Raw genomic sequence first — 53,736 nt, forward strand, 5'->3', positions numbered from 1 at the left:
CGGTGTCATTCCGGGGCTCGCGAAGCGAGAACCCGGAATCTCGATCCACGACTTCCGGATTCCGGATTCGCGACTTCGTCGCGCCCCGGAATGACGGACTGGCCCGCCCGCGGCAGGAGGAAACATGCGCGAGGAATTCTGGTTCCATTTCCCGGTCCGCGTCCGCTATTCGGAGGTCGACGCGCAGGCCGTGGTGTTCAACGCCCACTACCTCACCTATTTCGACACCGCCATCACCGAATATTTCCGCGCGCTCGGCTACGACTATCTCGGCGAGGTGGCGCGGACCGGCATCGACTTCCACACCGTGAAATCGGTCGTCGAGTACAAGGCTCCGATCCGGTTCGACGAGGACATCGAGGTCTGCGTCCGGGTCGCCAAGATCGGCCGCTCCTCGATCAATCTTGCGCTCGCGATCTTCGCCAAAGGCTCCGATGACCTGCGCGCCACCGGCGAGATCATCTGGGTCGCGACCGACCAGAAGACCCATCAGTCGGTCGCGGTGACCGAGGATTTGCGGGCGCTGATCGCGAGCCGGGAAAAGGCGCTGGCGTAGAGATCAGAACGTCGCGTGCTGGCGTCGCTCGAACAAGCCTTACGGAGCGACGAGAGTGCGGCTCTCGGCGTCCCAGCGCCACAGCCGCTCATTGGTCAGTTCGGTGCCGCCCCACCAGCGATGGATCGTGTTGTACTGGCTGAAGTCGAGCTCGCGATCCGACACTTCCTGGCCGAAATCGGTGAGCGACAGCCGACTGTCCCGGTGTCGGTTGTTTCGGGCCTTCAGATCGTCGGGCGCTTCGATCTCCGCGGGGAATCCGGTCAGAACCGGTGATGGACAATAGGCGAGCCGGTCCAGGATCAGCTCCGCTTCCTGAAAATCGAACACGCCGCGTTCCCGGTTCAGCTCGTTTGAAAGGACCTGTGGGCTTGTCTCGCCGTCGGCGACGAGATCCAGCATCCGCAGTTCGGACGCGCCGAGGCCGGTGTCTTGCCCGGGTAGCTCCTCCAGCAACGCAATCAGCGCCGCGCGGAGCTGCGGGATGGCCGACAGATCCTGCATGAGAAGGTCGAAACAGGGCTCGGGCGTCGGAGCGCGATAGGCATTCCAGGCGCGACCGGCCAATTCCAGCCGATCATCGGTCACCGCAAGTGCAGGCAATCGCCATTTCGCCAAGCTCTCGCCTCGGTACCCGCCGATCTCGACATCGGTCTGGACCAGCTTGAGCTTCGCTACGATGTGGCGGTGCGGGCGGAGCACGTCGAGCAACCAGGCCAGCACCAACTGGTCATTCGGCTGGGGATCAGCCCATAGCTCGACGCTATCGCAACGCTCGCACAACTCGACAAGCCCAATGTCCCGACCGATCGAGCCGGTCCATCTTGAACTGGCGAAGTCGAGCCAGTGCGTGTCGAAATCGACATGCTTTGCGGAACGCGGTTCCAGCAGGGTCGTGAGGTCATCCGACGAGGGCATTTTCCCCCAAACGAAGCGCGGCCTCAACCCGACGACGATGTCCGCCCTTCCCGCCTGCCTCAGGCGATAGCTCGCGAGTTCACTTGTCGCCAGGATCAGACTTGTCACGATGCTCTCCGGCTACGCGCGATGGCATCAGCACCGCAAGCTGAGGATCAACTGCTTTACAAAAGACACACAAAACCAAACGGGCGCCGAAGACGTCGGCAACTCAACGTCCTCAGCGCCCGCTTGCAGCGAAATGATTGAGACTTACTCCTCCGTCGGCTCCTCGCCCTCGGCGTCGCGTTCGGGCGTGCCGGCGAGGATCTGCTCGGAGATCAGGCCGGAGTTCTGCCGGATCGCGGCTTCGATCTTGGCGGTGATGTCGGGATTCGACTTCAGGAACGCCTTGGAATTCTCGCGACCCTGGCCGAGCCGCTGGCTGTCATAGGAGAACCAGGCGCCGGACTTCTCGACGATGCCGGCCTTGACGCCGAGGTCGAGGATCTCGCCCATCTTGGAAACGCCCTCGCCATACATGATGTCGAACTCGACCTGCTTGAAGGGCGGCGCCAGCTTGTTCTTCACCACCTTGACGCGGGTGGTGTTGCCGACGACTTCGTCGCGCTCCTTGATAGCGCCGATGCGGCGGATGTCGAGACGAACCGAGGCATAAAACTTCAGCGCGTTGCCGCCGGTGGTGGTCTCCGGCGAGCCGTACATCACGCCGATCTTCATACGGATCTGGTTGATGAAGATCACCATCGTGTTCGACTTGTTGATCGAGGCGGTGAGCTTGCGCAGCGCCTGGCTCATCAGGCGGGCCTGCAGACCCGGCAGCGCATCGCCCATCTCGCCCTCGAGCTCGGCCTTCGGCACCAGCGCCGCGACCGAATCGATCACCAGCACGTCGACCGCGCCGGAGCGCACCAGCGTGTCGGCGATCTCGAGTGCCTGCTCGCCGGTGTCCGGCTGCGAGATCAAGAGCTCGTCGATGTTGACGCCGAGCTTGCGCGCATAGACCGGATCGAGCGCGTGTTCAGCGTCGATGAAGGCGCAGATGCCGCCCTTCTTCTGGCCTTCCGCCACCGTGTGCAGCGCCAGCGTGGTCTTGCCCGACGATTCCGGCCCGTAGATTTCGACGATGCGCCCCTTCGGCAGGCCGCCGACGCCGAGCGCGATATCGAGCCCGAGCGACCCCGACGACACCGTCTCGACATCCATCGAACGGTCGTTCTTGCCGAGCTTCATCACCGAGCCCTTGCCGAACTGGCGCTCGATCTGGGAGAGCGCGGCTGAGAGGGCCTTGGACTTGTCCATGGAGGATCCTTCGACGATACGCAGTGCGGTGGCGGACATTTGGGATGTGCTCCTTATGGCGGGGATTCGCTAGCGGGAAAACGGGCGATGAGATCAGGCGGAAATGCGTTGTTGATTGGAACCTCGTACCACGTTTGTTCTAAGTTCGCAATATGTTCTTTCGAGCAGACCGGTGCTGGCCTGTTTCCATCCCTAGTGGCCTGCTTTGATTTTTGGAGTGGCCTAGTTTGGGTTTAACCCCGCCTCAACCAAGGGTTAGCCGATGTTCTCGGTAGGACTACTGAACCGCGCGGTGGATGTTCTCACCATAGCAATGGTTATGGTCCGCCAAGTGTTCGCTATCCCCAGCGGACGAGTGTTACCGGGTGTTCTCCGTGGGGGAACGAAGTTCCGCGCGGAGGCGGAAAAAGAGGGCCAAATGGCGGGATTAGAGGTGCCCTTGATCTAACTCAATCGGCCGCACCTGGCCCGGCTCAACCCTCCGGGCATGAAGGAACCCGTCAAGCCTGAGGAGGAGCCAAAGCGCCCCACGCGTTTAGAGGAGGCTCGGCGCATCATCGAGGAGTATGCCAAAGACCTTCGCGAAATCATAAAGAAGCTTCGCGAGCGCCTGCACTGAGCCTCGCCTCAGTTTGAAATCAGTGAGGCTTTGGAGCGTCTTTCGGCGCTGGCACGCTAGCGTTCGGGTCAATACCGCAGCGCTTGGTTTGATAGCCATGCCAATCGATACCGATCCCCTTTTTCTTTGCGGGGTGGTTGTATTCCGCTTTGTACTGCGCCCGGCACTCCTCCATGGTCATGGCGTTGGCGGACGAAGTGAACAAGCCGATCACAGCAACGATAACCAGACAGCGACCCATGGAATATCCCCATCTTTTGGTTAGCCGCCGTAGCTCGGGCACACAATCGGCAACGGCTTTGCACCGGGCTTTCGGCGCTCATAGCCACGGCAGTAATTAGCGATGCACGCCTCGTTTCTGTGGCCCATGCATGCATCGCACCTCGCGACGCAATCTTCATACGTCACACCGGGGCGATGCTCATCAATAAGCCGCTTCGGCTTCTCTTGCTGCTGAGCTATAGCCGGAAGCGCAGCCAGAACCAGAGCAAGCAATGCGATGCCGGATTTCATGGTCGATCCTCCTAGCTCGTGGAGGACTGTTAATCTGACATGCCGCTGCGGAACTTGACGCAGATCAAGAGGCGCTGAGGCCGCCTCAGTTGGCGGCCCCGGATCAGAACGTCTCGACGAGTTACGTTGAGCGGCAAAACCTTTCGCTGCGCATGTCGTCGCGCCGGTTCACTCGCCTCACCAATGGCTTTTCAAAGAACTTGGAGAACCATATCGCGGCCGTCGCGCTGTACGTCTGCCACTATAATCTCTGCCGCACCCATGAAGCCCTGCGCACGACGCCAGCGAAGGCGCTGGGCGTCACCGAGAAGGCGTGGAGCATTGCGCGGCTTGTGGACGCTGCGCTCTCTGTGGCTCCCGCGCTGCCCACGGAGACGCCTCCGGACCGGCGTCGGAAGTTCGTAGTAATCGAGGGAGGAAAGCGGTGAGTCAAAATGACTCACCAAAAACTCTTGCTGAATCAATGATTCTGTTACTCTGCGGTCAGCAAGGAGATTCGCATGGCGGACGCCACGTACAATTTGAATGGTGGGTTCAAGCCTACAATGAAGAGGTTCGCTGATCTCAGCGGACCTGATTTTTTTCCAACGCCACAGTGGGCGACATTTGCCCTTATCGACAACGAGAAATTCAGCGGCGACATTTGGGAAAGCGCGTGCGGCGATGGCAGCATGTCTAAGGTGCTGGAGCAGACAGGGCAATCCGTTCGCAGCTCCGATCTGTACGATCGCGGCTATGGAGAAGCCGGATTTGATTTCCTCGCGCCTCAGTGGTCCGCCGACAATATCGTGACCAATCCGCCGTACAATTGCGCTGAGGGATTTGTTGCGAGTGGCGTCAAACACTCGAATAGAAAGTTCGCGCTGCTTCTGCGCCTTGCCTTCCTTGAAGGGGCTAATCGCGCAAATACAATTTTCGCCAAAATCCCGCCCGCGCGCGTTTGGGTTTTCAGCGAGCGCATTACCTTCTACCCAAGCGGCGTAGAGCCGAAAGGTAGCGGCACGACAGCGTATGCTTGGTTCGTCTGGGACAAGGACGCGCCGGGCAGAACCGAATTGAAATGGTTCAAGCCCGGCTATAAGGCGAAGTTTGCTTAGTCTTTCCCGGGGAGCGCGAGTCCGCCCGGGATTTGTACAAGTCGTCCTTCGTAGATCGCGTTGCCGGGAGACGCTTTGTGAGAGGTGATATTACGCACCTGCTGCTCCCAAACGGCTTCGTTGGGGCGCGTTTCGCTTTGCTTTAAGTCTTCTTCTGAAAGAACGATCTGGTTTGGAATTTCGGCAATCAGTTCCTTGATCGTGGCCCGTCCGGTAGCGCTGGACTTCAAAATCGCTTCGGCGGCCTTGGCAACTTCATCCTCAGTAACCCGAGACATGCTTCCTCCATGTGGTAGAGTCCACAAGTAGGCTCGACTTCTGGTAGTTGGAGTCAGTAAAACTACGGAAGGGGTCAGTGGCCTGTTTTGTTCTGGCGAGTGGCCTGTTTCGGCCAGTACCAGCAGACCGGTGCTGTCCGTCTTTAAACCCCCGTATCCTCATTTGATTTTGAGAGTGTCCTAATTCCGATTAAGCGAACGGAAACCGTAGCTTGGCCGATGTTCTCAGTAGGACTACCGAGGCGCCCCATCGGATGTTCTATCCCCGTCCCGCCTTTGACCGAGCACCCCGACAGGGAGGCTGAGGCCGAGGAGCGCCCGTGGGGTAGGGAAAGATTCTGGACACCCCCACCTCAAGCTAGAACCTCCATGGCGCGGAAGGGCATTTGCATAAGTGAATGAGTGTCCTGATTTCCCCAAGCGAGTGTCCCAACTAGGACAGCACCAACAGACCGGTGCCGGCCTGTTTCCATCCACAGTGGCCTGCTTTGATTTTTCGAGTGGCCCGGCTTGGGTTTAACCCCGTCGTAACCAAGGGTTAGCCGATGTTCTCGGTAGGACTACTGAGAAGGCCCTCAGATGTTCTGGCCCCATAATTTCCTGCGGGTCGCGATCTGTTCTCGCGGAATCTTTACTGGAACAATTGACCCGGCAGTGCCCTTATTTGGGGGCCCCCAGCCAGACAGGTAGCCCCCCGACTGCTGGAGGAAAACCCGCCTCCGGGACGGGTTGGCGGCCCCCTGTTGGGGCCGTTTAAAATTCCGTAGTTCTCCGGCCAAGAACAAAGTTCCGGCCATGCGACGCGCCTTGCGCCCGAAGTTCCCCTGATAATCAACAAGTTAACCTGACAGGCGCGATGGCGTCCGATAACGGCTGGCACAATCTGCATACTACCTTCGTACCCCTCCTGAGCGCTGGAAAAACTCCGTAGCGTTCGACGGAAGACTCGGGTTCCGCCAGCGTTCGTAACATTGGCCTGCTCCAAGCAACGCGAATTGCGCGGCGCCGGGCAGGCAACATGGCTGGCGACCGTTCCGTGGCGACGCTGCCGGCGGACGAATCCTTTCCGGAATCCACAACGACGGCCCGAACGGGCGCGGCCTTTCACACGATCTTTTTACGGGTGCTGATCATTACTACAACTAATAGTTTAAATATCGACGACCGCCCTTCAATCGCAGAACCGTTACAAATGATCCACAGGGGCGTCGAGTTCAGCGTCACTCAGCTGATGGCCGGCGTCTGGAAATGGCGCTTCCAGATCGGCGATCGCGTCTTCACGGGCAAGACCGAAGCAAAGCTCGATCTTCTGGCGATCCGCCGCGTGCAGCTGCGGATTGATCGCGAGCTGAACAATCTGGGGCGGGAACGGACCCGCGGCAGCAATGGGGACTGAGGCACAGTCTATCGTGCACGCCCCGGTGCCCTGACGCGCTGGCCTGCAGAGCTTCGGTTCTAATTAAAATTAGAACACACGAACCGGCGCCCGCTTCGCTCGAAAACGCTTCAGTCCGCGCTGGCCAGCCGCCGCATCGTGAACTCGATGTCGCCGCCGGGGAGCTCGCGCCAGCTCTCGACGGCGCTCATATAGGCCGCCTTCGGGTAGCGCTTGAGAAAGTCACGCGCCCTCACGCGGGCCTGATCGCGTGGCAGGCTGAAGGTCTCGCGCAGATAGCCGTCGTCCGGCTTTCGCCGCTCGGCCATCCGGCTGGCGAGATCGCGCGGACGAGACACCATTGCCGCAACTCCGGACCAATTGACGACACCCCCAATATAGGGGTGGCGGCGGGAGAATCCGAGTCGGAGGGAGGCGGACGAGGTCGCCCCGAACGGGCGTTACTGGCTACGCGGCGCGGCGCTTCCCGGCTGCGCCGAGCTTCCGGTCTTGGTCTTCGGCTTGGCGGGATGGGCGGCCGCCTTCGGCGGATCGCTGCGCACGACGCCCCAGGGATCGGACGATCCCTTGGCATCGGGAATCTTGCTGAGCGAGTCCTTGTAGGCCTTGTCCCTGACCGCGTCCTGCTCCTTCTCCTCCTGGGTCCTGGTCTTGACCTCAGGCATCAGGTTGACGTTCGGCATCTGCGCATAGGCCGGCGCCGACAGCAGCACCGCAACCGCAACTGCGCTCAAAACTCTCATAAGAACACTCCCTGCATTTTCGTCGGCGGTATATCACCGCAACAAAGCCGTCGCCAAGCGCGCCTGCCCCGGCCCCGAACATGATGCGTTTCCGCGGAATCGCATCATGTTCTCATCTCTTTGTTTGAGCATGATCTTTTTCGGAAAACCGGTTTCCACTTTTCCGGATCATGCCCCTAGAGATGGTCTGACTTGCAGGATTTCGGCGACTGCATCCAGTCGTCCCAGATCGGACCGCAGCGCGTGCAACCGCTGAGCGCAAGTCCGATCGCAATCACGCCGCCGAGCACCACCAACCTGCGGAACATGTACGCCCCCACCACTCGCGAGCAGGCGACTGGGCGCCGAAACTGGGGCATTTTCAAGCCGGGCACGGCGCTTGCAGCGCAGCGCAGTGCGCGTCGGAGCGCAGCGCAGTGCGCGTCGGAGCGCAGCGCAGTGCGCGTCGGAGCGCGAGCACGCGTCGGACGGGCTGCCGGCGCGCACTGGTTTGACCGGGCGGCCGCGCAAATTACAGTGCGCAACAAAGCAGAAAAGGAATCGATCAAATGACTTTGGCGATGAGCTGGGACGAGTGGACGCAGCACGACGGGACGGCGCTCGCGGAGCGCGTCAGGTCCGGCGAGCTGACGCCCCGTGAGCTGGCGTCGCAGGCAGCCAGCGCCGTCACCAAGGTCGATCCCGCGCTCTCCGGCGTCGTCGAGCTGTTCGACGATGTGATCGCCGATCCGGCGCGCGACGGCGCCGACCTCGACGGCCCGTTCGCCGGCCTGCCCTTCCTGATGAAGGACCTCGGCCCGACCCTGAAGGGACGGCTGCAGGAGATGGGCTCGCTGATGATGCGCGGCAATCGCGCCGCGGCGGATACCTTCCTGACCGCGAAGATGCGCAAGGCCGGGCTCAATTTGATCGGCCGCACCACGACGCCGGAGTTCGGGGTCTGCAGCTCGGCGGAAAATCCCGCGGTCTATGTCACGCGCAATCCCTGGAACACCGACTACACCACCTGCGGCTCGTCGGCAGGCAGCGCGACGATGGTCGCCGCCGGTGCGGTGCCAATCGCGCATGCGACCGACGGCGGCGGCTCGATCCGCATTCCCGCCGGGGTCAACGGCAATATCGGCCTGAAAGTCTCGCGCGGCGTGTTCTCGCTCGCGCCGCATCTGTCCGATCTCACCGGGCTGGTCTCGATCCAGGGCTGCCAGTCGCGCACGGTGCGCGACACCGCTGGCTTCGTCGATGCCTGCCGGGGACCTGCGCCCGGCGAGTTCATGCCGTTCTGGACCTCGCCCGAGCCATATGCCGCGATGATCGCGCGCGACCCCGGCCGGCTCAGAATCGCGCTGTCGCACACCTGGGGCGACTATCGCGCGACGCCGCACATCACAGCCGAACTCGAACGGGTCGGCCGCTTCCTCGAAGGCCTCGGCCATCAGGTCGATTACGCATTGCCGTCGATCGACTACCGGGATGCCTTCGCGGCACAGACCACCTGCTACATCGGCAATTTCGCCGTCGTGATCGGCAACATGCTCGCCGCGCGCGGGCTGGAGCGGCCGCCGGCGGAGCTGATCGAGCCGATCAACATCCGCATCTGGGAGCATGGCCGCGACTTCAGCTTCGCCGATCGCGCACGCATGCAGGCCGTCTTCAACACCACCTCGCGCGGCTTCGGCGCCTTCTTCGAGGACTGGGACATCATCCTGACGCCGATCACGGCACTGCCGACGCCGAAGGTCGGCACCACGGAATATCTCACCATCAGCGACAATCCGTCGGTGCTGGACTGGTTCGGCAATCTCTGGCGCAACTTCGCCTTCACGCCGCTCGCCAATCTCTGCGGCATCCCCGCGATCTCGCTGCCGCTCGCGACCAACGAGCACGGCCTGCCGCTCGGCATTCAGGCGATCGGAAAGCAAGCGAGTGACGGGCTGTTGCTGCAGCTCGCCGCCCAGATCGAACGGGCGATCGACGGCAAGTGGAATGCGGGCAACACGCCGGCCGTGCATGTCACGCGCAACTAGAACAAGATAGATAACATCAACAGAGGGAACGGGACGTCATGCAGCAGCAAGCCGGGGAATTCGGGATCGACGACGCGAAACGCGTGCTCGGCGACGTCTTTGCGCCATGGGTGCAGGACCTCAATCTGGCGGTCGAGCAGTTCGACATCACGCCGCCTGCCGGCGATGCCGACTGGCAGCCCGGCGCCATCCTGCGCATGCCGTTTTCCGAGCGACTGTGCCGCAATGGCGGCATCGTCTGCGGCCAGGCGCTGATGGCGTTCGCCGACACCGCGATGGTGCTCGCCAACCTCGCGGCCAACAAGGGCTACCGGCCGATGACGACGGTCGACCAGACCACGCATTTCATGCGCGCGGTGACGGCGTCCGACGTGCTGGCCGACGCCCGCGTGGTCCGGCTCGGCCGCACCATGAGCTTCGGCCGCGTCACGCTATCTTCTGCCACCGACAACAAGCCGGTGGCGATGGTGTCGAGCGCGTTCGCGATGCTGCCGGGATAGGCCCCTCGCATCATGGCCGGTCTATCTCATCCTGAAGGATGTGAATGTATGGCGGAGGAGCGGCACTAAACATTCAGTGTCGTCCCGGCGAAAGCCCATAGGCGCTAAGATAGTTTGATCATAGTCTGATAGTGGCGCTTATGTCTGGGTGGCTCGCGTAGATGTCGCCGGAGAGCGTGACTGGCTCTGCAGAGTAGAGCGATTGCGGGCTGTGGAATGATCGCTTGCCGTAGCGAAGCGACGAGCTGGCGCAGCAGACGCCACGTCACTGGGTGGGTCAGGCGGCGTCGGCCAAGCGGGGAGAGTCTTCGAGTTCGTCGACGAGCGGCTCGAGCAATAGAATGATCAGCAGATGAGCGAGGATATGGGGTCTGGCGGACCGCTCGTCGGTTCCGGGAGGTCCCTTCAGGCCAATCAGGCTTTTCAGCCGCTTGAAGCCGAGCTCAATGCGCCATCGCAGCCGATAGAGGGCGAGGATATCTGCAGTCGTGAAGTCCTCTGGCCTGAGTGAGGTCACCAGGATCACCCAATCTGCGGCGTCAAGTGTTTGCCTGGAGAGCTGATGACCTCCCTTTTGTGCAGTCCGGCGCGCCTTGCGTCGCGCAGCCGCAGCAGCTTGCGCCGGCTTCTTCGCGGCAACCAGACGCACTGCGAGCGGCGGCGCACCTGACTTGCGCTTTATCCAAATCGGCCGATCGATCAGGCCACGCGCCGAGGCGTTGCGCAGTTCGGCAGTGAGGTCAACAAGATTACCTTCGGCATCGAGCCAGCGCGCGCTCTTCCAGCCGGCCCGGATCACGAAGTCTGCATCGGCATCGACGAGATGCGCCATGCGCTCCGGTTGCAGATAGGCGCGATCGGCAAGACGGATCTCACCGGCAACCGCCGGTATCCGATCCAGCGTCTCGCCCGCTCGCTGATCGGTCAGTTCGAAGTGACCAAAGCGCTCCTGCGGAAGATCGAACGCGCTATGGATACGCCACACTGCGTTCTTGTTCCTGCCGCTCGTCCCAGCCTTGGGGACCGTCGTGGCGTCAACAATACGGATCAGACGACCGCGGATCGCCTTCGGCGCCGCGTCGGCAAGCGCCTGCTCGACCAAGATTGCCAGCCAATCTCCGCACTGACGTAAGCGATACAACAGAGCCACGTTGGAGATATCGACAAGCCCAACCGACGTGGCCCATGCCGCCGTCAACCGCAGCCCTTTCTCACCAAGGCAATAAGCCAAGATCAGGCGCAGCAAGTCGACCGCATTGCTGATCTCCCGCGGACGGACAAACGCCTTCGTCTTGCGCGCGCTAATGTTCAGAGCCTCGGCTCCGCCAAGTCGGGCGACAACGCGCGCCCAATCTTTGTTCACAAGCGATTCGTGTGCCATTCCATCTTGGAATCACAAACGAATCCAAGGCGCAAATCCTATTTTAGCGCCTATGGGCGAAAGCCGGGACCCATAACCACCGAAGACCATGTTGCGCAGGGCTGCGGCCACAGCCTTCCTCAACAATTGAATCCTGTGGTTATGGGTCCCTGCTTTCGCCTTGCTTTCGCAGGGACGACGTCGGACATGTTGTCCCGCCTTCAATCCCGTCATCCTGAGGAGCTTGCGCAGCAGGCGTCTCGAAGGACGAGGCTACCAGCCCGGCCTCACGGTTCGCCTGGCGATGCGAAGCATCGTACAGAGACACGCGTTCCGCGCTCCTCACCATGAGGGTTCAGGCCAATCACGCTGCAAGATTTACTTGCCGAGCACGGCCTCCGCCGCGTTGACGATGCTGATGGTCGGATTCTTTCCGCAAAAGGTGCCGAACTTCTTGGCGTTCTCGGTGAACACGTCGGTGTCGATGATCGCCTCGTCGGAGTCGCCCTTGTACCAGCCGTCCATCCAGACCAGCACCATCTTGATGGTGTCGTCGCCACCTTCGACGAACTGTTTGCAGGTCATGGTCGAGAGATCGAGGACGGTGGCGCTGGCCGGTGCCGACGACAGAGCGAGCGCGGCGGCGAGCATGATCGAGGCAGTGATCTTCATCGCAATCTCCATGGGCAATGATTTGGAATGAACAGGTCGCCGGAAGCCCGGCGGCTCCGCTCGCGACCTCGTAAGCGAAGCGTCGCGACGAACGCAAGCACGGCATCGCGCAAATCAGTCCGCACATCGCTTCGCTGCACGGATTGAGAATTCGTGTTTCTGATTTGCGACGGCGCCCGCGCTAAAGCGTGATGAGAACAGGGCGTGTAGTCGAGAATCCAGTGTATGCGAGCGGGGATAGCGAGGTCGGTGTCGCTCTCAAAAGCCGATACCGGCGATGCTGTGGTGAATGTCCGCTCAGGGCCCAATACCAGTCCTGCGGTTCAAAAATGGCGCGATCACACTCCGCGCCGAATGACCTTCCAGGTAAGAGAGCCGGCAAGGAAAAGTGACATAGAACAGAATGCTATCGTCCCCCAGACACGGACATTAGGGCTTGTCTCATTCAGCCAAACAAGTGCCGCCAAGCACAGAAACGCAGGGATTGCGCACGCCTGTGTCACAACAAACCGGCGGCGCAGTGCGCGCGGAGCGCGGGAGCTCCAGACGAAGCCATCAACCTCGAACCTGCGGGAAATCGTATCCACCGGCTCTTGGGGATACCACTTTCCCAGCTCGCTCATGACGGACATGAAACCCCATCCGGCAATGCCGATTAGCACAATGGCGAGTAGGCATAAAATGAGCGACATCTCGCTTCTCCAGTCGCTAGCTATCGAGCGCGTCAAACATTGATAGTCCGCTTCGGGTCAAAGGCGCCGTTTTAGCAATCAGTCGGGTACTTCCGGTCTACCCCAATGAACGGACATCTTCAGAGCCGGTCGCCATATCTCAAACTTGCCACTTCCAGGATTCGCAGCACGCCTCAGAAGTAGACGTTCGCGTTACACGGACCGGCCGCGACACCATCTGGTATCATGCCCTGCCGCAGGACATCGCCGCTGGTGGCAGATATGCGCCACCCACGATGAACATGCTGCCGCTCGGCGCCCGCGCTTGAACTCCTAAGCCGTCCCTGCCGGCCAAGCTGGAGACCCAGCTTGCGTACCTTCAAGATTCCGCTCTACACTCTTTGAGTGTATCGACACGCTAAAGTATTCACAAGTTGTGTCTCGCAATTAACGGGACATTAACCTGCGGCTCAAGCGCGTACCATGGCCTTGTCGGACAGGAATGGATCAGCCCCATGTGGAAAGACCCCATCAAGAGCACGCCTTCGATCATCCAGACCGATTTCGGGCCCTTCGGGCAGAGCCTGCCCGGGGACGGTGAAGCCTATTGCGGCCCGACGTCGATGGTCATGGGCCTTTACTGGCTGTCGGCAAACGGCTTCACGCAGGTTGCTCCTGTGGTCTACAACGGCGAGGACGACCCCGTGGCGATCAACCTGGAAAGAGTGGTCGCGGGCTTGATGCGGACGTCGAGCGAGAGCGGCAGCTTCGTGGACGGCATGACGAGCGGGATGGCCGACTATCTGTCGGCCTGCGGAATCGGGCCTGATCTCTATAATTTGGCGAGCACTTCTAATCCGGACCTCGCGTGGCTCGCCGATCAGTTGGCCCCGAACGTGTCCGAGAGTCCGCAGACGATCGTCTTGGCCAATTTCGCGGTTGGCTGGTATTCCGTTTCCCAGACGACGAAGGAATACATGGAAAATGACGGCGGCCATGTCCTCGCGCCGCTCACGGTGAACCTGACGGGCGACACGATCACCATCAACAACGCTTTCCCCGCCTCGTTCGAGAACGTACCCAACCTCCCGTCTAGCAATCCGCAGACCGTCCAGATCGCGCAGATGCCCAGCGGATGGACGCTGGAAAATCTGCCGCTACCCTCCGAAGACTACAGCCAGGTCGTCACCGACGCGCTCACCGGGTGGGGCGTCTACGCCGTGCTCTGGCAGGGGCAAGCTTGGGCGATCTCGCAGTCGGCGCTGCCCTCGACATCCGGATATGAACCCAGCACCTGGACGATCAACCAGCCTAAGGTCATCAACACGAACGGTGGCACGCTGACCGTCGTCGCGCCGATCTCCGGGCTGGGCGGCCTGCACAAATACGGCGAAGGCACGCTCCTGCTCACCAACACGAACCAGCTGATAGGACACAACACCGTAGGCGCGGGGACGCTGGCAAGTACCCGGACATCGGGCACACCATTTGGCAGCTTCAGAGTGACGGTGACGAACGGCGGAATACTCGAGCTTCGTTCGGACGGCGCGACGGTCGATGTGCAGATCGCCTCGGGATCTCTGGCGACGTTCGTCATCGGCTCTACGGGAGGCGCCTTGCAACTTTCCGGAAGCGGCAACTATCGCGTCGTAATCGGGGGCAATGACGACGGTACCCTGACGAACATTGTCCGCAACTCCGGCGGAACGCTTGTTATCGTGCCGGGCGGCGGCATGGCCCAGCTTGGGCTGACGCAACAGGTGTTCGTGGCAGGAACGGGAGCAAACCTGCCCATCATTATGAACGGGATCGTCGCTCCCTACATTCTCGGAGAGGACGACGACGCGGCCAGCTCGGGCAAGTTCCTGACCTATTCGCCCTCCGGGGGCTTCGCGAGCGCGGCGACGGTGTCGTCGACGGATGTCAGCATCAACGACGTTCCGGCCGATGCCGTCTACGAGGTCGTCGACAGTCAGGCGGTCGAGAGCGGCGGTGTGCCGCAGGTGGCGGCGCTCGAAGTGAACGGCGGGGCGATTACGGGCGGCGATGCGAGCATTCTGGTCGGAAGCCAGGCGAGCGGCGACGCCGCGGGCCTCATCATGAACGGCGGCAGCATCGCTACTGCGAGCCTTTCGTTCGGCGCGGCAGAAGGCCTGATCTACACCAATGCTACCGGCGGTAGTTCGCAGATCGCAGCCGCCATCGAGGGATCGGCGGGCCTGACGATCTTCGGTCCCGGCACGCTGACCCTGAGTGCAGACAGCAGCGGCACGCTTTCCGGTCTGATCAGGGTCAATGGGGGTACGCTGATTGCCGGCGGTACCGGTGGATCAGCAACGGGTGCCGGCGAGGTGCTGGTATCCTACGCGGCGACGCTGGAGGTCGCCGGCACGGTGACCGGCACGGTTGTTGTCGGCGAGTCGGGCACACTGTTCATGAACGGTGGGACGGTCTCGGGCCCGGTCACCATTGCAGCGACCGGCACCGATTCGCCTGCTCCCGGCGGCATGCTACAAGGGAGCGGAACAATCAGCGGGACCACCTCGATCAGCGGCATCATCCAGTCAGGCCCGCAGGCTGGCCTAATCACGTTCACCGGCGAGACCACTATGACCGGCGACGCGAGCTTCTATTGGCGGCTGCAGAAGCTCGTGGACGATGCTGATCCCGGAGCCGGACCTGGGATCTACTGGAACGCGCTGCAGTTCAACTCGCCGGATACGAACCTCGGCACCAAGAATGCACCTCTCTGGCTCTTCCTCGACTTCAGCGCCCTCGACGGGGACCCGGACGGCGGCAACGCGTTCTGGAAGAAGCCCCATACCTGGACGCTCTTTACCTACGCAGCCGATGCCGGCTACTTTTGGCCGGCGGGCGAGAACTTCTCGTACCAGTCCGGGAGCTTCAACACGGTCTTCGACAACTGGGTCGTGTCCCTGCAGTGGAAACCGGCCGCCTCGCCGCAGAGCCTCCCCGAGCGATGGCGCGCGAACGCTCGTGCGAGAAGCCTGTAACCGACCCGCGGCAACCCTACCGAATGTCCGAGATGGGTCAAATGTGGCGATCGAGGATCGTTGATGAGAAGTCCGGACTGCACCCAACACCGGACCAATCGGAGGCGGCGAAGTTGGTCCGCAAGGTGACATCCCCGCGGTCTGCGCGGCGTGTCCGCATTTCGTCTCGGAAGCGATGTCCCGGATTTACGGGTCCACGCCCCAGGTTCAATTGCATCCGCGAACAACCTGCGCTCCCTCTCCGGTTGCGGGAGGAGATGCAGCGAATGCCGCCAGGCCGATTCAACCTGAATTCATCGCGCTTTAGCGGAGCGAGGCGACGCTTGCATTATTTCGGAATAGTAGAAAAGTAACCCTGAGTTGCCCGACGTGTCAAGTTGCTTTTCGAACGCCGGCAGCTGCCGGCACCTTTGCATGGGGTTGTTTTCGATATTTTGGCGGCGCGCACTGCGGCAGGGAGCACCTAAGCGGATCGCGAGCGGCGGCTCCGCCGCCGGCGCCAGAACAGCGCAACGAGGGCGACGAGCACGAGACCGGCGGCCACAGCCTTGGCGGTGAACCGCCCGCCGGGCCGATCGATCAGGCGGGTCCACAACGATGCCCCCTCGCCCTGACGCGGCAGGCGAAACGCCACCACGCTATCGCCGATCGAGGTGCCGGCTTCGGAATGGCCGCCGGCGCCGATCACGACATACTGCTCGCCCTTCCAGAGATAGGTCATCGGATTGGCGACGCCCGGCACCGGAAGCCGGCCGAGCCACAACTGCTTTCCCGACCTGGCATCGAACGCGCGCAGATAGGCATCCATCGCGCCGGTGAACACCAGGCCGCCCGCGGTGATCGCGACGCCGTTGACCAGCGGCGTGCCGGTATTGAGCGCGATGCCGAGCGGCGCGAGATCCTCGCTGGTGCCGACCGACGAATGCCAGAGGATCTTGCCGGCCTTGAGATCGACCGCCACCGTCTCGCCCCATGGCGGCTTGTTGCAGGGCGACCCGACCGCCGACTTCGCCAGCGCCCGCGACATCGCGAACGGCGCCCCTTCCTGCTGGCCGAATTCATGACCCGGCGGCGGATTGAAGCCCTTGGCCTGGTCGCGCGGAATCAGTGTGACGATGTGCGCCGCATGACTGACATTGGCGTAGAGGAGCTGATTGACCGGATCGAACGCCGCGCCGCCCCAGTTCACCCCGCCGCCTGTCATCGGATAGATCACGGTGCCTTGCGTCGACGGCGGCGTGTAAAGGCCCTCATTACGGGATTGCGCGAGCAGCGTCTCGCAAGCCGAGCTCCTGGTGCCCGGCAGCAGGCCGGCGACATCGTCGGCCGCCATCCGTTGCGTCAGCAGCGGCGGCACATGGGTCGGGAACGGCTGCGTCGGCGACAGCCTCTCGCCCTCGGCACCGTTCTGCGGCACCGCGCGCTCCTCGACCGGCCACACCGGCTTGCCGGTGTCGCGATCGAGGACGAACACAAAGCCCTGCTTGGTCGGCTGGATCACGACGTCGCGCTGACCATCGCCGGTATCGATCCGCGCCAGCGTCGGCTGCGCCGGCAGGTCGTAGTCCCAGACGTCGTGATGCACGGTCTGGAATGCCCATGCGAGTTCGCCGGTCTCGATCCGCAGCGCGACCACGGAATTGGCGTGCTCGTCATTGCCGGGGCGCTTGCCGCCCCAGAAGTCCGGACTGGGCGATGTCGTCGGCAGGAACACCAGGCCGCGCTCCTCGTCCACCGACATCGGCGCCCAGACATTGCTGTGGCCGGCCTCGACGCCATTGTGCACGAGCGGATCGAAGCTCCAGCGCGGCTGTCCGGTTCGCGCATCGAAGGCGCGCACCGCGCCGAGCGGCGCGTCGACCCGCCGGTTGTCGCCGATCGCGGACCCCACCACGACCACGCCGCGTCCCGTCACCGGCGCCGACGTGATCTGAAACTCGCCCGGCCATTCCAGCTTCATGCCAACGTCGATCTTGATCTCGCCACCGTTGCCGAAATCGGCGCAAGGCTTGCCGGTTCTGGCGTCGAGCGCGATCAGGCGCCTGTCGTTGGTGCCGGTGAAGATGCGTGACTTGCAGGCGGCGCCTTCCGCCGCGCGATCATCCGTCCAGTACGCGACGCCGCGGCAGACAAAGCGATTGGCCGGCCGTTGCGCCATGCTGATCTTCGGATCGAAACGCCATTTCTGCGCACCGGTGCCGGGATCGAGCGCGATCACTTCGTTGAACGGCGTGCAGAGGATCAGGCTGTCCTCGACGAACAGCGGCGTCACCTCGAACTTGGTGCGCTTCATGACCTCGGGCGGGCGAGTATCGAGATCGCCGGTGCGGAATTCCCAGCCGCGCAGCAGCTTGCCGACATTGTCCGATGTGATCTGCGTCAGCGGCGAGAAGCGTTGTCCGCCGCGGTCGCCGCCCCAATACTCCCAGGCGCGCGCCGGCTGACCACACAGCAGCAGCGCGGCAAGCAGGCAAAACAGCGACCGCATCGCGTCCTCCCCCAGGATGCGATCACCGGGCGCCGCATCTCATGCGGGAAAGCATTTACGCGATCGTCGCGTCAGTATCCACCCCGGCGATAGCCGCCGCCGTAGTTGCCGCGATAACCACCACCGCCGCCGCCGATGCCGATCCCGATTCCGATTCCGATCGGCGGTCCGGCAGGCTCGTAGACCACGGTTGGAGGCGGACGGCGCACCACCACGACGTCGTCCTCAACGACGACGCGCGGCGGGCGCTTGCCCGCGCGCCGCGGCGGATCGGGATCGGCACGCTTTTTCACCGGCACGTTGGCCCTCTGCTGCAGCGGCTGTTGCGGCGGCGCCGCGTTGCAGGGACAGGTCGGTGCCGCCAGCGCGACGCTGGTCGCGGGCACGCTGAGCGCGACGGCGGGCGCCGGATCGGGACGGTAGCGCAGCCGTTCGATCATCTTGCGCGCGGTCGCTGTCAGGTCGGTGTCAGGATATTGCGCGAGGAAGCCGCGATAGGCCGCCGCCGTGTTGATGAGGATCGCGTTATTCCACGCTAGCATGCGGCGATGCCGGTCGAGCCAGTCGCGCGCCTGCAGGCCGCGCGGCGTGCCAGCGAAGATCGCGGCGAAGGCCTCATAGGATTCGTCGGAGCCATCGACCACCATCAGTTCGTTCGCGGCCTCGATCGGCTTGCCCTGCAACTCGCGCTTCCATTCGTCGACGGTGCGTTTGGCCGCGGCCGGCGGCGACGTCGCTGCGGGCGATGCCGCCGCACCCGCCATGAAACGGAAGTCGTCGGTGAGCGAGGACGAGTCCCACGGCGTCTGGCGGCCGTCAGTTGCCCTGTTCACCGCCAGGCGAACGCGCTTGAAGGTGTCCTCGATCGGGATGCCCGGCTCCTTGGCCGAGGCCAGCAACGCGGTGGTGTAGGGGCTGTTGGCACCGCTGCCGTCCTCGGCTTCCGCTCCCGGCGAGGTCGAGAACGACACGAACGTGCCGGGCGCGCCGACCCTGGCATCGACGATGGCGAGCCCGCGCCCCGCGGTCTTGCTGAGTTCCGGGAATGGATTGTTGCGGCAGGCATCGAGCAGCACGATGCGCATCCGACTCGGAACTGAGGTGAGCGTATTCAGGACGTCGTTGAGCCGAACCGCCTGGATCGGGATATCAGCCTCGCGCTTCGGATCGACATCGACCGGCACCAGATAGTTCTCGCCGTCGATCTGCAGGCCATGCCCGGCATAAAACACCAGCGCCACGGTATCGGCGCCTTTCGCCGCCACCTGGCCCGCGAAATCGCTGAGCCGTGCGCGCATCTCGTCCTGCGACAGGTCCGATGCGGCCGTCACCGCAAACCCGGCATCGGTCAGCATCTGCGACACTGCCCTGGCGTCGTTGGCCGGATTCGGCAGCGCGGGCACCGACTTGTAGGCCGACTGCCCAATCACCAGCGCCAGCCGGTTTTCCGCCGACGCCGGCACGGCGCCGAGCAGGATCGCTGCCGGAACGATGAGGCTGAGGAACGAACGGCGAAGCATGGCGGCCTCCGGCAATGATATCGAAGATGGGTCGGAGGCCGTCAGGCCAAGGTTCATGCCGTGCGGCAATGTACTGCCGACCGACGACGGTCGAATGGCTGCCGAGTCGTGAGCCCGGCTATTTCGGCTTCTTGGCCGGATCCGCTGCCGGCTTGGTGACACCCCAGGGATCGTATTTCTCCTTGGGCTCGGGGATCCGATCGAGCGCGGCCTTGTAGGCCTTCTCGTCGACCTTGGGCTTCTGCTCCGTCTTCGTATCGCCTCCACCGCCCCCTCGCCGGCCCTGGGCCAGGGTGGGTGTCGCGAGCAGCGCCAGGATGACGGCAGCAACCGTGAAGCGTTTCATGTCAGTCTGTCTCCCCCGCCGCCGCAGCAACATCCGGTAATACCTCTACCCCAACGATAACTTGTCGCTCGACATTTGTTGATCGACAAAGCGCCGCCTCACGCGAATTCAGCGCCACCAGGGGGCGCAATCCTGACGGCGGCACATTAAATGCGCTGAATGGGACAGGGACAAGTACATCTGGCGGCGCTGCTGGCCGGCGTCGCCTTAATATTGAGTGGCTGCGGGCTGGCGGACAGCCACGCGGTGTGGCCGGAGGCCTTGAAGGTCAAGGCCGCCGAGCCGGCGCCGCTCGAGATGCCTCCGGACGTCAAACGGCTGGTCGCGGGCAAGCTGGATTCGGTGTTCACGGCCGGTTCACAGCCGACCCATGTGCGGGTCTCCGCCCCGCTGCACGACCCGCGCGGCACCGGCTGGACGGCATGCGTACGCGCCGAGCTGACATCGGTAATCGGCAAGCCGCTGGGGACGCAGACCTATCGCGTCTTCATCAATGAAGGCTCGATCTTCGATCGCCGGCAGGTCGGGGCCGACGACAATTGCGTGACGGAGACTTACGAGCCCGTCGAGAGCACCGTTGCGGTGGAAGCGCAACGGACCACCAAACCCTAGCGCTTGAACCGGCGAGCCGGCCAAGCCGCTGCGCACCGGGTATGCTGAACGGTCCGTTAACACGACCGTTCAAATTGCGCGGTGGCCTCAACGGCATTTTCCATTTCTTTCCGCTAGCGTTGCCCTGACGAACGCAAGGCCAATCAGCTTCGCGGAGTGGGGAAACAGGGACGTGGCCGATATTGCTGACCGGGCAATGATCCACCGTGCATCGCGCAAGGATGCCACGGACGATCGCACCTTGCCGCCGCTGTCGGCCGCGCCGCTCAATGCATGGCGCGCGCTTGCCGCGCGCGCGGTCGAGGCCAATGGCTACTATCAGGCGGACTGGGAATTGGCGGTCGATGCCTCCGCGCGCGGCCGCACCGGCGCGGCGCTGCTCAGTGCCGCCGGCGATGCCGGGCAACTGATCGGGCTGTTGCCGGTCGTTCCGATGCGGCGGATCTACCGGATTCCCCTGCCCGCTTTGGTCGGCGCCGAACCTTATGGCACGCTGTGCACGCCGCTGCTCGACCGCGACGCCGCCGAGGAAGCGGTGGGCAAGATGCTGCGGCAGGCGCGCAATGCGGGCGCGCATGCGCTGATCCTGCGCACCATGTCGCTCGAGGGCCCGGCCATGGCGGCGATCCGCGCGGTGCTGGCCCGAGACGGGTTGCAGCCGCGCATAGTGAGCGCCTATCAGCGCGCCCAGCTGGATGCGACGCGCGATGCCGACGAATTGTTGCGCGACGCGCTCGGGCCCAAGAAGCTGAAGGAGCTGCGCCGCCAGCATCATCGCCTGTCCGACCACGGCGCGGTGCGCTTGGATGTCGCTCGCACGCCGCGCGAGGTTGCGACGGCGCTCGAGACTTTCCTTGTCCTCGAAGCCGGTGGCTGGAAGGGAAAGCGCGGCACGGCGCTGAGCCAGCATGCCGGCGATGCGGCCTTCATCCGCCGCGCGACGTCGACGATGGCCGAAGCCGGCCGCTGCGAGATCATCACGCTGCATGCGGGCGACACGCCGGTCGCGGGCGGCATCGTGGTGCGTCACCAGGACCGCGCCTTCTTCTTCAAGATCGGCGTCGACGAGCGCTTTGCGAAACATTCGCCCGGCACGCAGTTGACGCTGGAGCTGACGCGCCATCTCTGCGCCGATCCCGCGATCAATTCGGCCGATTCCACCGCGGCACCGGGCCACCCCATGATCGACCCGATCTGGCGCGGCCGCTTCGCGATCGGCGACGTCTTGCTGCCGCTGCGGCGCCGCGATCCGCTGGTGCCGGCCATTCACGCCGCGCTAACCCTGAACAAACTCGCCTACGAAGCGGCGCGCGGCGCCGTCCGCTTCATCCGCAGCCGGCGCGGCAAGCCCGGATAATGCGGTTTACCCTTTCGTAGGCATGCAGACACATCGGGAAACAAGTGACTGCTGCCGTCAGGTTGGTGTCAGCTGGCCCGACTAGCGTTGCGGCGCGCTGGTTCTCAGACGGCGCGCGCCCTTGCTTCGAAAGCCTCATCTGATGGAAACATCGGATGGGGCTTTTTGCCGGCGCTCGCGACATCCTGACGGCAAACGAAAAGGCCGCCTCAACCGGCGGCCTCTCTGTCTCGCGCTCCGCGCATCATTGGGAAACGCGGCGCGACCAGCGCCTCCCCTTACTGCAACGGCGAGTGCGGTGCCGGCAGCATGATGGTCGAGTGCATCTCCTCGAGCACCTGCGTGCCCTTGCTCAAAAATTCCAGCCAGGCCGGATCCTTCATCGCGTTGCCGCGTGCGGCGGCGCGGGCGTTGAGATCGGGATAGGCCCAGATGTGGCAGACTTCGTTGGGCTGCCCGGCCTCGGTGGTCCAGAGGCCGACGATCTTGGAGTATTTCTCGCGCTCCGGCATCACGCCGGTGATCAGATCGAGCCATTGCTTGGCGCCGCCGACCGGCTTGGCACGATAGTTGCGGAATTCGTAGATGTTGCCTGATGTCGCCGGCGCCACCGGCGGGATGATTGCATTGAGCAGCCGCACCTCCTGCCGCACCAGCAGCGGACGGATCACCGGAATATACTCGCCGGTCCAGCGCGGGTTCTTGGCGAGCTCGGCGCGCAGCCGCGTCCGCTCGTTGAGATCGGCGTAGCTCCACATGTGCATGACCTGATTGAGCGGACCGATCTCCGTGATCCAGTAGCCTTCCAGCTTGCCGAAATTGTCGGCGCGGATATCGCGCGAGATCGTGCTCGCCGCCTTCACCATCTCGCCGACGGCGCCTGGACGGACCGTATAGGTGCGCAGCTCATAGATCATGGTGGTCTCCCCTGATTGTTTCCGATGGATGATGTGGGCAAACGAAAAAGCCCGGCATGAGCCGGGCTTTCGATAGGGATTGCGGACTACTCCGCAGCCTCTGTGTTGATCTCGGCCGAGACCTGGCGGATGGCGCGGGCGAGCTGCTCGGCCGGCTGGGCGCCGGACACCGCGTATTTCTGCGCGAACACGAAGGTCGGCACGCCGGAAATACCCTTCTCGGCGGCCTCCTGGGCCTGCGCCGAGACCAGGGCGACATCCTCGTCGGTGGCAAGACGCTTGCGCACGTCGTCGACATCGAGCCCGACATCGCTTGCCGCCTGCACCAGCACGTTGCTGTCGGTGAGATCGCCGCCGTCGCGGAAATACAGCTCCATCAGCCGCTGCTTCATCTCGGCCGCCTTGCCCCTGGCCTCGGCCCAGTGGATCAGGCGATGGCAGTCGATCGTGTTGGGCTGCCGCTTGACGAGCTCGGGATGGTAGGTGAGCCCCTCCTCATTGGCGGCGGCGACCACGCGGCCGGCAATGCCCTTGTAGGCCTCGACCGAGCCGAACTTGGCGGTGAGATATTCCTCGCGGCTGATGCCTTCGCGCGGCACCCAGTTGTTGAGGAAGAACGGCCGCCAATGCACCTCGACCGGTACATCGGGCACCAGCTTGAGCGCATCCTCGATGCGATGCTTGCCGATATAGCACCAGGGGCAAACGACGTCGGAGACGATGTCGAGGCGAAGTGGCTTCAGATCGCTCATGGCGGGGTTCCCGGCAGAAATGGAACCCCAAAGGTAGGCCGAAAGCGCTCCGAGACAAGCCGCTATTTCATACTGGCTGCCATCTGCCGCATCCGCTCGGCGGTCAGCTCATCGGCCGGGAAGAAGGTCTCCAGCGCCAGTTCCTGCAGCGTGATGTCGACCGGCGTGCCGAACACCATGGTGGTCGAGATGAAGCTCAGGATCTCGCCATTGAGGCGGAGCTTGAAGGGGAGCGCGACGTTGTTGTCGGTGGTGATCGGGGCCGACCGCGCCGGGATCGGATAGGACTTGAGGTCCTGATAGAGCTTGAGCAGCTCCGGATCGGCCGTTGCCTCGCATTGCCGATGCAGCCGCTCCAGAAGATGCGCGGCCCATTCCGCGAGGTTCACGGTGCGCGGGGCGAGGCCCTCGGGATGGAAGGCAAGCCGCAGGATGTTGAAGGGCTGGCCGAGCAGCCGCTGCGGCACGCCCTCGAGCAGCGGCGCCACCATGCGATTGGCGGAGACCAGATTCCAGTGCCGGTCATAGGCCAGCGCCGGATTGGGCTCGTGCGCCTTCAGCACCAGGTTGATGGCCTCGCGCGCCGATTTCAGCGCCGGATCATCCAGCGAGCGTTGCGGGAATGCGGGCGCGAAACCCGCGGCGACCAGCAGCACGTTGCGTTCGCGTAGGGGCACGTCGAGGCGCTCCGCCAGTTTGAGGACCATGTCGCGCGAGGGCGCCGAGCGGCCGGTCTCGACGAAGCTCAAATGCCGCGCCGAGATCTCAGCATCGACGGCAAGGTCGAGCTGGCTGAGATGACGGCGCTGCCGCCACTCGCGCAGGTGCTCGCCGATCGGGACGGGTTTTGCGGGCTCGGCCCGCGCCATGGATGCATGTGCGTTCATGGTGCAAAACCTACCATGCGGAATTCGCCCGTTCCATTACGCCTGAGGTAATCGAATTGGCGCGCCGGCCGGCTCATCTTCCACGGCACAGGAGATGACCATGCTGATGCTGTCCCTTGTCCGCGCCCTCGCCGTCCTGCTGCCGTGGCTGGTCCATCTGGCCACCTGGCTGCTGGCGCGCTCGCTCAACATGCCGCAGCCGCTCGTGCACGCGACCGGCGTGTTCGTGTTCGCGCAGGTCTATGCGGCCGAGATGAGGGTCGGCAAGGCGCTGTGTCCGCTCCGGCTGTGGCGTCAGCTGCAGTCGCTGTTCCGCTGACCACCCCCATCCCAACCAGAGGAGACACTGCCATGATCCATTCGTCCCAGCTGCTGCGCCGCGCCTTGCTCGCCGACGCCGTCTTCAGCGGCGTATCCGCCATAGCCATGGTGCTCGACGCCGGCGCGCTGGCATCACTGCTCGGTCTGCCGGAAGCGCTGCTGCGCGAGACCGGGCTGTTCCTGATCGCTTATACCGCGCTGGTCGGCTGGCTCGGCACGCGCACTTCGGTGCCGAAGCCGCTGGTGATGCTGGTGGTCGTCGGCAACGCGGCCTGGACGCTCGCCAGCATCGCGCTGCTGCTGTCGGGCGCGGTGTCGCCGAACCTCTTCGGGACCCTCGTGATCCTCGCCCAGGCGATCGCCACCGGCGTGTTCGCCGAGCTGCAATATGTCGGGCTGCGCCGCAGCGGCGAGGCGGTCGCGGCGTAATTCGAATGCCGGATGTGACGAGCGGCCGTCGCGGCAAACGCGGCGGCCGTTTCCGTCAGCTCAGCACGACCGCGACGATCATACCGGCAAAGGTCAGCGCCAGGCCGATGATCAGCATCGGCACCAGGCTGCTGCCGGAAAACGGATCGGCCTGATCCTGATGAAACCACGCGCCGTCGATGGCGCGCGCAATCGCCTTCGCCCTGTTCCTCATTGCACTGCTCCTGCTTCGCTTCGCCTGTAACGCTCGCCGACCGCCAGCATCACGCCCTGTCCGCCGGCGACGCCCATCTCGAGGCTCGAGGCGATGCGCCGCGCGCGATCGATGAAATGCGCCGCTGCGTCAGGCGGGCACAGCTCGGCCGCGGTCGCCTCGAACAGTTCGAGCCAGCGGTCGAAATGCGCGGCGTCGATCGGCAGCGGCATATGCTTGACCATCGGCGTGCCGTGATAGCGCCCGGTCATCAGCGCAACCGAAGACCAGAACGCGCACATCTGCGCCAGATGCGGCTCCCAATTGCTGATCCTGGTCTCGAACACCGGTCCGATCATCGGGTCCTTGCGGACCTTGGCGTAGAAGGCGTGCACCAGCTGCTCGATCATGGCCTCGGTGATCCCGGTCCGCGCGACAATCCCGGCGGTGATCTGCTCGCGGCGCTCTGCTCCTGTCATGGCTTACATCCTAAATAGGTATTTCAAATGCCTATTTAGCCTGCTATAGCTGATCCGCCAAGTGCTGATTTCGAAGGGCTTCCATGCGCCTGACATCGTTCACGGATTTTGCGCTCCGCGCCCTGATGCGGCTGGCCGGCGAGCCGGACCGGTCGTTTGCGACCAGCGAGATCGCGGCCGAGTTCGACATTTCCCGCAATCACCTTGCCAAGGTGGTGCGCGACCTTGCCGACGCCGGCTTCATTGCCACCCAGCGCGGCGCCGGTGGCGGGTTTTCGCTGGCACGGCCGGCGGAGACCATCACCCTCGGCCAGGTTGTCCGTGCGCTGGAAGGCGACAGCGCGCTGGTCGAATGTTTCAGGGATGATGGCGGAGATTGTCTGCTGCTGCCGCGCTGCCGGCTGAAGGCGAAGCTTGCGGCGGCACGCGAGGCCTTCATGCGCGAGCTCGACGGAACGACGCTCGCCGAATGCGCGTACCTGCCGCGTCCCGGCCGCCATCCCGCGAGGGCATCATGACGACGATCACATTCTCGGACGGCGCGTTCGAGGTCGACGCCAATATCGTCGCCGAAGGCCTCGGCATCGCGGTTCCGCTGCTGCAGGCCGGGATGCGCTCGGGCGCAATCACGACGCGCTCGGAGCGCGGGCTTGACGCCGATCAGGGGCGGCATCGCCTCACATTCTTCTCGGGGAGCAAGCGTTTCCGTCTCGTCATCGACGAGCACGGCACGATCATCCAACGCTCGACGCTGGATTTCGGCAATTCCCCGTTGCCACGCGCGGCGCACCGGCCGAGCGGCTAGAGAGACCTCGTCCCGGATATCAGGCGTTCAGCGCCCGAGCGGTGCCGCGCTTCGACGAGGCGGCCTTCTTGCCCGCCGTGTTGATCAGGCTATGGCCATTGAGGAACTGCCGTTCAGCGCCGTGCCGTTGGCGAGCTTGCCGTTTGCTTTGGCTGCCTTCTTCGCCCGCCTCTGCCTGGCCCGCTCCTCGGCCAGCTTCTCGGCCTTGCGCTGTGCCTTCCGCTCGGCCCTTTCCTTCAGCCGCACCCGCTCCGCCCTCGCCTCCGCGCGCTTCTTCTTGCGCTTCTTCTCGCAGGCATCGCACTTGCAGCCGATCGGCTTCAGATAGGCTTTGAAATAGTCGGTTCCGTAGTCGTAATTGATTTCGTCGCCCGGCTCGATGTCCTTGATGGCGCGGATGAACACCTTGCGCTTGCGCGGCTTGACGTCGGATTCCGCGTTCGGCCTGCAAGCGTGGTTGATATAGCGCGCGACGTTTTCGCGGATCGAGCCGTCGATGGTCCAGCGGTTGGTGAGCTCGAACAGATATTTGTTCTCGATCGCGTCCTCATCCTTCTTCTTCGAGTCGAGCAACGGCCCGAAATAACGGATGATCTTGGTGCCTTTCTTGATCGGCTTGGTGGCGAAAAGACCAAGACCGGTACGGGAACGGCCGACGCGATAGGGCTTGTTGGATGATATCGTGGGCATGACGATCGAGGTTACGGCACGCAGGTGCACGCGACAGAAGTTGCGAAGCCGCCCTTCTAGGACGATTCCGCGCGCCTGTCAGGTGTTTCCCGCATGTCTATTGAACCTTCCCCAGATTGCATATGTCAGAGACAAAGTAACGTCCGGATCGCAGGTTTCCCCCGATGAAATACCTTGCTTTTGCAACAGTCTTTATGACGGCTGCCGGCGCAAGTCCCGGCCATGCCGGCTCTGTGGCGATCAGCAGCAGCTACTCATCGACCGCGCCGAAGGCCTGCCGCATGATCGGCAAGCCCAGCGAAGAGGACGGCAGCACCACCAGGGTCTGTCCAGGAAAATCCGGGCTTGTGGTGCTGATCAACGAGGGCGACCTGCGCGAAGTGGTCTCGGTCGGCCGAAACCGCGAGGCAGCCGCCAGGGAACCGGCCGCGCGGGCCTGGTTCGGCCCGTTCAGTTCGACCGGCGACAGGGTCGAATGGCGTGCAGCCGGCGGCAAACCGTTTGCGATCATCCAGCGCTGGCAGATCGCCGACAACAGCGAACAGGACAAGCGCGGCGGTCCTGTCTCGCGGGCAATGCTCGCCGTGACCCGGCTGCCGCCGGGCGATGTCTGTCATGTCGCCTATGTCGACGTCGCGGCCAATCCCAACGCCAACGAGCTGGCGCGGCAGGCTGCCGATGATTTCGCCCGCGATTTCAAATGCGGCACGGATACGGTGAAGACGATCGGACAGAGCGGCCGGACCACGTCGCTTGTGAGGCGCTAGCCCAGGGCAGCACTGGTTATTGCCGCGCCGAGCGGCCCGCGGACAATCGCAGCATCGCGGTCAATAGCGTTTCCGCGGATGTGCCCTCGGGCGACCGATCCAGAATCGTCTTGAGGCGTCCGTCGAGCAGCAGCATGGTGAAACCATGCACCAGCGACCAGGCCGACGCGATCGCGGCGGCCTGATCCAGCGTAAGCTGCTCCTTGGAAATCTGCTCGTGCCGGCTAGCGCCGACGCCGCGGGTCAGCCCTGCGAACGAAGCCTCGGACGCCTCGTGCAGCGACGGGCGCGAGTGATCAAGCCGCTCGCTGCGGAACATCAGCCCGTACATGCCGGGATGTGCCTGGGCATAGGCAACATAAGCCTTGGCGCTCGCCACGCCCTTCTCGGGCGTCGTGGCCGCCGAAGCGTCCGCAGCCGCCATTGCCAGGCCGAATTGCCGGAAACCGATCGCCGCGAGTTCGCTGAGCAAACCGGTTAGATCGCCGAAATGATGCGTCGGCGCGGCGTGCGACACGCCGGCCTCGCGCGCCACCGCACGCAATGTCAGCCCCGCCAATCCGTCACGCTCGAGCACGCGCTCGGCGGCCTTCAATAGCGCCTCATGCAGATCGCCATGGTGATACGGCGTGTCATTGGCGCGGCGCCGTCGGGCCGGACGAGCTGCCGCAGTCCGTGCAACCCGGCGGGTCGGAGCCCGTGCCGGGCGAGTCGCCTTGTTTTCTTTGGAGATTCTTGCCATGCGGCCTTATAGGTCGCAATTTTTACACTGTAAAGATTTTGCTTGACGATCGGCGGCGTCATCCCTACTGATATCTTTACGATGTAAAGATCATAATACAGGGAGATGCGGAATGCTCGACCAGGTCACATCCAACGCGGCGCGCACCAATCTGGCGCCGATCCCATTCGAAGCCGACGCACCGTTCCTGAAGATCTCGGGCGAATTGCCGCGCGAGCTGAACGGCACGCTCTATCGCAACGGCCCCAATCCGCAGTTCGAGGCGCCGGGTGCGCACTGGTTCGTCGGCGACGGCATGCTGCACGCCTTCCATCTCGAGAACGGCCGCGCCAGCTACCGCAACCGCTGGGTCCGCACGCCGAAATGGCAGGCCGAGCACGACGCCGGTCGCGCGCTGTTCGGCGGCTTCGGCCGCAAGATGCCGGATGCGCCGGCCACCACAACGACCGACGGCGGCGTCGCCAACACCAACATCATCTTCCATGGCGGCCGCCTGCTCGCGCTGGAGGAAGGCCATCTGCCGACCGAGATCGAGCCCGGCACGCTCAATCGCCTCGGCTATTGCGACTACAAGGGCGCGATCACAGGCCCGTTCACCGCGCATCCCAAGATCGATCCGGCGACCGGCGAGATGGTGTTCTTCGGCTACAACGCCGCGGGCCCGCTGACGCCGGCGCTGTCGTTCGGTGCGGTGAGCTCGTCCGGCGTGGTGACGCGGTTCGAACGCTTCGAGGCGCCTTATGCCAGCATGGTGCACGACTTCATCGTCACCGAGAATCATGTGCTGTTTCCGATCCTGCCGATCACCGGCAGCATGCAGCGCGCGATGCGCGGACAGGCGCCGTACGCCTGGGAGCCGGAGAAAGGCGCCTATGTCGGCGTGATGAAGCGCAGCGGCGCGTCAAAGGACATCGTCTGGTTCCGCGCCGAGACCTGCTACGTTTTCCACGTGATGAACGCGTGGGAAGACGGCAACCGCATCATCGCCGACGTGATGCAGTTCGAGGAAGCGCCGCTGTTTAATCATCCCGACGGCTCGCCGACGGACCCGCAGAAGAACCGCGCGCGCTATTGCCGCTGGACCTTCGACCTCTCCGGCAACACCGACCGCTTCACGCAAACCTATCTCGACGACCTCACCGGCGAATTTCCGCGCGTCGACGATCGCCGCGCCGGATTTGCCAGCAATCACGGCTGGTACGCCTGCGCCAACCCCGATCTGCCGATGTTCGGTGCGCTGTCGGGCATCGTGCATGTCGACGGCCGCGGCAAGCGGCTCGGCCACTATCTGCTGCCCGCCGGCGATACGATCTCCGAGCCTGTGTTCGTCGAGCGCGGCGCTGACGCCGCGGAAGGCGACGGCTGGCTGCTCGCGGTGGTCTGGCGCGCCCGCGAAAACCGCAGCGACCTCGCCGTGTTCAACGCGCAAGATGTCGAAGCGGGCCCGACCGCGCTGGTCCATCTCGGCCACCGCGTGCCCGATGGATTCCACGGCAATTGGGTTGGGGCGGAGTAGCCAACGATCACCCCGGACGTCAGTGCGCCAACCTCTCCACGCGTCATGCCCGGGCTTGTCCCGGGCATCCACGTCTTTGTCGCCACCGACCGAAAACGAGCGGTCGCCACTTTATGCCATTGGCAAACCTTGGATTTTCCCGTCACCTCACGATTTTGACACTGTAAAGATTTCGCTTGACGCCTCCGTTGCCCACCATTAGGGTATCTTTACACTGTAAAGATAAGCCTATGAGGCTGACCATGACGATCTTCCTGATCCTCGCTCCCTACGGCGCCTTCGCCATGCTGATGCTGGTGACCTCGGCCACGGTGAGCCTGCTCAGTGCCGCCCTGATCTGCCTCGCTGCCATCGCGTTCGATGTCGCGCGCGGCCGCAGCATCAAGATCCTCGGCGTCGGTTCGGTCGTCATCTTCGCCGCGATCGGCTCCTACCTCACCTTCGTCGATGCGACGCTGAGCAACACCGCGGTGAAGATCGCGGTCGATGCCGGCATCCTGCTGGTGTCGCTCGGCTCGATCATGATCGGCCGTCCCTTCACGCGGCAATATGCGCTGGAGCAGGTCGATGCCGAGACCGCGAAGCTGCCCGGCTTCCTCCATGCCAACTACCTGATCACCGGCGCCTGGACCGCCGCGATGCTGCTCATGCTGATCGGCAACATTGCGGTGCTTTACGTGCCGGCGCTGCCGCTGTGGACCGGCCTCTTGATCGCCTTCGCCGCGCGCAATGCCGCGGTCGGCTTTACCCACTGGTATCCGCACTATCGCGCGGCCAAGGACGTGACGCCGCCGGCCGGCGCGCTGCCCTCACGCTAGACGCTGCCATAACAACATCACCACGATCATCCCGAGGAAACGGAAACCACGACGATGAAGAGCGTATTTGCCAGGCTTGCGAGCGACTTCCTCTCCACCATCGTCTTCCTGGTGGTCTATTTCGCCACCGACAATGTCCTGATCGCCACCGGCGTTGCGATCGCGGGCGCGATCGCGCAAGTGGTCTATGCGCGCGTCAAGGGACAGGCGCTCGGCTACATGACCTGGGCGAGCCTTGGGCTGGTGATCGTGCTCGGCGGTGCGACGCTTTTCACCAACGATCCGCGCTTCGTGCTGGCGAAGCCCGCGATCGGCCACATCGCGATCGGCGCGATCATGCTCAAGCGCGGCTGGATGCTGCGCTATCTGCCGCCGATCGTGACCGAGACAATTCCGGAATACGCCACCCTCGCCGGCTACGCCTGGGCCGGGCTGATGTTCATTCTCGCCGCCGGCACCGTTGCGATCGCGGCGACCGGCGACATGAAGCTGTGGGCGTTCTACGTGTCGGTGGTGCTGGTCGGCGCCAAGATCGCCGCCTTCGCGATCCAGTATGTCGCCTTCCGCGTCCTGGTCGGAAGCCGGCTGCGCGCCGCCGCCCGCGCCTGATCGCCGCAGCCGCGAACTAGGCGCGCGCGGCAAGATGGGCTATACCCGCGCACGCGTTTTCTTCGCGCGAACGGTAGCCATTTCGCTTGAGGGCGCCTTACCTGGAGGGGAGACATCAATGGCGGTGGACGGAAACTGGAATCTCACGATGACGACGCCGATGGGCGAGCGCAAGGCGACGCTGTCGCTGGCAAGCTCGGGCGGCACGCTCACCGGCACGCAGGGCGCCGAGGGCAACTCCACCGAAATCTTCGACGGCACCGTGAACGGCGACGACGTCGCCTGGAAGGTTTCCATCACCAATCCGATGCCGCTGACGCTCGAATTCACCGGCAAGGTCTCGGGCGACGGCATCTCCGGCGAGATGGGCATCGGCCCAATGGGCAGCTTCCCCTTCACCGGCACGCGGGCGTAACCGCGGCACACGCACACGCATGCGCATCCTGGCATCCGTTGCCGTCATGGCGTTATCAGCCACGACGGCTTCCGCGCAGCAGGCAAGCGAAGCCGAACCGGCGTGGCGCGCGAGCGCGGTCGCGCTGGTGCCGGCCGGATATGTTGCGGGCAGCTCTTCCAGCACGGATGCCGCCCGCACCACCGGCCACCTCGCGGTCTATGCCGCGAGCGCGGACGACCCGAAGACGCCGGCAAGCGTCTTCGCGCCGCGTCAGATGATGGTCGTGACGCTCAGCAAGGACGGCACGCGCGCGCTGTCGGCCGAACTGAAGCCGCGCGGTCCGAGCGACATCGCTGCCGGAAACGCCGACGGGGCGGACAATGACTTTGCCGCGCGCCAGGCCGAGCTTGACGCGAACCGAAACGCACTGCCCGCTGGCACCGAGCCATGCGACCTCGGCGCCCGGTCGGAGGACAAGGACCTCGCGGGCCTCAACGTGCGCGCCGAGCCGTCGGTGAAGGCACGCGTGCTCGGCAAGCTGCCGCCACCCTACCATCTCAAGATGGGCGGGGCCGAGAACACGCCGGAGGGCGGCTGGCTCACCGAGTTTCGTATCATCGGCTTCAAGGACGGCTGGTTCCTGATCGAGGGCGCGATGCCGCCGGGCAAGGCCTATGAAGATGACAAGCGCTATCCGCGCAACGCGCCAAAGCCTTATGCCGGACGCGGATGGGTTGCCGCCAACAAGGTCGGCGCGAGCTACGCCAACGGCTACACCCGGATGGGCGGGCTGTTCCAGGCGCCCTTCGTCGATGCCAAATGGACGCCGGCGCTGCGCAAGCTCGGCGGTGAGTTCGATACCGACGATGGTCCGAAACGCATCCTCGCCTGCAGCGGGCACTGGGCGCTGGTGGAGAGCCATGACGGCGTGCGCGGCTGGTGGCGCAGCCTGTGCTCCAACCAGGTGACGAACTGCAGCTAGTGTCCTGAATCAAAAGTTCGGCGGACTCCAAATCGACTCGATGATAGCGGACTCTCCTGATTTGGGGAGGATTGGCGATGGGTCGACGCTTTGCTCCGCTGGAGCTTGATGAGGTGGAACGTGCTGAGTTGACATCGTTGGCGTCGCGTCGAAGCACTGCTCAGGCGTTGGCACTGCGGGCTCGGATCGTCCTGGCCTGTGCTGAGGGCGAGCAGAGCAAGGTCGTGGCGGCCCGTTTGGCTGTCGATCCCGACACGGTCGGCAAATGGCGGCGGCGGTTCTCCGAGCATCGGCTTGCAGGTCTTTGGGACGAGCCGCGATCGGGGACGCCACGCACGATTGAGGATGCCCGGATCGAGGCGGTGATCGTTCGCACCCTTGAGACCCAGCCTCCCGGGGCCACCCACTGGAGTTCGCGCAGCATGGCGCGGGCCAGCGGGCTGTCAGTCTCAACAGTACAGCGTATATGGCGCGCTTTCGGCTTGCAGCCGCATCGGTTGGAGACCTTCAAGCTCTCAACCGACCCCGACTTCGTCGCCAAGGTTCGCGACATCGTCGGCCTTTACGTAGCTCCGCCCGAGCGCGCCATCGTACTGTGTGTCGATGAGAAGTCGCAAATCCAGGCGCTGGATCGCAGCCAGCCCATGCTGCCCATGCGACCTGGCCAGCCGGCGCGCCGTAGTCACGACTACAAACGCCATGGCGTCACCTAGCTGTTTGCCGCCCTCGACGTCGCAACCGGCCGGGTCATTGGCAAATGCTATGGACGCCATCGTGCCAAAGAGTTCGCCGTTGATCCGCAACTGGCTGGCAAAGAGGCCGCGCTGGCACGTCCACCTGACGCCAACCAGCTCATCCTGGCTCAATCAGGTCGAACGCTTCTTTGCACTCATCACCGAGCGTAAGATTAGGCGCGGCATCTATCGCAGTGTGGCGGCGCTACGGGCCGAGATTGCCTCCTTCATCGACCATCACAACGCTGACCCAATGCCGTTCCGATGGACCAAATCAGCTGACGACATTCTCGGCTCAATCGAACGCTTCTGCGCTTACAATCTGCCCGCCAAGGCATAAAATGCCATGAACTTTTGGTTCAGGACACTAGAACCAGATCTGCATCGGCAGATCGTGCGCGTCTCGCGGCGGCGCTTCGGGAACGCTTCCGCATGGTTCGCGCGCAGCCAGCGCCACTGCACACGCATCCAGCACATCGTCGCGCTTTGCGCCGGTGCCGATGCGCACCTCGGTGAGCCAGCGATCGATCTCGCGAAAGCCTGATCGCTTCAGCAGCCTGCAGCGTAGCGCATCGCCCTCCTCCGACTTCTTGCGCGGCAGAGGCTCGCCGCCGTTCAGCTGCAGGAACACCAGCTCGGGATGCACCTCGCGGATATCGCGCGTGGCGTTCGCGCGCACGAACCCGTCGACCTCCATGATCTTCTTGCCGAGATGCCAGAGCTGGCGCGACACACGGGTCTGGCCGCGGCGCAGTGCTTCCGCATTCGCGAGATCGGGATCGTCAAACTGCTGCCACAGCCAGCGCCGCGCGCCGGTGAAGACGCGCGAGGTGTGCGGGCGCAATCTTACGCGCGCGAGAAGGTCGCAATCGCGCTCGCCGTTATCGGTCAGACCGATCGGGATATCGATCCCGCCGCGATCGAACGGACGCGAAAGCGCGCGCGCAATATCGCTGTGAAAGGAAATCGTACGCCGGTCGCCGTCGATGGTGACGGCGACCCAGCCCTTGGAGAACCCGTCGAGGCCGACCGCAATCAACCCCGATCCTCAACCGAGATTCAATTCCTTGAAGAAGTCGTTGCCCTTGTCGTCGATGATGATGAAGGCCGGGAAATCGACCACCTCGATGCGCCAGATCGCTTCCATGCCGAGCTCGGGATACTCGACCACCTCGACCTTCTTGATGCAGTGCTCGGCGAGGTTCGCCGCGGCGCCGCCGATCGAGCCGAGGTAGAAGCCGCCGTGCTTCTTGCAAGCCTCGCGCACCGCGACTGCGCGGTTGCCCTTGGCAACCATCACCATCGAGCCGCCGGCCGCCTGGAACTGGTCGACGAAGGAATCCATGCGTCCCGCCGTGGTCGGGCCGAATGCACCGGAGGCGTAGCCATCGGGCGTCTTGGCGGGACCGGCGTAATAGACCGGATGGTTCTTGAAATAATCCGGCAACGGCTCGCCCTTCTCCAGCCGCTCGCGCAGCTTGGCGTGCGCCGAGTCGCGCGCGACGATCATGGTGCCGGTCATCGAGACGCGGGTCTTGATCGGATATTGCGACAGTGTCGCAAGGATCTCCTTCATCGGCTTGTTGAGGTCGATCTTGACAACCTCGCCGCCGAGCGACCGCTCCACCGCAGGCAGATACTGCGCCGGGTTGTGCTCGAGCTCCTCGAGATAGACGCCATCCCTGGTGATCTTGCCGAGCACCTGGCGGTCCGCCGAACAGGAGACGCCGAGCCCGATCGGCAGCGAGGCGCCGTGGCGCGGCATCCGGATCACGCGCACGTCATGGCAGAAATACTTGCCGCCGAACTGCGCGCCCACCCCCAGGCTTTGCGTCATCTTGAGGATTTCCTGTTCCATCTCGAGATCGCGGAACGCATTGCCGTCGGCCGATCCGTGGGTCGGCAGCGCGTCGAGATAGCGCGCCGAGGCGAGCTTCACGGTCTTCATGCAGAGCTCTGCCGAGGTGCCGCCGATCACGATCGCAAGGTGGTACGGGGGACACGCCGCGGTGCCGAGCGTCAGCACCTTCTCCTTCAGGAAGGCCAGCAGCCGGTCCTTGGTCAGCACCGAGGGCGTCGCCTGAAACAGGAAGCTCTTGTTGGCGCTTCCGCCGCCCTTGGCCATGAACATGAACTTGTAGGCATCATCGCCCTCGGCGTAGATCTCGCACTGCGCCGGCATGTTGTTGGCGGTGTTCTTCTCCTCATACATCGACAAGGGAGCTACCTGCGAGTAGCGCAGATTGCGGCGCAGATAGGCATCGCGCGCGCCTTCGGACAGCGCGGCCTCGTCGTCACCGTCGGTGATGACGTTGCATCCCTTCTTGCCCATGATGATCGCGGTGCCGGTGTCCTGGCACATCGGCAGCACGCCGCCGGCCGCGATGTTGGCATTCTTCAGGAAGTCGAAGGCGACGAACTTGTCGTTGTCGCTGGCTTCCTTGTCCTCGAGGATCGAGCGGAGCTGCTTCAGGTGGCCCGGCCGCAGATAGTGGTTGATGTCGCCGAAGGCGGCCTCGGAAAGTGCCCGCAGCGCCTCCCGCGACACCACGAGCATGTCCTTGCCCAACACCTTCTCGACCCGGACGCCCTCGCTCGTCACCTTCTTGTAGGGCGTGGTGTCGGCACCAAGCGGGAACAGAGGCGTGTGCCTGTAGGGCGGAACGGGCTTCTGCTGGTCGGGAAAAGCTGAGGGGGCGTTCATGAGCTGCTCGTTGGTTTCGAAAGGCCGGTGCCGGCCGCGGGGCCGCCGGCAATGTAGAGCCGTTCTAAGCCTTTTTCCGACAAAGGAAAGGGAAGCGGGCCGCCTTCCAGCCATGCGCGGGACCGGCAATCCACGTGCTATGTTTCATGCCATCGTAATCCCAAGTTGCCACAACGCCGGCAAGCCGCGGAACGGCCAAGGAAACCATCAGGAAGCCATCAGGAGACCTTCATGAAGACAGCGCTTTTCGTCTGGTTCGCGGCGCTGGCCTTGTTGATCGCGATCCCGACCGGCGCCGATGCCGCCCGCCTCGGCAGGCCCTGCGGCGGCCTTGCCGGACTGCAATGCGGCGGTCGCGGCCAGTTCTGCCAGTTCAAGCCCGTGACCTGCGGCCGCTTCGACCAGACCGGCACCTGCGCGTTCCGCCCGACGATCTGCAACAAGATCTTCAAGCCCGTATGCGGCTGCGACGGCAAGACCTACGGCAATGATTGCGAGCGCCGGGCCGCCGGGGCTTCCAAAGCGCAGGACGGCAGGTGCGCGTCCTGACGTGGCCATATTGACGCGCTCCGCGGGAGCCTGCATGTAGCTTCGCGTACTTTCATACCGCGGGGGGTATTTCGTGACAGCATCGTTGCGCCGACGCTTGCCTTTGAGCATCCGCTCCACTCTGCCGGCCGCGCTGATCGCGCTGGCGACGGTTTTCGTCGCAGCGACCGCGCATGCCGATCCCTGCGTTGATATCGCCAAGCAGCTCGCCGGCCAGATCGACGGACTGAAGGTCAATTTCAGCGCCGCCAACATCACCTACCTCACGCATCCGGCGGCAAAGGAATTGTCGCTCGGCTGCCGCGGCAAGGATTATTCGATCGAGCTCTACGCCAAGACCGATCGCAAGATGAAGCCGGAGTTCTTCAACCTGGTCGGCTCCGCCACCGCGCTGATCTTCACCGTGCCGAAGGACGACGCCGTCACCGGCACCTCGCGCTGCCTGAAGCGCATGGGCATCTTGCGCGGCAACACCATCACGATGCGCTATCGCCGCCTCAACCTCGAATGCACCCGCAACAAGACCGACGCCTCGATCACGGTTCGCCGCGGCAACAACGAGTGATCAGCCTTCGCTGGTGATGCGCGCGATGGCGTCGAGCACCCGGCCCCATCCCGGGCTCATCATGTCGAAGGCGAAGCGGTTGCCCGGCAGCACGAAGCCGTCATGCACCATCCGCAGATGGGTGCCGCCCTCGACCGGCGTCAGCGTCCAGGTGACGATCGTGTCGAGCTTCGAGCCGTATTCCGGATTGGTATCAACACCGCCCTTCCAGGAGTAGCGCAACAGGCGCGGCGGATCGCAATCCAGCACCTCGCAATGCACGACACCGTCCCAGTCGCCCATCGGCTTGGTGTGGAAATTGAAGCGATGGCCAACGGCCGGCACGAAATCGTTCGGCATCAGCCATTTCGCGATCCGATCGCTCGTCGTCAGCGTTCGCCAGATCTTCTCGGCCGCGTAGGGCAGCACCTTCTCGACCGTGATCGCGTGCGTCTCACCCATCACTCACTCTCCTTCAACAGCCGTTCCAGATTTGCGAAGCGCTCGGCCCAGAACGTCTCGTAGTGGCCGAGCCAGTCGATCAGCGGACCGAGCCCCTTCGGCGCGATGCGATAATGGATATGCCGGCCCTCGCGCCGCTCGGCGACCAGCCCGGCATCGCGCAGCGCGCGCAGATGTTGCGACACCGCCGGCTGCGACACCTTTGAACCCTGCACCAGGCCGGTCGCGGCGATCTCGCCTTCCCGCGCAATCCGCTCGAACACTGCCCGCCGCGTCGGGTCCGCGAGGGTCTTCAACACATCGGTCAGCTGCGTGGCGGCGGGCATGAAAATATATAAGCAATTGCTTATATGACTGTCAATACGGTCGCGACGCAGGAACGTCTCGCCTGCTCCGAAAGTTGATCGCTGCGGTCGCATGTTTGCCGGGAAAAGGGTGCGATAATAACGACTGGAATCGCGCGGAGCCGCCCATGATCGCAAAGCTCCTTCTGCAGAATACCTTCTTCGTCATCACCATGGCCGTGCTGCTGTTTGCCTTCGCAGGTACGCTGCAGTGGCCCGGCGCGTGGGTCTATCTGATCGCCTCGGCCGTGATCGGCCCGGCCTGCGGGCTCTGGCTCGCCAAGGTCGATCCCGGGCTGCTGGCCGAGCGCATGCGCCTCACCGCGCGTGAAGGCCAGCCCACCGAGGACAAGCGGTTCATGCTGGTGTTCCTGGTCGTTGCCGTGCTGTGGTTCGTCGCGATGGGGCTTGAGCGGCGCTTTGGCGGCGTCAATGACGGCGTGCCGCTGATCGTGCTCGGCCTTGTGCTGTATCTGGTCTCGACCGTGGCGATCCTGTGGGTGTTCCACACCAACTCGTTCGCCGCGCCAGTCGTGAAGGTGCAGACCGAGCGCGACCATCACGTCATCTCGACCGGTCCCTACGCGCTGGTCCGCCATCCGATGTATACGAGCGTGATGCTGTTCTTCATCGGCGTGCCGCTGACGCTCGGCTCCTGGTGGGGCCTCGCCTTCGTGCCGGTGTTCTTCGTGATGTTTGCGATCCGCACCCGGATTGAGGAGCGCACGCTGGTGACGGGATTGTCAGGCTACGCCGATTATACGGCACGGGTGCGCTACCGCCTCGTGCCCGGGCTGTGGTGAGGGATCATCATGGCGGAGAAGACCTACACCGGCGGTTGCCATTGCGGACAGGTCCGCTTCGAATGCACCACCGATATGGCCATGGTGACGGCCTGCAACTGCTCGATCTGCACCAAGAAGGGCCTGCACTTCGTGTTCATGCCGCCGTCGAGCTTCCAGCTTCGCGCCGGCGCCGAGAACCTCAAGGAATATCTCTTCAACCGCCATGCGATCCGCCATCAACTTTGCGTCGATTGCGGCGTCGACGTGTTCGCGCGCGGCAAGAAGCCCGACGGCACCGACATCGTGGCGCTGAATGTCAGCTGCATCGATGGCATCGATCTGTCGAGGATCGCGATGACGCCGGTGGATGGGCGGAGCCGGTAGCCTTCCACGCCGTCATTCCGGGGCACGCGGAGCGTGAACCCGGAATCCAGAGATTGTGGCGCGAGATTCCGGGTTCGCTTCGCGCCCCGGAATGACGGCGATCACAAATCCAGCGCCTTGTAGCGCCGGAAAATGCCCTCTTCGTTGAAAGGAATCCGCCGCTCGCTGGCCAGATACGTCTGGATGTTCGGCCGCTCGGCGACGCGATCGCGCAGCGCGATCAGGCGCGGGATATTCTTCTCGAATGCCGCCATCCGCTTCGGAAACGCGTAGCGCAGGCCGTCGACGATCTGGAACAGCGACAGGTCGGCGTAGGTCAGCCGGCGGCCGGTGACGAACGCACCTCGGTTGGCCTGCACGAGATCCTCGAAATAGCCGAGATATTTCGGCACCCGCGAATCCCAGAACTCCTCGGAGCGTTTCTTCGCCGGCGCCTTCTGGTCCTCGTAATACAGCGATGGCCCGAGCGGATGATGGGTATCGTGGATCTCCAGCACGAAGTCCGCGATCGTCAGCTGCAGCTGGTGCACCCAGAGCTTTCCGCCCTCCGCCTTCGGCGCCAGGCCGTGGCGCGCGCCGAGATAGAGCAGGATATTGGCGGTCTGCCCGATCACGAGACTGCCGGCCTTGAGGAACGGCGGCGCGAAGGGCGGCGTGCCCTTGTGTGCCTCCATCATCTTCGTCATGGCACCCATGCCGCCCTTGGCGCGCGCGACATCGGTGTAGCCGGCGCCCGCATCCTCGAGCGCGAGGCGGACATATTCGCCGCGGCCCTGGATCATCGGCCAGTAGTAAAGCTGATAGTGCATGCACATACCTCCGAAAACTTCGCCGCATCGCTTCGCTTCACCTCGATCGTAGCCACGCCCCGGTCAGATCGTCCATCGCGCACCGCTGCCTGTGCGAACCGCATAGAGGCTGCTAAGGTTCCAACGTCGAATCTTTCGATGAGGGATCATCTTATGGCGGACAGCAAGAAGAAGCGGGGCGCGGCAGACCGCGCTCTGATCGCGTTGAGCGAGTCCTACGAAGTTGCGTACTGGTCCAAGAAGTTCAAGGTCACGCCGGCGAAGCTGAAGGCCGCGGTCAAGAAGGTCGGGCATTCCGCCAAGAAGGTGGAAGGCCATTTCAAGGAGCAGCGCCACAAGGCCGCCGACCGCGCGCGGATCGCGATCAGCGAGCCCTACGAGGTCCGCTACTGGTCGAAGAAGTTCAAGGTGACCCCTGCCCGGCTCAAGACCGCGGTCGCAGCCGCCGGACATTCCTCGAAGAAGGTCGAAGCCTATTTCGCGGCCAAGAAAAAAACCGCGAAGAAAAAGAAGGCCGCGAAGAAGACCGCAAAGAAGACCGTCAAGCGCAAAAAGAGCTGAGCGCGATCGTGCTATCCCGTCATTGCGAGGCGCGAGGCGACGAAGCAATCCATCGCTCCGGGCCTATGGTAGGATGGATTGCGTCGCTGCACTCGCAATGACGAAGCAGATGCGCTCTCTCAGTTCGCCGCGAAGCAGTACAGCAGGCCGTCGCCGCCGGTGCTCTTCAGGTCAGCCTGCGAGCAGCCGCCGTCGGGACCGCGCGAGGGATGCGACGTGTTCCAGGATTTTGACGGCTCGTCGTCGCGCAGGCCCTTGCGGTCGAAGTGCCCGAGCATGGCGGCGCCTTGTGTGCTGCTTGTCCAGTTCTTGCAGGTGCGGTCCTCGCCGGCCGCAAATGCCGTACCGTCTGCTTGCGACCCCGTCAGCACGTCGTGGCGGTTCGGCGTGTCGCCGGCACCGTTGACGACCTCGCCCTTCTCGGACAGGGCGGTCTGCTTGGTGAGATTGTTGCCGGCGCTGTGCAGGTCGGCGACGTCCTTGGCGACCACGACGCCCTTTACATTCTTCCACGGTCCCTTGCCGATACGATCGCGCGCATTCTCCGCTGCCTTGCCGTCGGCCGCCTGGGTCGAGAGATAGGCGCGCCAGGTCTTCGGCGCGCCGAAGCCGGCGGCCTGCGCCAGCGTCTGGCAATGATTGTCGGCGCCGGCGAGCCCGCCGAGATTGCCGCCGTTGCCGATGCCGTTGCTGGTCAGGAAGAAGCTGGTGTCGGCGGTCTGCGCCGCCGCCGGCGGCGCCGCCACGACGACGAACGCAAGACAGGCCGGAACCGCGATATGCGCAACGATCTTCATCTCAATCCTCCCGATGGTTGTTATGGTCCGCTGAGATCAACCCGCAGGCCCTCCGGATATTCCGGCGCCGCGACATGTGAATGAAGGCACAAAACAAAGGCGCCGCGGACGAGGCCGCGGCGCCTTGTATCTGTCATTCTCCGGCAACCGATCAGTTGGTCTGCTGGATCGCCGAAAGCTCCCAATTGCCGCCGCGCTGGCGTACGAAGGTCCAGACCTCAGTGACCTCCTCCGGCTGCGTGCTGCCGCCGACCTGACGGCCGGTGCCGCGCTCGAGCGTGGTGTCGACCAGCGAGTAGCGCATCGCGACCGTCGCATACTCGCTGTCGCCTTCGCGCCAGGCTTCCGCCAGATCGCCCTGCAGCAGCTTCACATTGGTCACCTTGTTGGTGACGTTGCGCGCCTTGTTCTCCTCGAGATCCTTCGAGAAGTACGACACCATCTCCGGCGTCGCGAGCGTGTGCAGCTTCGCGATGTCCTCGTTCGACCACGCGGTCTGGATGTCGCCGAGCAGCCGTTCGAACGTCTCATAGTCGCCCGGCGCGATCTCGACCGGCGCATTCGATCCGCCGCCGAGCCCGAAGCCGAAGCCCGAGCGGGCGTTCGCCTGCGGACCGGGGCCGACGTCGGGGCCACCGGCATAGGCGGCCGCCGGCGTGTTGCGGCGCTGCCACCACGACATCGCAAGGCGAACCACGAGCACGATCAGACCGATCTGCAGCAAGAGGCCGAACATCGACGACAGGCCGCCGAGACCCGAGAACAGCCCGCCGCCGAACAGCATGCCGAACAGGCCGGCGCCAAGGAAGCCCGCGGCCAGGCCGCCGAGCAGGCCGCGGCCCATTCCACCGCGACCGAACAGGCCGCCGGAATTCGCCGCCGCCGGCGAGCCCATGTTCGGGCTACCAGGCTGGCTGAAGGTGCGGTTCATCGGCGCAACCGAGCCCGGCGCCGTGTTGGTCGAGGGCGGCGCGGAGAATGTCCGCGAGCCGCGCGAGCCGCCGCCGCCAACGCGGGCGTCGGCCGCCGAAACGGTCATCATCACGGGCAGCGCCAGTGCCATCGCGACGGCGATCGCCCGAACAATTCCACGCGTGCGTTGCGAGAAATTCATGTTGGTTTCCTCAAAGGATTCCCCGGCATGGGGAAACGCCCCTAAGATGGGCAGGGACGGTTAAAAGTGAAGCGGGAAACGGGAACCGCGGCTGCGGCCCTCGGTCGCGGAGATGTGACACTATGGTCCTTGTGGATGCGACGGCGCGTCCTACCGCGGGATGAGGCCCGGTTTCAACCACAGTTACCGCGGAATTTCGCCTCGCACTTGCGAGAAGTAAAGCCGGTTGCCGCGGCAACCGGCTAGTTCGCCGTCATGGTTTCCTTCACCGCGGCGACCAGCTGCGTCAACGTGAAGGGTTTCGGCAGGAACGCGAACTGCTGGTTCTCCGGCAGGCTCTTCTCGAAGGCGTCCTCGGCATAGCCTGAGACGAAGATGATCTTCAGCTCCGCGTTGCGGCTGCGCATTTCCTTCAGCAGCGTCGGGCCGTCCATCTCCGGCATCACGACGTCGGAGACGACGAGATCGACAGCGCCGTTCTTCTCCTCGAACGCTTCCAGCGCCTCGACGCCGTTCGCCGCCTCGATCACGCTGTAGCCGCGCGAACGCAGGCCGCGCGCATTGAGCGAGCGCAGGCCGTCCTCGTCCTCGACCAGCAGGATGGTGCCCTGCCCGGTCAGATCCGGCTTCGGCTTGGCGGCTTCCGTGGCGGCGGCGGTTTCCTTGGCCGCACCGTTGCCGGCCTGGGCCTCAGGTGCGACCTCCTGCTCCTGGCGATGCCGCGGCAGGTAGATCCGGAACGTGGTGCCGCCGGCCGGCACGGAATCGACATAGACGAAGCCGCCGGTCTGCTTGACGATGCCGTAGACCGTGGACAGGCCGAGGCCGGTGCCCTTGCCGACTTCCTTGGTCGAGAAGAACGGCTCGAAGATCTTGTCGATGATCTCGGCCGGAATGCCGGTGCCGGTGTCGGCGATCTCGATCTTCACATAGTCCGCCGCCGGCATGCCCTTGTTGGCGAGTTGGGCGGCCTCCTCGGTCGGTACATTGGCGGTGCGGATGATCAGCTTGCCGCCGTCGGGCATCGCGTCGCGCGCGTTGACCGCGAGATTGACCACCACCTGCTCGAACTGCGAGACGTCGACCTTCACCGGCCACAGGTCGCGGCCATGCACGAGGTCGAGCTTGACCTTCTCGCCGATCAGCCGGCGCAGCAGCATTGTGAGGTCGCTCAATGCATCGCCGAGATCGAGCACCTGCGGCCGCAGCGTTTGGCGGCGCGAGAATGCAAGCAGCTGCCGCACCAGCGTCGCGGCGCGGGTGGCGTTCTGCTTGATCTGCATGATGTCCTGGAACGACGGGTCGGTCGGCTTGTGCGCGTTCAGCAGGAAGTCGTTGGCCATCATGATGGCCGACAGCACGTTGTTGAAGTCGTGCGCGATGCCGCCGGCGAGCTGGCCGACCATCTCCATCTTCTGCGACTGGTTGATCTGGTTCTCCAGCGCGCGCCGCTCGGTGGTTTCGAGCATGTAGACGATCGCGGTCTCGGCGTCGCGCTCGTCCTTCTCGACGGTGGTGACGAAGAACTGGGCAAAGCGCTCCTTGGGCCCGTCGAGCATCACCTCGACCGGCGCGATGTCGCCCTGGCCCTCGGCCGCCTGGTTGATCGCGGCGATCAGCAGACCGCGGTCGCGCGGATTGACGGCGCGGAAGATCGACTTGGCGGCGCCGCCGTCGCCGTTCAGGCCCTGCGCCAGCTTGGCATAGCGCGCATTGGCGCCGACCACATTGCCGCCGCGATCGACGGTCGCGATCGCCATCGGCGTATGGTCGAAGAAGCGCATGAAGCGCACCTCGGCGGCGCGCTCCGGATCGGAATGCTCGTCGCGGGCGCGGCTAATCACCAGCGTGCGCGAGGCGCCCGCCGCGCCGTCGGAGCCGAAAGCGAGCTTGTGATAGAGCCGCACCGGCACGGTCTTGCCGCCGCGCATCCGCAGGTCGATGTCGAACACCTCGGTCTTGACCTCGCCCGGCACCGCCGCAATCGAGGTCAACAGCGCCGCGCCGTCGCCCGAGACGATGTCGGTCAGTTTCAGGCCGCCCGAGCCGATCTCGGCCAGATCGTAGTCCAGCCAGTTGGCCAGCGTGGCGTTGACATAGGCGATCTCGCCGGCCGGATTGACCGAGAAGAAGCCGCATGGCGCGTGATCGAGATATTCGATCGCGTGCCGCAGCTCCTGGAACACGTCTTCCTGGCGCTCGCGGTCGCGGGTGACGTCGGCGATCGACCAAACCGCATATTTCGCATCGCGCTTGCCCTCGCCGAGTGGGCGTACCCGCAGGCGCAGCCAGCGGCCCTGGCCGGCCTCCTGGCCGGCGAGGCGGACCTCCTCCTGCTGCCGCTTGCCCTCGCGGGCAGCCTTCAAAAGGCGGAACACGGCCTCGGAGACGTCGGGGTTGCCGATGAAGACGCGCTCGACCGGACGGACGTCCTGCGGCCCGGCCGCGCCGGTCAGCGTGAGATAGGCGGCGTTGGAATAGACCACGTGGCCGCGGGAGTCGGTGACGACGAGCCCTTCCTGGGCCTGGTCGGCGATCCGCGCCATCACCGGATCATCGGTGGCACGGTCGGAGAAGCGGATGATGCCGGCGGCAAGGGCGAACAGGTTGAACAGCCCGACGGTGGCGAGCAGCGCCAGCACGCCGAGAATATAGGGCTGCGCCTCGGTGCGGCCGATGGTCATCAGCCAGACCGCCACCGCGACGATGCCGGCGGCGATCAGGACCACCAGCAGGATGCTGCCGTTCCGCCGCGCTGGCCCGTGGGCCACGAAAGGCTCGGTCACGGAAGGATCGTTGCTATCGGCGGTCATCTGGAGAGACATGGCTCGTCTGCATCACGAAGGCGACCGGCCGGCCACCTCGCCCCTGAGTGCCTGAATCGGACCCGAAAACGCAAGTCCAACAGGCGGCAATTTCGCAAGTTACGCGCATTTCAAGCGGGTTTTCCGCCCCTTACTGCCGCAGGCCGGACAGGCCGCGCCTCAGCCGCATCACGTAGCCGATGATTTCGGCAACCGCGTGATAGTGCTCGACCGGGATCTCCCGGTCGAGCTCGACCGTCGCATAGAGCGCCCGGGCCAGCGCCACGTTCTCCACGATCGGAATGTCGTGCTCCTTGGCGATCTCCCGGATCTTAAAGGCAAGATTGTCGACGCCCTTGGCGACGCAGATCGGCGCCGACATGCTGCGGTCGTAGGCCAGCGCCACCGAATAGTGGGTCGGGTTGGTGATGATCACCGAGGCCTTCGGAACCTGGGCCATCATGCGCTTCTTGGCGCGCTGGACCCGCAATTGCTTGATCCTGCCCTTGACGTGCGGGTCGCCTTCCGACTGCTTGAACTCCTCCTTCATCTCCTGCAGCGACATCTTGTGACGCTCGTACCAGGTCCGGTACTGGAAGAAGTAATCGGCGATCGCGACCGCAGCGAGGATGGCCACCACCGCCGCCAACAGGTGCACCGTCATGCCGGTGATGGCGGGCAGCAGCTCGGCCGGATCGACCCGCAGGAAGGATTCCATCCGCATCCGGTCGGGCCACAGCACCGCGACCATCACGGCGCCGAGCGCAATCAGCTTGAACAGGCCCTTCAGGAAATTCGCCACCGCCTGCTTGCCGAACAGCCGCTTGAAGCCGGCCGCCGGCGAGATCTTGGAGAATTTCGGCTTCAGCTGCTCACCCGACCACACCAGCTGATGCTGCACCATGTTGCCCGCGATCGCGGCCAGCGCCAGCAACAGGAACGGCACGCCGATCGCGGCGACCACCGCGTAGCCGAGCGACTGTGTCAGCGCCAGCAGGCCGGCGCCGTCGGTGCGGATCATCCATGAATTAGCGATCAGGTTGCGCAGCGGCATCAAGATGCCGCTGCCGATCGAGCCCGAGAAGGTCGACAGCACCAAGGTGCCGCCGGCGATCACGAACCAGGTATTGACCTCCTGGCTCTTGGCAACGTCACCTTTCTCGAGGGCTTCATCGAGACGTTTTTGCGTAGGGTCTTCTGTTTTGTCTTCGGTATCGTCCGCCACTGCTTCTCCCCCTAATTCATCGGAGCGAGCTGGCGCATGACGCCGAGGAAATAGTCGAGATAGGTGTTCATCATCGCGGCGAGCACGACGCCGAAGATCAGGAACCCGACCATGATCGAGAGCGGCACGCCGACGAAATAGACCTGCATCTGCGGCATCAGCCGCGCCAGCACGCCAAGCCCGATGTTGAAGACCAGGCCGAACACCAGGAACGGCGCGGACAGCTGCAGGCCGATCTTGAAGGCGGCGGAGAAGGCCGAGGTCGCAAGCGCGGCGACATCGCCGGTCGGCATGATCTCGCCCGGCGAGAAGATGCGGTAGCTCTCGCTCAGCGCCGCAATGACGAGATAGTGGCTGTCGGTCGCAAACAGCAGCGTGAGGCCGAGGATGGTGAGGAAGTTGCCGATGATCTGGCCCTGCTGCCCCTGGGTCGGATCGACCGCGGTGACGAAGCCGAGGCCGAGCTGCTGCGCGATCACGGAGCCCGCGACGTTGAGCGCCGACAACGTCACCCGCGCGGTCGCGCCGAGCACGATGCCGATGATGAGCTCATGCACCATCAGGACGCCGAGCGAGGAGATCGACGTCAGGTCGACATGATAGGCGTTGCGATGCAGGGGAAGGATGATCAGCGTCAGCAACAGCGCGATCGACAGCTTGACCCGCGCCGGGATGTTGCTCTCGCCGAAACCGGGCAGCAGCATCACCATCGCGCCCACGCGCGCGAAGACCAGCACGAAGATCGCGGCCAGCGCCGGCAGCAGGGAGACATCGATGCGCATGACCGCGGCATTAGTGCATCAACCGCCGATGATTCGCGATGAAATCCGCATCATGTGGCTGGAGAGCGAGTCCGCCATGAACGGCAGCGCCAGCAGCAATGTGACGAAGATCGCGAGGATCTTCGGCACGAAAATCAGGGTCTGTTCCTGGATCTGCGTCAGCGCCTGGAACAGCGACACCACGACGCCGACCACGAGGCCGACCACCATCAGGGGCGACGACACCACCACGATGGTCCAGATCGCATCGCGCGCCACGTCGAGGGTTTCGGGGCCGGTCATTGTTGAGTTCTCGCTGTCAGTTGTTTGCACTGTCGTTCCGGGGCGATGCAACGCATCGAACCCGGAACCTCGAGATCTTTGATGTGCAATTGCACATCTGAGGCTCGATGCTGCGCATCGCCCCGGGATGACGTCGCAAGCGACGTCAGATCGGCATCTTCATGATGTCTTCATAGGCCTGGATCACGCGGTCGCGCACCGAGACCAGCGTCGATACCGCAACGTCGGTGTCGGCGACCGCCGTCACCACATCCATCACGTTCGCCTTGCCCGAGGTCATCGCCATGGTCTGCGCGTCGGACTTCTTGCCCGCCTCCAGGACGCTGCCGACGGAGTCCTTCAGCAGCGCACTGAAGGATGGGCCGGCGACGGCCTGCCCGGCCTTCTCGGCGCCGCCGCGCTCCATCATCTTGGCGAGGTTGGCGTAGGCGTTGGCGGCGACTGTCGGTGAAGCCATGATTTACGTTCCCTGTTCTTGTTGCGTCAGGACTTGAGGATGTCGAGCGTGCGCTGGATCATCCGCCGCGTCGCGCTGATGATGTTGAGGTTGGCCTCGTAGGAGCGCTGGGCGTCGCGCATGTCGGTCATTTCGACCATCGCATTGACGTTCGGATATTTGACGTTGCCCGAGGCGTCCGCCGCCGGATTGCCCGGCTCGTGCTTGACACGGAACGAAGACTGGTCGGGGCGGATCCGGCCCAGCGCCACGACCTGGGCGTCGAGCGTGCGATCGAGCGTGGAGGAGAAGGTCGGCACCTTGCGGCGGTAGGGATCGCCGCCCGCGGTCTGCGCCGTCGAATCGGCATTGGCGATATTTTCCGAGATCACCCGCATGCGCCCCGCCTGCGCCCGCAGGCCTGAGGTTGCGATGCTCATCGAGCGGGCGAAATCGCTTGTTCCATCTGCCATGGGATCCTCCTGCCGCCGTCAGGCGGGCTAACCCTTGCTCTAGCCCTTGCCGATCGCAGTCTTCAGCAGATGCAGGCTGCGGCTGTAGAGCGAGGTGACGGCCGCATAGTCCATCTGGTTGGCCGACACTTTCAGCATCTGCTCCTCGAGATTGACCGCGTTGCCGGCCGGACGGGTCTGGAACCCGCTCTTGCCGCGATCGTTGTCGAAGCTGTCGGGCGCGCCGGACGCCGCCATGTGGGTAGCGCTGGTCTGCATCATCGGCAGCGTCCCCACGCCGCCGCCAACCGTGGCGCCGGCCCGGTCGAACTTCGGCTCGGCCAGGTCGCGCGGCCGGAAGTTCGGCGTGTCGGAATTGGAAATGTTCTCGGCGAGCACCCGCTGGCGCTCCTGGTGCCACTGCATCTTGGTGCGCAACGCCGACAGGATCGGGAGATCGTTCATGGCCATCGCCGCGGCTCCGTTAACCTCTGGGCTCTTCCGAGGTAGGCAGAATTTGCCCGGTGTATGGTTAACGGGTGGTTAAAATGCCGGACGGATCCGTGGAGAACGCCGCAACTGCGGCCTGCGAGCGCATTTTCGCCACGAATGCTGCGTTAACCAGCACAAACCAAGACAGCGTGGGGCGCTGAGAAGTCGTTTTGGGACAAGCGATTCTTGGTTTATTAATAGAACAGCCGGCTGCAAGCCGCTGGGAATTAAGAAATAAGGCGAATCTCGGGCGCGATTCGCTGCGCAAACCGCACCTATCAATCCGCGCCCGTTGATGGCGAAAGCTGAGGAAGGCCAAGATGGCCGGGGACTCCAATATGCAGGTCATTACATTCGTCTTGGCATTCGTTGTCGTGCTGGCGCTGATCGGCGTGACCGCATGGCTCGTCCGCCGCTTCGCCGGAAACCGCCTCGGGGCCAACGCCAACCGCGGGCGCATGCCGCGCCTGGCGGTGATCGACGCTGCCGCCGTTGACGGGCGGCGCCGCCTGGTGCTGGTCCGCCGCGACAATATCGAGCATCTCCTGATGATCGGCGGCCCCACCGATATCGTCGTCGAGCCGAATATCGTCCGCGCGATGCCCGCGCGCGATCAAATGTCGACCCGCCCCGCTGTCGCAGCCGATGCCGCGCCGCCGCGCGTGGCGCCGCTTCCGGATGCAGCCTGGAACGAGAGCGAAGCCGCCCGCTCCGACAATTTCGACCTTCCCGAGCCGGAGCTGCCGCCGCGTCAGACGCGGCCCTCCTTCGCCGACGAGCTGCGCCGGCCCCCGCCGCCGATCGCCGAGCGTCGCAGCGATCCGCTCGCGGGCTTCACGCCCGAACGCGGCGAGCCGCGGCCCGATCCGATGCCGCCACGCCTGCCGCCGCGCTCCGAGCCGGTCGTCCCGCGTCCGCCGCGTGCCGCCGAGCCGCAGAAGGCACCGCCACCGCTGCGCACAACCGAGCGCGCCGTGACGCCGCCGCCACCGCCTCCCCAGGCACCGCCGCCGGCTGCAACGCAGGCGCCTCCGGCCCCGCCGCCTCCATCGAACGCCGACGCCAATCTCGCCGAGATGGCGCAACGGCTCGAAGCGGCGCTGCGCCGCCCGACCGGCGCCGGCGAGACCGTCGCGCCGCCGGTTGCGCCCGAGGCGCCGCCGGCGCGCCCGCAGCGCAGCGAGCCGCCCGCCCCGCCCGCCGGCGGACAGAAGAGCGGGTTCGAAAATCTCGAGGACGAGATGGCCTCGCTGCTCGGCCGACCGAAGAATCCTTCGTGAGGCCAGGGGCAGTCCCGCGTAGAGTTTTTTTCATCGCTGTCCTGATCGCCGCCGGATCCCTCGCTGATCCGGCGATGGCGCAGGATATCAGCATCAATCTCGGCGGCGGCAATGGCGGCGTGACCGAGCGCGCGATCCAGCTGATTGCGCTGCTGACGGTGCTGTCGATCGCGCCGTCGATCCTGATCATGATGACGTCGTTCACGCGCATCGTGGTCGTGCTCTCGCTGCTGCGCACCGCGCTCGGCACTGCCACCGCGCCGCCGAACTCGGTGATGATCGCGCTTGCGATGTTCCTCACCGCCTTCGTGATGGGGCCGGTGCTGCAGAAATCCTATGACGACGGCATCAAGCCGCTGGTCGCCAACCAGATCGGCGTTGAGGACGCGTTGCAGCGCGCCTCGGTCCCCTTGCGCGGCTTCATGCAGAAGAACGTCCGCGAGAAGGATTTGAAGCTGTTCATGGACCTCTCCGGCGAGCCGCCGCCGGCGACGCCGGAGGAGATGTCGCTGCGCATCCTGGTGCCGGCCTTCATGATCTCCGAGCTGAAACGTGCCTTCGAGATCGGCTTCCTGCTGTTCCTGCCGTTTTTGATCATCGACCTCGTGGTCGCCTCGGTCCTGATGTCGATGGGCATGATGATGCTGCCGCCGGTGGTGGTCTCGCTGCCGTTCAAGCTGATCTTCTTCGTGCTGGTCGACGGCTGGGCTTTGGTCGCCGGCAGCCTGGTGCAGAGTTACGGGGGGTAGCGCCCTGCGAAACATTCATGGCCCGTCAGCTGGATCGGCCACACCGTTGCACTATCATGCGCGGCACCGCATCCAGGGAGCCGCGCCGTGCAGCAGCCATTCGACCGCGCCGCAGAAGATCTCGGCAACGCCATCCATCTCGAACATGTCAACGTGCAGGTGCCGGACCAGCGCCTCGCCACGCTGTTCTACGTCGCCGGCATCGGGCTGACCCGCGATCCCTATCTGATGGTCTCCGACAGCAACATGTGGGTGAATGTCGGCCGCAGCCAGTTTCACCTGCCGAGCGGCCGCCAGCAGGTGCTGCGCGGCCACACCGGCATCGTGATCGCCGGGCGGCAGGCCCTGCTGCAGCGGCTCGCCGCGGTCGCGCCCAAGCTCGAGGGCACCGCGTTCAGCTATCGCGAGCGCAATGATCACGTCGAGGCCATCTGCCCCTGGGGCAACCGGCTACGCTGCTTTGAACCGGACGCCAAACGGTTCGGGCGCATCGCGCTCGGCATGCCCTATGTCGAGTTCGAGGTGCCGCGCGGCACGGCTGAGGCGATCAGCCGGTTCTATCCTGAGATCCTGGGCATCCCCGCCAGCGTCGTAAACGGCGATGGCGTCGTCGCGCGCGCAAAAGTCGGCAAGGATCAGTATCTGCAATTCCGCGAGAGCGACGCGGCGCAGGGCGAATTCGACGGCCATCACATCCAGATCTACATCACGGACTTCTCGGGCCCCTACCAGCGACTGCGCGAACGCAATCTGGTCTCCCGCGAAGACAATCAATACCAGTACCGCTTCTGCGATATCGTCGATCCGGCCGACGGCCGACATCTGTTCACCGTCGAGCACGAGGTGCGCAGCGCCACGCATCCGATGTTTCTGCGGCCGCTGGTCAATCGCAATCCGGCGCAGACCAACCGCACCTTCGCCAACGGCTATGACCAGGCGCCTTGGGCGATGGGGCCGGACCAGTATGACGGATGAGCGCGCGCTCTTCGGCGTCACGTCATGATCCGCAAATTCCAGCAAACGAGACGACATGCTTCCCTCCCAGCGCCATCTGTTCGATGTTCCACGCGAGGTCTGCTACCTGAATTCGGCGTCCTACAGCCCGCTGCCGCTGAAGACGCTCGATGCCGGCCGCACAGCGGTCGGACGCAAAAGCCAGCCCTGGACCATCGATCCCGGCTTCGCCGGCCGCCAGCATGAGCGCGCCCGTAGCGCGGCGGCCCGCCTGATCAATGCCGCACCTGACGATGTCGCGCTGATCCCCGCGATCAGCTACGGCGTCGCGACGGTGGCGAAGGCGCTGAGCATTCCGCGCGGCACCCGCGTCGTCGTGCTGGAGAACGACCATTCCTCGCCGGTCCTCGAATGGCACGCCCGCGCCGAGGCGCAAGGGTTCGTCGTCGACACCGTGCGCCAGCCCGCCGACGGCGACTGGACATCGGCATTGCTTGCAACGATCGAGCGGCCGGGCGCGCCGCCGGTCGGCCTCGCCTCGATCTCCTCGGTGCACTGGTCGGACGGCGGCATGATCGACGTCGACAAGGTGCAGGCCGCGCTTCGGCAGCACGGCGCAATGTTCGTGATCGACGCGACGCAGAGCGCGGGTGTCGTGGCGATGGACGTGACGAGGCTCGACCCCGACGCCGTGATGTTTCCGACCTACAAATGGCTGATCGGCCCCTACGGGCGCGCCTTCCTCTACATTGCAAAACGCCACCAGAACGGCGTGCCGCTGGAGCAGACCTCCAGCGGCCGCCGCAACGTGAACTCCGAGAATCCGGTCTATTTCGGCGATCTCGCCTATGTCGACAACGCCACGCGTTACGACATGGGCGAGCGCGATCATTTCATCACGCTGGAGATGGCCTCGATCGGCATCGAGATGATGGCGGAATGGGGCGCCGCGGCCGTCAGCGCGCGGCTCGCGATGCTGAACGAGCGGATCGCGGACGGCGTGCGTGACCTCGGGCTCAACGTCCCGGCGCGCAGCGTGCGTGCGCCGCACATCCTGAGCCTCGGCATGGCGGGCGGCATCCCGAAAGAACTTATCGCGCGGCTCGCCGCCGAGAACATCCATGTCGCGCTGCGGCTCGGCCGGATGCGGATCTCGCCGCACGTTTTCAACGACGAGGCCGATGTCGATCGCCTCGTCGCGGT

61 protein-coding genes and 2 pseudogenes (1 of these 63 only partly in view) are annotated in these 53,736 nt (G+C 64.3%); 29 read left to right on the forward strand and 34 right to left on the reverse strand.

What is annotated here, in order from left to right; all coding sequences use genetic code 11:
• Positions 1-124: 124 nt before the first annotated feature.
• Positions 125-556 (forward strand): acyl-CoA thioesterase, encoded by a 432-nt coding sequence (locus ACVMDN_RS22410; protein ID WP_253623720.1) that lies wholly within the window; start codon positions 125-127, stop codon positions 554-556.
• Positions 557-595: 39 nt separating this feature from the next.
• Here the strand turns inward: ACVMDN_RS22410 and ACVMDN_RS22415 are convergent, their stop codons facing one another.
• The 4 genes from ACVMDN_RS22415 to ACVMDN_RS22430 all read right to left on the reverse strand — a co-directional run bounded on the left by ACVMDN_RS22415 (position 596) and on the right by ACVMDN_RS22430 (position 3,908).
• Complete coding sequence (locus ACVMDN_RS22415) at positions 596-1,582, reverse strand: hypothetical protein (protein ID WP_253623719.1); 987 nt, start codon at positions 1,580-1,582, stop codon at positions 596-598.
• Between the two features lie 144 nt (positions 1,583-1,726).
• Positions 1,727-2,815 (reverse strand): recombinase RecA, encoded by a 1,089-nt coding sequence (recA, locus tag ACVMDN_RS22420; RefSeq protein ID WP_028337774.1) that lies wholly within the window; start codon positions 2,813-2,815, stop codon positions 1,727-1,729.
• Positions 2,816-3,414: 599 nt separating this feature from the next.
• Positions 3,415-3,636, reverse strand: a complete 222-nt coding sequence (locus ACVMDN_RS22425) for a hypothetical protein (protein WP_253623718.1) — start codon at positions 3,634-3,636, stop codon at positions 3,415-3,417.
• A 20-nt stretch (positions 3,637-3,656) separates the two neighbouring features.
• Positions 3,657-3,908: a hypothetical protein gene (locus tag ACVMDN_RS22430; protein ID WP_253623717.1), complete on the reverse strand. Its 252-nt coding sequence runs from the start codon at positions 3,906-3,908 to the stop codon at positions 3,657-3,659.
• Positions 3,909-4,006: 98 nt separating this feature from the next.
• Between ACVMDN_RS22430 and ACVMDN_RS22435 the strand changes: the two are divergent.
• Both ACVMDN_RS22435 and ACVMDN_RS22440 read left to right on the forward strand, forming a co-directional pair.
• Positions 4,007-4,336, forward strand: a pseudogene (locus ACVMDN_RS22435) (IS1 family transposase); the annotation flags it as partial.
• A 72-nt stretch (positions 4,337-4,408) separates the two neighbouring features.
• The gene (locus ACVMDN_RS22440; RefSeq protein WP_253623716.1) at positions 4,409-5,005 is read left to right on the forward strand and encodes a hypothetical protein; all 597 of its coding nucleotides are present in this window, start codon (positions 4,409-4,411) and stop codon (positions 5,003-5,005) included.
• Here the strand turns inward: ACVMDN_RS22440 and ACVMDN_RS22445 are convergent.
• Entirely contained in the window at positions 5,002-5,283 is a 282-nt protein-coding gene (locus ACVMDN_RS22445) for a hypothetical protein (protein ID WP_253623715.1), read from the reverse strand. The two genes, ACVMDN_RS22440 and ACVMDN_RS22445, sit on opposite strands and share 4 nt — an antisense overlap.
• Positions 5,284-6,475: 1,192 nt before the next feature.
• Here ACVMDN_RS22445 and ACVMDN_RS22450 point away from each other — a divergent pair.
• Positions 6,476-6,679, forward strand: a complete 204-nt coding sequence (locus ACVMDN_RS22450) for a hypothetical protein (RefSeq protein ID WP_253625984.1) — start codon at positions 6,476-6,478, stop codon at positions 6,677-6,679.
• A gap of 110 nt (positions 6,680-6,789) precedes the next feature.
• Here ACVMDN_RS22450 and ACVMDN_RS22455 read toward each other — a convergent pair whose 3' ends face one another.
• The 3 genes from ACVMDN_RS22455 to ACVMDN_RS22465 all read right to left on the reverse strand — a co-directional run bounded on the left by ACVMDN_RS22455 (position 6,790) and on the right by ACVMDN_RS22465 (position 7,730).
• Positions 6,790-7,020: a hypothetical protein gene (locus ACVMDN_RS22455; protein WP_016848527.1), complete on the reverse strand. Its 231-nt coding sequence runs from the start codon at positions 7,018-7,020 to the stop codon at positions 6,790-6,792.
• A 99-nt stretch (positions 7,021-7,119) separates the two neighbouring features.
• Positions 7,120-7,422: a hypothetical protein gene (locus tag ACVMDN_RS22460; protein WP_076828393.1), complete on the reverse strand. Its 303-nt coding sequence runs from the start codon at positions 7,420-7,422 to the stop codon at positions 7,120-7,122.
• 176 nt (positions 7,423-7,598) lie between these two features.
• A complete protein-coding gene (locus ACVMDN_RS22465; RefSeq protein ID WP_057018364.1) occupies positions 7,599-7,730 on the reverse strand; it encodes a hypothetical protein in 132 nt (43 codons plus the stop codon).
• 240 nt (positions 7,731-7,970) lie between these two features.
• Here ACVMDN_RS22465 and ACVMDN_RS22470 point away from each other — a divergent pair, with 240 nt between their 5' ends.
• Both ACVMDN_RS22470 and ACVMDN_RS22475 read left to right on the forward strand, forming a co-directional pair.
• On the forward strand, positions 7,971-9,446 hold the full coding sequence (locus ACVMDN_RS22470) for an amidase (protein WP_456834975.1): 1,476 nt from the start codon (positions 7,971-7,973) through the stop codon (positions 9,444-9,446).
• A 38-nt stretch (positions 9,447-9,484) separates the two neighbouring features.
• Positions 9,485-9,946 (forward strand): PaaI family thioesterase, encoded by a 462-nt coding sequence (locus ACVMDN_RS22475; protein WP_057018362.1) that lies wholly within the window; start codon positions 9,485-9,487, stop codon positions 9,944-9,946.
• 277 nt (positions 9,947-10,223) lie between these two features.
• On the opposite strand, the gene ACVMDN_RS22480 is transcribed toward ACVMDN_RS22475, so the two are convergent.
• Positions 10,224-11,309 carry an IS4 family transposase gene (locus ACVMDN_RS22480; RefSeq protein ID WP_253587271.1) on the reverse strand — a complete coding sequence of 362 codons (1,086 nt, stop codon included), beginning with the start codon at positions 11,307-11,309 and terminating at the stop codon, positions 10,224-10,226.
• A gap of 375 nt (positions 11,310-11,684) precedes the next feature.
• On the reverse strand, positions 11,685-11,978 hold the full coding sequence (locus ACVMDN_RS22485; protein ID WP_057018455.1) for an HdeA/HdeB family chaperone: 294 nt from the start codon (positions 11,976-11,978) through the stop codon (positions 11,685-11,687).
• Positions 11,979-13,164: 1,186 nt separating this feature from the next.
• On the opposite strand from ACVMDN_RS22485, the gene ACVMDN_RS22490 reads away from it, so the two are divergent.
• On the forward strand, positions 13,165-15,663 hold the full coding sequence (locus tag ACVMDN_RS22490) for a hypothetical protein (RefSeq protein WP_456834974.1): 2,499 nt from the start codon (positions 13,165-13,167) through the stop codon (positions 15,661-15,663).
• Positions 15,664-16,126: 463 nt separating this feature from the next.
• Here the strand turns inward: ACVMDN_RS22490 and ACVMDN_RS22495 are convergent, their stop codons facing one another.
• From ACVMDN_RS22495 to ACVMDN_RS22505, 3 genes are all read right to left on the reverse strand, one after another.
• A complete protein-coding gene (locus ACVMDN_RS22495) occupies positions 16,127-18,151 on the reverse strand; it encodes a pyrroloquinoline quinone-dependent dehydrogenase (protein ID WP_456834973.1) in 2,025 nt (674 codons plus the stop codon).
• A gap of 71 nt (positions 18,152-18,222) precedes the next feature.
• Positions 18,223-19,671: a caspase family protein gene (locus tag ACVMDN_RS22500; RefSeq protein ID WP_456834972.1), complete on the reverse strand. Its 1,449-nt coding sequence runs from the start codon at positions 19,669-19,671 to the stop codon at positions 18,223-18,225.
• Between the two features lie 118 nt (positions 19,672-19,789).
• Complete coding sequence (locus ACVMDN_RS22505) at positions 19,790-20,017, reverse strand: hypothetical protein (RefSeq protein WP_016848541.1); 228 nt, start codon at positions 20,015-20,017, stop codon at positions 19,790-19,792.
• Between the two features lie 159 nt (positions 20,018-20,176).
• Between ACVMDN_RS22505 and ACVMDN_RS22510 the strand changes: the two genes are divergently transcribed.
• On the forward strand, positions 20,177-20,629 hold the full coding sequence (locus tag ACVMDN_RS22510; protein WP_253623710.1) for a hypothetical protein: 453 nt from the start codon (positions 20,177-20,179) through the stop codon (positions 20,627-20,629).
• Positions 20,630-20,801: 172 nt separating this feature from the next.
• Positions 20,802-21,986 (forward strand): GNAT family N-acetyltransferase, encoded by a 1,185-nt coding sequence (locus ACVMDN_RS22515; RefSeq protein ID WP_253623709.1) that lies wholly within the window; start codon positions 20,802-20,804, stop codon positions 21,984-21,986.
• A 278-nt stretch (positions 21,987-22,264) separates the two neighbouring features.
• On the opposite strand, the gene ACVMDN_RS22520 is transcribed toward ACVMDN_RS22515, so the two are convergent.
• The 3 genes from ACVMDN_RS22520 to ACVMDN_RS22530 all read right to left on the reverse strand — a co-directional run bounded on the left by ACVMDN_RS22520 (position 22,265) and on the right by ACVMDN_RS22530 (position 24,542).
• Entirely contained in the window at positions 22,265-22,903 is a 639-nt protein-coding gene (locus ACVMDN_RS22520) for an NIPSNAP family protein (RefSeq protein WP_168854961.1), read from the reverse strand.
• Between the two features lie 86 nt (positions 22,904-22,989).
• Entirely contained in the window at positions 22,990-23,655 is a 666-nt protein-coding gene (locus ACVMDN_RS22525; protein WP_168854962.1) for a DsbA family oxidoreductase, read from the reverse strand.
• Between the two features lie 62 nt (positions 23,656-23,717).
• Positions 23,718-24,542: a helix-turn-helix domain-containing protein gene (locus ACVMDN_RS22530; protein ID WP_038385984.1), complete on the reverse strand. Its 825-nt coding sequence runs from the start codon at positions 24,540-24,542 to the stop codon at positions 23,718-23,720.
• Between the two features lie 94 nt (positions 24,543-24,636).
• Here ACVMDN_RS22530 and ACVMDN_RS22535 point away from each other — a divergent pair, with 94 nt between their 5' ends.
• Together ACVMDN_RS22535 and ACVMDN_RS22540 are read left to right on the forward strand one after the other, a co-directional pair.
• Positions 24,637-24,861: a hypothetical protein gene (locus ACVMDN_RS22535; RefSeq protein WP_057018353.1), complete on the forward strand. Its 225-nt coding sequence runs from the start codon at positions 24,637-24,639 to the stop codon at positions 24,859-24,861.
• Positions 24,862-24,893: 32 nt separating this feature from the next.
• Positions 24,894-25,292: a hypothetical protein gene (locus ACVMDN_RS22540; protein ID WP_253623708.1), complete on the forward strand. Its 399-nt coding sequence runs from the start codon at positions 24,894-24,896 to the stop codon at positions 25,290-25,292.
• Positions 25,293-25,347: 55 nt separating this feature from the next.
• On the opposite strand, the gene ACVMDN_RS22545 is transcribed toward ACVMDN_RS22540, so the two are convergent.
• Together ACVMDN_RS22545 and ACVMDN_RS22550 are read right to left on the reverse strand one after the other, a co-directional pair.
• Positions 25,348-25,506 carry a hypothetical protein gene (locus ACVMDN_RS22545; protein WP_016844794.1) on the reverse strand — a complete coding sequence of 53 codons (159 nt, stop codon included), beginning with the start codon at positions 25,504-25,506 and terminating at the stop codon, positions 25,348-25,350.
• Complete coding sequence (locus ACVMDN_RS22550) at positions 25,503-25,964, reverse strand: group III truncated hemoglobin (RefSeq protein ID WP_168854965.1); 462 nt, start codon at positions 25,962-25,964, stop codon at positions 25,503-25,505. The genes ACVMDN_RS22545 and ACVMDN_RS22550 overlap by 4 nt, the downstream gene beginning before the upstream one ends.
• 83 nt (positions 25,965-26,047) lie before the next feature.
• Here ACVMDN_RS22550 and ACVMDN_RS22555 point away from each other — a divergent pair, with 83 nt between their 5' ends.
• The gene (locus ACVMDN_RS22555; protein WP_092085010.1) at positions 26,048-26,482 is read left to right on the forward strand and encodes an RrF2 family transcriptional regulator; all 435 of its coding nucleotides are present in this window, start codon (positions 26,048-26,050) and stop codon (positions 26,480-26,482) included.
• Positions 26,479-26,769: a DUF6522 family protein gene (locus ACVMDN_RS22560; protein ID WP_057018349.1), complete on the forward strand. Its 291-nt coding sequence runs from the start codon at positions 26,479-26,481 to the stop codon at positions 26,767-26,769. The genes ACVMDN_RS22555 and ACVMDN_RS22560 overlap by 4 nt, the downstream gene beginning before the upstream one ends.
• Positions 26,770-26,853: 84 nt before the next feature.
• Here the strand turns inward: ACVMDN_RS22560 and ACVMDN_RS22565 are convergent, their stop codons facing one another.
• Positions 26,854-27,459 (reverse strand): SET domain-containing protein, encoded by a 606-nt coding sequence (locus ACVMDN_RS22565; protein ID WP_253623707.1) that lies wholly within the window; start codon positions 27,457-27,459, stop codon positions 26,854-26,856.
• 194 nt (positions 27,460-27,653) lie between these two features.
• On the opposite strand from ACVMDN_RS22565, the gene ACVMDN_RS22570 reads away from it, so the two are divergent.
• The gene (locus ACVMDN_RS22570; protein WP_168855094.1) at positions 27,654-28,226 is read left to right on the forward strand and encodes a hypothetical protein; all 573 of its coding nucleotides are present in this window, start codon (positions 27,654-27,656) and stop codon (positions 28,224-28,226) included.
• A gap of 16 nt (positions 28,227-28,242) precedes the next feature.
• Here ACVMDN_RS22570 and ACVMDN_RS22575 read toward each other — a convergent pair whose 3' ends face one another.
• Positions 28,243-28,968, reverse strand: coding sequence for a TetR/AcrR family transcriptional regulator (locus ACVMDN_RS22575; protein WP_141342781.1), 726 nt, complete (start codon positions 28,966-28,968; stop codon positions 28,243-28,245).
• 112 nt (positions 28,969-29,080) lie between these two features.
• On the opposite strand from ACVMDN_RS22575, the gene ACVMDN_RS22580 reads away from it, so the two are divergent.
• The 6 genes and pseudogenes from ACVMDN_RS22580 to ACVMDN_RS22605 all read left to right on the forward strand — a co-directional run bounded on the left by ACVMDN_RS22580 (position 29,081) and on the right by ACVMDN_RS22605 (position 34,364).
• Positions 29,081-30,484 (forward strand): carotenoid oxygenase family protein, encoded by a 1,404-nt coding sequence (locus ACVMDN_RS22580; protein ID WP_253623705.1) that lies wholly within the window; start codon positions 29,081-29,083, stop codon positions 30,482-30,484.
• 242 nt (positions 30,485-30,726) lie between these two features.
• The gene (locus ACVMDN_RS22585; RefSeq protein ID WP_253625983.1) at positions 30,727-31,302 is read left to right on the forward strand and encodes a hypothetical protein; all 576 of its coding nucleotides are present in this window, start codon (positions 30,727-30,729) and stop codon (positions 31,300-31,302) included.
• A gap of 54 nt (positions 31,303-31,356) precedes the next feature.
• Positions 31,357-31,911 (forward strand): inner membrane-spanning protein YciB, encoded by a 555-nt coding sequence (locus ACVMDN_RS22590; RefSeq protein ID WP_076825607.1) that lies wholly within the window; start codon positions 31,357-31,359, stop codon positions 31,909-31,911.
• A 118-nt stretch (positions 31,912-32,029) separates the two neighbouring features.
• Positions 32,030-32,326: a hypothetical protein gene (locus ACVMDN_RS22595; RefSeq protein ID WP_028337138.1), complete on the forward strand. Its 297-nt coding sequence runs from the start codon at positions 32,030-32,032 to the stop codon at positions 32,324-32,326.
• A gap of 19 nt (positions 32,327-32,345) precedes the next feature.
• Positions 32,346-33,290 (forward strand): SH3 domain-containing protein, encoded by a 945-nt coding sequence (locus ACVMDN_RS22600; RefSeq protein ID WP_309143523.1) that lies wholly within the window; start codon positions 32,346-32,348, stop codon positions 33,288-33,290.
• 77 nt (positions 33,291-33,367) lie between these two features.
• Positions 33,368-34,364, forward strand: a pseudogene (locus ACVMDN_RS22605) (IS630 family transposase).
• 27 nt (positions 34,365-34,391) lie between these two features.
• On the opposite strand, the gene ACVMDN_RS22610 reads toward ACVMDN_RS22605, so the two are convergent.
• Both ACVMDN_RS22610 and ACVMDN_RS22615 read right to left on the reverse strand, forming a co-directional pair.
• A complete protein-coding gene (locus tag ACVMDN_RS22610; protein ID WP_253623703.1) occupies positions 34,392-35,063 on the reverse strand; it encodes a DUF429 domain-containing protein in 672 nt (223 codons plus the stop codon).
• A gap of 9 nt (positions 35,064-35,072) precedes the next feature.
• On the reverse strand, positions 35,073-36,728 hold the full coding sequence (locus ACVMDN_RS22615; RefSeq protein ID WP_253623702.1) for a fumarate hydratase: 1,656 nt from the start codon (positions 36,726-36,728) through the stop codon (positions 35,073-35,075).
• Positions 36,729-36,959: 231 nt separating this feature from the next.
• On the opposite strand from ACVMDN_RS22615, the gene ACVMDN_RS22620 reads away from it, so the two are divergent.
• Positions 36,960-37,277 carry a Kazal-type serine protease inhibitor family protein gene (locus tag ACVMDN_RS22620; RefSeq protein WP_076825613.1) on the forward strand — a complete coding sequence of 106 codons (318 nt, stop codon included), beginning with the start codon at positions 36,960-36,962 and terminating at the stop codon, positions 37,275-37,277.
• A 109-nt stretch (positions 37,278-37,386) separates the two neighbouring features.
• Entirely contained in the window at positions 37,387-37,842 is a 456-nt protein-coding gene (locus ACVMDN_RS22625) for a hypothetical protein (RefSeq protein ID WP_371852106.1), read from the forward strand.
• On the opposite strand, the gene ACVMDN_RS22630 is transcribed toward ACVMDN_RS22625, so the two are convergent.
• Positions 37,843-38,283 (reverse strand): SRPBCC family protein, encoded by a 441-nt coding sequence (locus ACVMDN_RS22630; RefSeq protein ID WP_253623701.1) that lies wholly within the window; start codon positions 38,281-38,283, stop codon positions 37,843-37,845.
• Positions 38,283-38,609, reverse strand: coding sequence for an ArsR/SmtB family transcription factor (locus ACVMDN_RS22635; RefSeq protein WP_028339820.1), 327 nt, complete (start codon positions 38,607-38,609; stop codon positions 38,283-38,285). The genes ACVMDN_RS22630 and ACVMDN_RS22635 overlap by 1 nt, the downstream gene beginning before the upstream one ends.
• A gap of 146 nt (positions 38,610-38,755) precedes the next feature.
• On the opposite strand from ACVMDN_RS22635, the gene ACVMDN_RS22640 reads away from it, so the two are divergent.
• On the forward strand, positions 38,756-39,430 hold the full coding sequence (locus tag ACVMDN_RS22640) for a methyltransferase family protein (RefSeq protein ID WP_253623700.1): 675 nt from the start codon (positions 38,756-38,758) through the stop codon (positions 39,428-39,430).
• 9 nt (positions 39,431-39,439) lie between these two features.
• Positions 39,440-39,796: a GFA family protein gene (locus ACVMDN_RS22645; RefSeq protein ID WP_076825621.1), complete on the forward strand. Its 357-nt coding sequence runs from the start codon at positions 39,440-39,442 to the stop codon at positions 39,794-39,796.
• Positions 39,797-39,897: 101 nt separating this feature from the next.
• Here the strand turns inward: ACVMDN_RS22645 and ACVMDN_RS22650 are convergent, their stop codons facing one another.
• Complete coding sequence (locus tag ACVMDN_RS22650) at positions 39,898-40,605, reverse strand: glutathione S-transferase (RefSeq protein ID WP_253589874.1); 708 nt, start codon at positions 40,603-40,605, stop codon at positions 39,898-39,900.
• A gap of 153 nt (positions 40,606-40,758) precedes the next feature.
• On the opposite strand from ACVMDN_RS22650, the gene ACVMDN_RS22655 reads away from it, so the two are divergent.
• Positions 40,759-41,166 carry a DUF3606 domain-containing protein gene (locus ACVMDN_RS22655; RefSeq protein WP_253623699.1) on the forward strand — a complete coding sequence of 136 codons (408 nt, stop codon included), beginning with the start codon at positions 40,759-40,761 and terminating at the stop codon, positions 41,164-41,166.
• A gap of 119 nt (positions 41,167-41,285) precedes the next feature.
• Here ACVMDN_RS22655 and ACVMDN_RS22660 read toward each other — a convergent pair whose 3' ends face one another.
• The 9 genes from ACVMDN_RS22660 to flgB form a co-directional block, all read right to left on the reverse strand.
• A complete protein-coding gene (locus ACVMDN_RS22660; protein WP_076825625.1) occupies positions 41,286-41,963 on the reverse strand; it encodes a lectin in 678 nt (225 codons plus the stop codon).
• Positions 41,964-42,114: 151 nt separating this feature from the next.
• Positions 42,115-43,077: a Tim44 domain-containing protein gene (locus tag ACVMDN_RS22665; RefSeq protein ID WP_456834971.1), complete on the reverse strand. Its 963-nt coding sequence runs from the start codon at positions 43,075-43,077 to the stop codon at positions 42,115-42,117.
• 242 nt (positions 43,078-43,319) lie between these two features.
• Entirely contained in the window at positions 43,320-45,890 is a 2,571-nt protein-coding gene (gene cckA / locus ACVMDN_RS22670; RefSeq protein ID WP_253625982.1) for a cell cycle histidine kinase CckA, read from the reverse strand.
• Positions 45,891-46,032: 142 nt separating this feature from the next.
• Positions 46,033-47,106, reverse strand: coding sequence for a flagellar biosynthesis protein FlhB (gene flhB / locus ACVMDN_RS22675; RefSeq protein WP_057018335.1), 1,074 nt, complete (start codon positions 47,104-47,106; stop codon positions 46,033-46,035).
• 11 nt (positions 47,107-47,117) lie between these two features.
• Positions 47,118-47,888: a flagellar biosynthetic protein FliR gene (gene fliR, locus ACVMDN_RS22680; RefSeq protein WP_016844767.1), complete on the reverse strand. Its 771-nt coding sequence runs from the start codon at positions 47,886-47,888 to the stop codon at positions 47,118-47,120.
• A gap of 18 nt (positions 47,889-47,906) precedes the next feature.
• The gene (fliQ, locus tag ACVMDN_RS22685; RefSeq protein WP_016844766.1) at positions 47,907-48,170 is read right to left on the reverse strand and encodes a flagellar biosynthesis protein FliQ; all 264 of its coding nucleotides are present in this window, start codon (positions 48,168-48,170) and stop codon (positions 47,907-47,909) included.
• Positions 48,171-48,315: 145 nt separating this feature from the next.
• Positions 48,316-48,627, reverse strand: a complete 312-nt coding sequence (fliE, locus tag ACVMDN_RS22690; protein WP_057018333.1) for a flagellar hook-basal body complex protein FliE — start codon at positions 48,625-48,627, stop codon at positions 48,316-48,318.
• Between the two features lie 26 nt (positions 48,628-48,653).
• Positions 48,654-49,079 carry a flagellar basal body rod protein FlgC gene (flgC, locus tag ACVMDN_RS22695; protein WP_018272466.1) on the reverse strand — a complete coding sequence of 142 codons (426 nt, stop codon included), beginning with the start codon at positions 49,077-49,079 and terminating at the stop codon, positions 48,654-48,656.
• Positions 49,080-49,118: 39 nt separating this feature from the next.
• Positions 49,119-49,529 (reverse strand): flagellar basal body rod protein FlgB, encoded by a 411-nt coding sequence (flgB, locus tag ACVMDN_RS22700; RefSeq protein WP_076825629.1) that lies wholly within the window; start codon positions 49,527-49,529, stop codon positions 49,119-49,121.
• A 359-nt stretch (positions 49,530-49,888) separates the two neighbouring features.
• On the opposite strand from flgB, the gene ACVMDN_RS22705 reads away from it, so the two are divergent.
• From ACVMDN_RS22705 to ACVMDN_RS22720, 4 genes are all read left to right on the forward strand, one after another.
• Positions 49,889-50,830 carry a flagellar biosynthetic protein FliO gene (locus ACVMDN_RS22705; RefSeq protein ID WP_253623696.1) on the forward strand — a complete coding sequence of 314 codons (942 nt, stop codon included), beginning with the start codon at positions 49,889-49,891 and terminating at the stop codon, positions 50,828-50,830.
• Positions 50,827-51,579, forward strand: coding sequence for a flagellar type III secretion system pore protein FliP (gene fliP, locus ACVMDN_RS22710; RefSeq protein WP_063709685.1), 753 nt, complete (start codon positions 50,827-50,829; stop codon positions 51,577-51,579). The genes ACVMDN_RS22705 and fliP overlap by 4 nt, the downstream gene beginning before the upstream one ends.
• A gap of 87 nt (positions 51,580-51,666) precedes the next feature.
• Entirely contained in the window at positions 51,667-52,554 is an 888-nt protein-coding gene (locus tag ACVMDN_RS22715) for a hypothetical protein (RefSeq protein WP_057018330.1), read from the forward strand.
• A gap of 55 nt (positions 52,555-52,609) precedes the next feature.
• Positions 52,610-53,736 carry the 5' portion of an aminotransferase class V-fold PLP-dependent enzyme gene (locus ACVMDN_RS22720; protein ID WP_456814614.1) on the forward strand. 25 nt of this gene lie beyond the right edge of the window, so the window shows 1,127 of its 1,152 coding nt (coding positions 1-1,127); it begins with the start codon at positions 52,610-52,612; its stop codon lies off the right edge, out of view.

The sequence above is a fragment of the Bradyrhizobium sp. USDA 4510 genome (genome assembly GCF_054059095.1).

Excerpts from the sequence above, each read along its gene's own strand:
- ACVMDN_RS22590 (WP_076825607.1), top strand. The coding sequence starts at position 31,357 with ATGAAGAGCGTATTTGCCAGGCTTGCGAGCGACTTCCTCTCCACCATC.
- ACVMDN_RS22570 (WP_168855094.1), top strand. The coding sequence starts at position 27,654 with ATGACGGCTGCCGGCGCAAGTCCCGGCCATGCCGGCTCTGTGGCGATC.
- recA (WP_028337774.1), bottom strand. The coding sequence starts at position 2,815 with ATGTCCGCCACCGCACTGCGTATCGTCGAAGGATCCTCCATGGACAAG.
- ACVMDN_RS22650 (WP_253589874.1), bottom strand. The coding sequence starts at position 40,605 with ATGCACTATCAGCTTTACTACTGGCCGATGATCCAGGGCCGCGGCGAA.
- ACVMDN_RS22620 (WP_076825613.1), top strand. The coding sequence starts at position 36,960 with ATGAAGACAGCGCTTTTCGTCTGGTTCGCGGCGCTGGCCTTGTTGATC.
- ACVMDN_RS22525 (WP_168854962.1), bottom strand. The coding sequence starts at position 23,655 with ATGAGCGATCTGAAGCCACTTCGCCTCGACATCGTCTCCGACGTCGTT.
- ACVMDN_RS22470 (WP_456834975.1), top strand. The coding sequence starts at position 7,971 with ATGACTTTGGCGATGAGCTGGGACGAGTGGACGCAGCACGACGGGACG.
- ACVMDN_RS22490 (WP_456834974.1), top strand. The coding sequence starts at position 13,165 with ATGTGGAAAGACCCCATCAAGAGCACGCCTTCGATCATCCAGACCGAT.
- ACVMDN_RS22565 (WP_253623707.1), bottom strand. The coding sequence starts at position 27,459 with ATGCCCACGATATCATCCAACAAGCCCTATCGCGTCGGCCGTTCCCGT.
- ACVMDN_RS22595 (WP_028337138.1), top strand. The coding sequence starts at position 32,030 with ATGGCGGTGGACGGAAACTGGAATCTCACGATGACGACGCCGATGGGC.
- ACVMDN_RS22630 (WP_253623701.1), bottom strand. The coding sequence starts at position 38,283 with ATGGGTGAGACGCACGCGATCACGGTCGAGAAGGTGCTGCCCTACGCG.
- ACVMDN_RS22600 (WP_309143523.1), top strand. The coding sequence starts at position 32,346 with ATGCGCATCCTGGCATCCGTTGCCGTCATGGCGTTATCAGCCACGACG.
- ACVMDN_RS22665 (WP_456834971.1), bottom strand. The coding sequence starts at position 43,077 with ATGAATTTCTCGCAACGCACGCGTGGAATTGTTCGGGCGATCGCCGTC.
- cckA (WP_253625982.1), bottom strand. The coding sequence starts at position 45,890 with ATGACCGCCGATAGCAACGATCCTTCCGTGACCGAGCCTTTCGTGGCC.
- ACVMDN_RS22450 (WP_253625984.1), top strand. The coding sequence starts at position 6,476 with ATGATCCACAGGGGCGTCGAGTTCAGCGTCACTCAGCTGATGGCCGGC.
- ACVMDN_RS22430 (WP_253623717.1), bottom strand. The coding sequence starts at position 3,908 with ATGAAATCCGGCATCGCATTGCTTGCTCTGGTTCTGGCTGCGCTTCCG.
- ACVMDN_RS22555 (WP_092085010.1), top strand. The coding sequence starts at position 26,048 with ATGCGCCTGACATCGTTCACGGATTTTGCGCTCCGCGCCCTGATGCGG.
- ACVMDN_RS22520 (WP_168854961.1), bottom strand. The coding sequence starts at position 22,903 with ATGATCTATGAGCTGCGCACCTATACGGTCCGTCCAGGCGCCGTCGGC.
- ACVMDN_RS22640 (WP_253623700.1), top strand. The coding sequence starts at position 38,756 with ATGATCGCAAAGCTCCTTCTGCAGAATACCTTCTTCGTCATCACCATG.
- ACVMDN_RS22545 (WP_016844794.1), bottom strand. The coding sequence starts at position 25,506 with ATGAGGAACAGGGCGAAGGCGATTGCGCGCGCCATCGACGGCGCGTGG.
- ACVMDN_RS22445 (WP_253623715.1), bottom strand. The coding sequence starts at position 5,283 with ATGTCTCGGGTTACTGAGGATGAAGTTGCCAAGGCCGCCGAAGCGATT.
- ACVMDN_RS22585 (WP_253625983.1), top strand. The coding sequence starts at position 30,727 with ATGACGATCTTCCTGATCCTCGCTCCCTACGGCGCCTTCGCCATGCTG.
- fliR (WP_016844767.1), bottom strand. The coding sequence starts at position 47,888 with ATGCGCATCGATGTCTCCCTGCTGCCGGCGCTGGCCGCGATCTTCGTG.
- ACVMDN_RS22410 (WP_253623720.1), top strand. The coding sequence starts at position 125 with ATGCGCGAGGAATTCTGGTTCCATTTCCCGGTCCGCGTCCGCTATTCG.
- ACVMDN_RS22500 (WP_456834972.1), bottom strand. The coding sequence starts at position 19,671 with ATGCTTCGCCGTTCGTTCCTCAGCCTCATCGTTCCGGCAGCGATCCTG.
- ACVMDN_RS22635 (WP_028339820.1), bottom strand. The coding sequence starts at position 38,609 with ATGCCCGCCGCCACGCAGCTGACCGATGTGTTGAAGACCCTCGCGGAC.
- flgC (WP_018272466.1), bottom strand. The coding sequence starts at position 49,079 with ATGGCAGATGGAACAAGCGATTTCGCCCGCTCGATGAGCATCGCAACC.
- ACVMDN_RS22425 (WP_253623718.1), bottom strand. The coding sequence starts at position 3,636 with ATGGGTCGCTGTCTGGTTATCGTTGCTGTGATCGGCTTGTTCACTTCG.
- ACVMDN_RS22645 (WP_076825621.1), top strand. The coding sequence starts at position 39,440 with ATGGCGGAGAAGACCTACACCGGCGGTTGCCATTGCGGACAGGTCCGC.
- ACVMDN_RS22550 (WP_168854965.1), bottom strand. The coding sequence starts at position 25,964 with ATGACAGGAGCAGAGCGCCGCGAGCAGATCACCGCCGGGATTGTCGCG.
- ACVMDN_RS22615 (WP_253623702.1), bottom strand. The coding sequence starts at position 36,728 with ATGAACGCCCCCTCAGCTTTTCCCGACCAGCAGAAGCCCGTTCCGCCC.
- ACVMDN_RS22535 (WP_057018353.1), top strand. The coding sequence starts at position 24,637 with ATGACCATGCTGATGCTGTCCCTTGTCCGCGCCCTCGCCGTCCTGCTG.
- ACVMDN_RS22540 (WP_253623708.1), top strand. The coding sequence starts at position 24,894 with ATGATCCATTCGTCCCAGCTGCTGCGCCGCGCCTTGCTCGCCGACGCC.
- fliE (WP_057018333.1), bottom strand. The coding sequence starts at position 48,627 with ATGGCTTCACCGACAGTCGCCGCCAACGCCTACGCCAACCTCGCCAAG.
- ACVMDN_RS22475 (WP_057018362.1), top strand. The coding sequence starts at position 9,485 with ATGCAGCAGCAAGCCGGGGAATTCGGGATCGACGACGCGAAACGCGTG.
- ACVMDN_RS22560 (WP_057018349.1), top strand. The coding sequence starts at position 26,479 with ATGACGACGATCACATTCTCGGACGGCGCGTTCGAGGTCGACGCCAAT.
- ACVMDN_RS22460 (WP_076828393.1), bottom strand. The coding sequence starts at position 7,422 with ATGAGAGTTTTGAGCGCAGTTGCGGTTGCGGTGCTGCTGTCGGCGCCG.
- ACVMDN_RS22510 (WP_253623710.1), top strand. The coding sequence starts at position 20,177 with ATGGGACAGGGACAAGTACATCTGGCGGCGCTGCTGGCCGGCGTCGCC.
- ACVMDN_RS22505 (WP_016848541.1), bottom strand. The coding sequence starts at position 20,017 with ATGAAACGCTTCACGGTTGCTGCCGTCATCCTGGCGCTGCTCGCGACA.
- ACVMDN_RS22455 (WP_016848527.1), bottom strand. The coding sequence starts at position 7,020 with ATGGTGTCTCGTCCGCGCGATCTCGCCAGCCGGATGGCCGAGCGGCGA.
- ACVMDN_RS22660 (WP_076825625.1), bottom strand. The coding sequence starts at position 41,963 with ATGAAGATCGTTGCGCATATCGCGGTTCCGGCCTGTCTTGCGTTCGTC.
- ACVMDN_RS22495 (WP_456834973.1), bottom strand. The coding sequence starts at position 18,151 with ATGCGGTCGCTGTTTTGCCTGCTTGCCGCGCTGCTGCTGTGTGGTCAG.
- flgB (WP_076825629.1), bottom strand. The coding sequence starts at position 49,529 with ATGGCCATGAACGATCTCCCGATCCTGTCGGCGTTGCGCACCAAGATG.
- fliQ (WP_016844766.1), bottom strand. The coding sequence starts at position 48,170 with ATGACCGGCCCCGAAACCCTCGACGTGGCGCGCGATGCGATCTGGACC.
- ACVMDN_RS22580 (WP_253623705.1), top strand. The coding sequence starts at position 29,081 with ATGCTCGACCAGGTCACATCCAACGCGGCGCGCACCAATCTGGCGCCG.
- ACVMDN_RS22465 (WP_057018364.1), bottom strand. The coding sequence starts at position 7,730 with ATGTTCCGCAGGTTGGTGGTGCTCGGCGGCGTGATTGCGATCGGACTT.
- ACVMDN_RS22705 (WP_253623696.1), top strand. The coding sequence starts at position 49,889 with ATGCAGGTCATTACATTCGTCTTGGCATTCGTTGTCGTGCTGGCGCTG.
- ACVMDN_RS22575 (WP_141342781.1), bottom strand. The coding sequence starts at position 28,968 with ATGGCAAGAATCTCCAAAGAAAACAAGGCGACTCGCCCGGCACGGGCT.
- ACVMDN_RS22440 (WP_253623716.1), top strand. The coding sequence starts at position 4,409 with ATGGCGGACGCCACGTACAATTTGAATGGTGGGTTCAAGCCTACAATG.
- ACVMDN_RS22655 (WP_253623699.1), top strand. The coding sequence starts at position 40,759 with ATGGCGGACAGCAAGAAGAAGCGGGGCGCGGCAGACCGCGCTCTGATC.
- ACVMDN_RS22530 (WP_038385984.1), bottom strand. The coding sequence starts at position 24,542 with ATGAACGCACATGCATCCATGGCGCGGGCCGAGCCCGCAAAACCCGTC.
- ACVMDN_RS22485 (WP_057018455.1), bottom strand. The coding sequence starts at position 11,978 with ATGAAGATCACTGCCTCGATCATGCTCGCCGCCGCGCTCGCTCTGTCG.